General features: G+C 46.2%; 58 protein-coding genes, 1 pseudogene and 1 other annotated feature (2 of these 60 cut by a window edge). Of the genes and pseudogenes, 42 read left to right on the top strand and 17 right to left on the bottom strand.

What is annotated here, in order from left to right; translation table 11 throughout:
* From cpsG to ugd, 25 genes are all read left to right on the top strand, one after another.
* Positions 1–161, top strand: the final stretch of a protein-coding gene (gene cpsG, locus AAHF05_RS14495; RefSeq protein WP_129325206.1) for a colanic acid biosynthesis phosphomannomutase CpsG. It extends 1210 nt beyond the left edge of the window; only the last 161 of its 1371 coding nucleotides appear in the window; its start codon lies beyond the left edge, outside the window; its stop codon occupies positions 159–161.
* A gap of 46 nt (positions 162–207) precedes the next feature.
* Positions 208–1602 (top strand): undecaprenyl-phosphate glucose phosphotransferase, encoded by a 1395-nt coding sequence (gene wcaJ, locus AAHF05_RS14490; protein ID WP_028018512.1) that lies wholly within the window; start codon positions 208–210, stop codon positions 1600–1602.
* Position 1603: 1 nt separating this feature from the next.
* Positions 1604–3082, top strand: coding sequence for a colanic acid undecaprenyl disphosphate flippase WzxC (gene wzxC / locus AAHF05_RS14485; RefSeq protein ID WP_129325205.1), 1479 nt, complete (start codon positions 1604–1606; stop codon positions 3080–3082).
* A 17-nt stretch (positions 3083–3099) separates the two neighbouring features.
* Positions 3100–4380, top strand: a complete 1281-nt coding sequence (gene wcaK / locus AAHF05_RS14480) for a colanic acid biosynthesis pyruvyl transferase WcaK (RefSeq protein WP_129325204.1) — start codon at positions 3100–3102, stop codon at positions 4378–4380.
* Positions 4377–5597 carry a colanic acid biosynthesis glycosyltransferase WcaL gene (gene wcaL, locus AAHF05_RS14475; protein ID WP_129325203.1) on the top strand — a complete coding sequence of 407 codons (1221 nt, stop codon included), beginning with the start codon at positions 4377–4379 and terminating at the stop codon, positions 5595–5597. Before wcaK ends, wcaL begins: the two co-directional genes overlap by 4 nt.
* 12 nt (positions 5598–5609) lie before the next feature.
* Positions 5610–7001, top strand: a complete 1392-nt coding sequence (wcaM, locus tag AAHF05_RS14470; RefSeq protein ID WP_129325202.1) for a colanic acid biosynthesis protein WcaM — start codon at positions 5610–5612, stop codon at positions 6999–7001.
* 176 nt (positions 7002–7177) lie between these two features.
* Complete coding sequence (gene galF / locus AAHF05_RS14465) at positions 7178–8074, top strand: GalU regulator GalF (protein ID WP_017383282.1); 897 nt, start codon at positions 7178–7180, stop codon at positions 8072–8074.
* Between the two features lie 384 nt (positions 8075–8458).
* Positions 8459–9403, top strand: a complete 945-nt coding sequence (locus tag AAHF05_RS14460) for an NAD-dependent epimerase/dehydratase family protein (protein ID WP_129325201.1) — start codon at positions 8459–8461, stop codon at positions 9401–9403.
* Positions 9403–10446, top strand: coding sequence for a glycosyltransferase family 4 protein (locus AAHF05_RS14455; protein ID WP_129325200.1), 1044 nt, complete (start codon positions 9403–9405; stop codon positions 10444–10446). Before AAHF05_RS14460 ends, AAHF05_RS14455 begins: the two co-directional genes overlap by 1 nt.
* Positions 10439–10999 (top strand): sugar O-acyltransferase, encoded by a 561-nt coding sequence (locus AAHF05_RS14450; protein ID WP_129325199.1) that lies wholly within the window; start codon positions 10439–10441, stop codon positions 10997–10999. The genes AAHF05_RS14455 and AAHF05_RS14450 overlap by 8 nt, the downstream gene beginning before the upstream one ends.
* A gap of 155 nt (positions 11000–11154) precedes the next feature.
* Positions 11155–12924 carry a polysaccharide biosynthesis protein gene (locus tag AAHF05_RS14445; RefSeq protein ID WP_374936347.1) on the top strand — a complete coding sequence of 590 codons (1770 nt, stop codon included), beginning with the start codon at positions 11155–11157 and terminating at the stop codon, positions 12922–12924.
* A 101-nt stretch (positions 12925–13025) separates the two neighbouring features.
* The gene (gene rfbB / locus AAHF05_RS14440; RefSeq protein ID WP_129325197.1) at positions 13026–14111 is read left to right on the top strand and encodes a dTDP-glucose 4,6-dehydratase; all 1086 of its coding nucleotides are present in this window, start codon (positions 13026–13028) and stop codon (positions 14109–14111) included.
* Positions 14111–15010 (top strand): dTDP-4-dehydrorhamnose reductase, encoded by a 900-nt coding sequence (gene rfbD, locus AAHF05_RS14435; RefSeq protein WP_129325196.1) that lies wholly within the window; start codon positions 14111–14113, stop codon positions 15008–15010. Before rfbB ends, rfbD begins: the two co-directional genes overlap by 1 nt.
* A gap of 52 nt (positions 15011–15062) precedes the next feature.
* Positions 15063–15944, top strand: a complete 882-nt coding sequence (rfbA, locus tag AAHF05_RS14430; protein ID WP_129325195.1) for a glucose-1-phosphate thymidylyltransferase RfbA — start codon at positions 15063–15065, stop codon at positions 15942–15944.
* Between the two features lie 128 nt (positions 15945–16072).
* Positions 16073–16879, top strand: a complete 807-nt coding sequence (locus AAHF05_RS14425; protein ID WP_129325194.1) for a glycosyltransferase — start codon at positions 16073–16075, stop codon at positions 16877–16879.
* Positions 16880–16918: 39 nt separating this feature from the next.
* On the top strand, positions 16919–17467 hold the full coding sequence (rfbC, locus tag AAHF05_RS14420) for a dTDP-4-dehydrorhamnose 3,5-epimerase (RefSeq protein ID WP_164989125.1): 549 nt from the start codon (positions 16919–16921) through the stop codon (positions 17465–17467).
* The gene (locus AAHF05_RS14415) at positions 17467–17877 is read left to right on the top strand and encodes an FdtA/QdtA family cupin domain-containing protein (protein WP_129325192.1); all 411 of its coding nucleotides are present in this window, start codon (positions 17467–17469) and stop codon (positions 17875–17877) included. The genes rfbC and AAHF05_RS14415 overlap by 1 nt, the downstream gene beginning before the upstream one ends.
* A 9-nt stretch (positions 17878–17886) precedes the next feature.
* Positions 17887–18996, top strand: coding sequence for a DegT/DnrJ/EryC1/StrS aminotransferase family protein (locus AAHF05_RS14410; RefSeq protein WP_129325191.1), 1110 nt, complete (start codon positions 17887–17889; stop codon positions 18994–18996).
* Positions 18993–20246 carry an O-antigen translocase gene (locus AAHF05_RS14405; protein ID WP_332615879.1) on the top strand — a complete coding sequence of 418 codons (1254 nt, stop codon included), beginning with the start codon at positions 18993–18995 and terminating at the stop codon, positions 20244–20246. The genes AAHF05_RS14410 and AAHF05_RS14405 overlap by 4 nt, the downstream gene beginning before the upstream one ends.
* Before the next feature lie 31 nt (positions 20247–20277).
* Positions 20278–21192 carry a glycosyltransferase family A protein gene (locus tag AAHF05_RS14400; protein ID WP_332615882.1) on the top strand — a complete coding sequence of 305 codons (915 nt, stop codon included), beginning with the start codon at positions 20278–20280 and terminating at the stop codon, positions 21190–21192.
* Complete coding sequence (locus AAHF05_RS14395) at positions 21189–22526, top strand: hypothetical protein (protein WP_332615885.1); 1338 nt, start codon at positions 21189–21191, stop codon at positions 22524–22526. The genes AAHF05_RS14400 and AAHF05_RS14395 overlap by 4 nt, the downstream gene beginning before the upstream one ends.
* Positions 22495–23367, top strand: a complete 873-nt coding sequence (locus AAHF05_RS14390) for a glycosyltransferase (protein ID WP_129325229.1) — start codon at positions 22495–22497, stop codon at positions 23365–23367. Before AAHF05_RS14395 ends, AAHF05_RS14390 begins: the two co-directional genes overlap by 32 nt.
* A 66-nt stretch (positions 23368–23433) precedes the next feature.
* Complete coding sequence (locus tag AAHF05_RS14385; RefSeq protein ID WP_129325230.1) at positions 23434–23892, top strand: acyltransferase; 459 nt, start codon at positions 23434–23436, stop codon at positions 23890–23892.
* Positions 23893–24055: 163 nt separating this feature from the next.
* A complete protein-coding gene (gene gndA / locus AAHF05_RS14380; RefSeq protein ID WP_024908082.1) occupies positions 24056–25462 on the top strand; it encodes an NADP-dependent phosphogluconate dehydrogenase in 1407 nt (468 codons plus the stop codon).
* A gap of 230 nt (positions 25463–25692) precedes the next feature.
* On the top strand, positions 25693–26859 hold the full coding sequence (gene ugd / locus AAHF05_RS14375; RefSeq protein ID WP_128348755.1) for a UDP-glucose 6-dehydrogenase: 1167 nt from the start codon (positions 25693–25695) through the stop codon (positions 26857–26859).
* Between the two features lie 53 nt (positions 26860–26912).
* On the opposite strand, the gene AAHF05_RS14370 is transcribed toward ugd, so the two are convergent.
* On the bottom strand, positions 26913–27917 hold the full coding sequence (locus AAHF05_RS14370) for an NAD-dependent epimerase (RefSeq protein WP_049008302.1): 1005 nt from the start codon (positions 27915–27917) through the stop codon (positions 26913–26915).
* A gap of 193 nt (positions 27918–28110) precedes the next feature.
* Here AAHF05_RS14370 and wzzB point away from each other — a divergent pair, with 193 nt between their 5' ends.
* Complete coding sequence (gene wzzB, locus AAHF05_RS14365; RefSeq protein ID WP_129325231.1) at positions 28111–29091, top strand: LPS O-antigen chain length determinant protein WzzB; 981 nt, start codon at positions 28111–28113, stop codon at positions 29089–29091.
* Between the two features lie 39 nt (positions 29092–29130).
* On the opposite strand, the gene hisIE is transcribed toward wzzB, so the two are convergent.
* The 9 genes from hisIE to hisL all read right to left on the bottom strand — a co-directional run bounded on the left by hisIE (position 29131) and on the right by hisL (position 36347).
* Positions 29131–29742 (bottom strand): bifunctional phosphoribosyl-AMP cyclohydrolase/phosphoribosyl-ATP diphosphatase HisIE, encoded by a 612-nt coding sequence (gene hisIE / locus AAHF05_RS14360; RefSeq protein ID WP_129325232.1) that lies wholly within the window; start codon positions 29740–29742, stop codon positions 29131–29133.
* Positions 29736–30512 carry an imidazole glycerol phosphate synthase subunit HisF gene (gene hisF / locus AAHF05_RS14355; RefSeq protein ID WP_129325233.1) on the bottom strand — a complete coding sequence of 259 codons (777 nt, stop codon included), beginning with the start codon at positions 30510–30512 and terminating at the stop codon, positions 29736–29738. Before hisF ends, hisIE begins: the two co-directional genes overlap by 7 nt.
* Complete coding sequence (gene hisA, locus AAHF05_RS14350; RefSeq protein WP_129325234.1) at positions 30494–31231, bottom strand: 1-(5-phosphoribosyl)-5-[(5-phosphoribosylamino)methylideneamino]imidazole-4-carboxamide isomerase; 738 nt, start codon at positions 31229–31231, stop codon at positions 30494–30496. Before hisA ends, hisF begins: the two co-directional genes overlap by 19 nt.
* A complete protein-coding gene (gene hisH / locus AAHF05_RS14345; protein ID WP_028018504.1) occupies positions 31231–31821 on the bottom strand; it encodes an imidazole glycerol phosphate synthase subunit HisH in 591 nt (196 codons plus the stop codon). The genes hisA and hisH overlap by 1 nt, the downstream gene beginning before the upstream one ends.
* The gene (gene hisB, locus AAHF05_RS14340) at positions 31821–32888 is read right to left on the bottom strand and encodes a bifunctional histidinol-phosphatase/imidazoleglycerol-phosphate dehydratase HisB (RefSeq protein ID WP_128348762.1); all 1068 of its coding nucleotides are present in this window, start codon (positions 32886–32888) and stop codon (positions 31821–31823) included. Before hisB ends, hisH begins: the two co-directional genes overlap by 1 nt.
* A complete protein-coding gene (gene hisC, locus AAHF05_RS14335) occupies positions 32885–33946 on the bottom strand; it encodes a histidinol-phosphate transaminase (RefSeq protein WP_129325235.1) in 1062 nt (353 codons plus the stop codon). The genes hisB and hisC overlap by 4 nt, the downstream gene beginning before the upstream one ends.
* Complete coding sequence (hisD, locus tag AAHF05_RS14330; RefSeq protein WP_129325236.1) at positions 33943–35247, bottom strand: histidinol dehydrogenase; 1305 nt, start codon at positions 35245–35247, stop codon at positions 33943–33945. The genes hisC and hisD overlap by 4 nt, the downstream gene beginning before the upstream one ends.
* A gap of 5 nt (positions 35248–35252) precedes the next feature.
* A complete protein-coding gene (gene hisG, locus AAHF05_RS14325; protein ID WP_028018500.1) occupies positions 35253–36152 on the bottom strand; it encodes an ATP phosphoribosyltransferase in 900 nt (299 codons plus the stop codon).
* Between the two features lie 45 nt (positions 36153–36197).
* Positions 36198–36321: a sequence feature (His leader region), on the bottom strand.
* The gene (hisL, locus tag AAHF05_RS14320; protein ID WP_001364200.1) at positions 36297–36347 is read right to left on the bottom strand and encodes a his operon leader peptide; all 51 of its coding nucleotides are present in this window, start codon (positions 36345–36347) and stop codon (positions 36297–36299) included. It overlaps the preceding feature by 25 nt.
* 175 nt (positions 36348–36522) lie before the next feature.
* On the opposite strand from hisL, the gene AAHF05_RS14315 reads away from it, so the two are divergent.
* From AAHF05_RS14315 to AAHF05_RS14300, 4 genes and pseudogenes are all read left to right on the top strand, one after another.
* Positions 36523–37347, top strand: a complete 825-nt coding sequence (locus AAHF05_RS14315) for an SDR family oxidoreductase (RefSeq protein WP_028018499.1) — start codon at positions 36523–36525, stop codon at positions 37345–37347.
* A 41-nt stretch (positions 37348–37388) separates the two neighbouring features.
* Positions 37389–38406, top strand: a pseudogene (locus AAHF05_RS14310) (LysR substrate-binding domain-containing protein).
* 131 nt (positions 38407–38537) lie between these two features.
* The gene (yoeI, locus tag AAHF05_RS14305) at positions 38538–38600 is read left to right on the top strand and encodes a membrane protein YoeI (RefSeq protein WP_099458931.1); all 63 of its coding nucleotides are present in this window, start codon (positions 38538–38540) and stop codon (positions 38598–38600) included.
* Positions 38590–39948 (top strand): APC family permease, encoded by a 1359-nt coding sequence (locus tag AAHF05_RS14300; protein WP_032666924.1) that lies wholly within the window; start codon positions 38590–38592, stop codon positions 39946–39948. The genes yoeI and AAHF05_RS14300 overlap by 11 nt, the downstream gene beginning before the upstream one ends.
* Positions 39949–40007: 59 nt before the next feature.
* Here the strand turns inward: AAHF05_RS14300 and sbcB are convergent, their stop codons facing one another.
* Positions 40008–41444: an exodeoxyribonuclease I gene (sbcB, locus tag AAHF05_RS14295; RefSeq protein ID WP_206737124.1), complete on the bottom strand. Its 1437-nt coding sequence runs from the start codon at positions 41442–41444 to the stop codon at positions 40008–40010.
* A gap of 198 nt (positions 41445–41642) precedes the next feature.
* Here sbcB and dacD point away from each other — a divergent pair, with 198 nt between their 5' ends.
* The 4 genes from dacD (at position 41643) to AAHF05_RS14275 (ending at position 45171) form a co-directional block, all read left to right on the top strand.
* Positions 41643–42809: a serine-type D-Ala-D-Ala carboxypeptidase DacD gene (gene dacD / locus AAHF05_RS14290; protein ID WP_028019640.1), complete on the top strand. Its 1167-nt coding sequence runs from the start codon at positions 41643–41645 to the stop codon at positions 42807–42809.
* Positions 42810–42928: 119 nt separating this feature from the next.
* Positions 42929–43402: a DNA gyrase inhibitor SbmC gene (gene sbmC / locus AAHF05_RS14285; RefSeq protein WP_049008318.1), complete on the top strand. Its 474-nt coding sequence runs from the start codon at positions 42929–42931 to the stop codon at positions 43400–43402.
* 92 nt (positions 43403–43494) lie between these two features.
* Positions 43495–44553: an FUSC family protein gene (locus AAHF05_RS14280; protein ID WP_129325238.1), complete on the top strand. Its 1059-nt coding sequence runs from the start codon at positions 43495–43497 to the stop codon at positions 44551–44553.
* Between the two features lie 282 nt (positions 44554–44835).
* Positions 44836–45171: a DUF496 family protein gene (locus tag AAHF05_RS14275; protein ID WP_008499467.1), complete on the top strand. Its 336-nt coding sequence runs from the start codon at positions 44836–44838 to the stop codon at positions 45169–45171.
* 47 nt (positions 45172–45218) lie between these two features.
* Here the strand turns inward: AAHF05_RS14275 and AAHF05_RS14270 are convergent, their stop codons facing one another.
* Entirely contained in the window at positions 45219–45554 is a 336-nt protein-coding gene (locus AAHF05_RS14270) for a gamma-glutamylcyclotransferase family protein (protein WP_028019637.1), read from the bottom strand.
* Between the two features lie 457 nt (positions 45555–46011).
* On the opposite strand from AAHF05_RS14270, the gene AAHF05_RS14265 reads away from it, so the two are divergent.
* The 6 genes from AAHF05_RS14265 (at position 46012) to AAHF05_RS14240 (ending at position 48748) form a co-directional block, all read left to right on the top strand.
* Positions 46012–46875, top strand: a complete 864-nt coding sequence (locus AAHF05_RS14265) for a DUF6387 family protein (protein ID WP_047369707.1) — start codon at positions 46012–46014, stop codon at positions 46873–46875.
* A gap of 185 nt (positions 46876–47060) precedes the next feature.
* Positions 47061–47279 (top strand): AlpA family transcriptional regulator, encoded by a 219-nt coding sequence (locus AAHF05_RS14260; RefSeq protein WP_002911792.1) that lies wholly within the window; start codon positions 47061–47063, stop codon positions 47277–47279.
* 15 nt (positions 47280–47294) lie between these two features.
* Positions 47295–47624 (top strand): hypothetical protein, encoded by a 330-nt coding sequence (locus AAHF05_RS14255; protein WP_032260079.1) that lies wholly within the window; start codon positions 47295–47297, stop codon positions 47622–47624.
* A 13-nt stretch (positions 47625–47637) separates the two neighbouring features.
* The gene (locus AAHF05_RS14250; protein WP_032260077.1) at positions 47638–47949 is read left to right on the top strand and encodes a hypothetical protein; all 312 of its coding nucleotides are present in this window, start codon (positions 47638–47640) and stop codon (positions 47947–47949) included.
* Positions 47950–48027: 78 nt separating this feature from the next.
* Positions 48028–48318, top strand: a complete 291-nt coding sequence (locus tag AAHF05_RS14245) for a hypothetical protein (RefSeq protein ID WP_042203313.1) — start codon at positions 48028–48030, stop codon at positions 48316–48318.
* Positions 48319–48367: 49 nt separating this feature from the next.
* The gene (locus AAHF05_RS14240) at positions 48368–48748 is read left to right on the top strand and encodes a hypothetical protein (RefSeq protein WP_000711007.1); all 381 of its coding nucleotides are present in this window, start codon (positions 48368–48370) and stop codon (positions 48746–48748) included.
* Positions 48749–49666: 918 nt separating this feature from the next.
* Here AAHF05_RS14240 and AAHF05_RS14235 read toward each other — a convergent pair.
* From AAHF05_RS14235 to AAHF05_RS14215, 5 genes are all read right to left on the bottom strand, one after another.
* Positions 49667–50071, bottom strand: coding sequence for an H-NS family nucleoid-associated regulatory protein (locus AAHF05_RS14235; RefSeq protein ID WP_032260072.1), 405 nt, complete (start codon positions 50069–50071; stop codon positions 49667–49669).
* 153 nt (positions 50072–50224) lie between these two features.
* Positions 50225–50692, bottom strand: a complete 468-nt coding sequence (locus AAHF05_RS14230; protein WP_045354301.1) for a DUF4756 family protein — start codon at positions 50690–50692, stop codon at positions 50225–50227.
* A gap of 221 nt (positions 50693–50913) precedes the next feature.
* The gene (locus AAHF05_RS14225) at positions 50914–51207 is read right to left on the bottom strand and encodes a hypothetical protein (RefSeq protein ID WP_000129503.1); all 294 of its coding nucleotides are present in this window, start codon (positions 51205–51207) and stop codon (positions 50914–50916) included.
* A gap of 310 nt (positions 51208–51517) precedes the next feature.
* Positions 51518–52309, bottom strand: coding sequence for a hypothetical protein (locus AAHF05_RS14220; RefSeq protein WP_016240044.1), 792 nt, complete (start codon positions 52307–52309; stop codon positions 51518–51520).
* Between the two features lie 19 nt (positions 52310–52328).
* Positions 52329–53063 carry a replication/maintenance protein RepL gene (locus AAHF05_RS14215; RefSeq protein ID WP_048234405.1) on the bottom strand — a complete coding sequence of 245 codons (735 nt, stop codon included), beginning with the start codon at positions 53061–53063 and terminating at the stop codon, positions 52329–52331.
* Between the two features lie 2041 nt (positions 53064–55104).
* Between AAHF05_RS14215 and AAHF05_RS14210 the strand changes: the two genes are divergently transcribed.
* On the top strand, positions 55105–55629 hold the full coding sequence (locus tag AAHF05_RS14210) for a hypothetical protein (RefSeq protein ID WP_048703562.1): 525 nt from the start codon (positions 55105–55107) through the stop codon (positions 55627–55629).
* Between the two features lie 16 nt (positions 55630–55645).
* Positions 55646–57671, top strand: the 5' portion of a protein-coding gene (locus AAHF05_RS14205; protein WP_182290632.1) for a DotA/TraY family protein. Its footprint extends 635 nt past the window's final position; 2026 of the gene's 2661 nt are visible here — the first part of the coding sequence; it begins with the start codon at positions 55646–55648; its stop codon lies beyond the right edge, outside the window.

The raw sequence follows: 57671 nt of genomic DNA, 5'->3' as shown, positions 1-57671 counted from the left end.
TTGACCGCACGGACGGCATCAGCATGGCGTTCCCGCAGTGGCGCTTCAACCTGCGCTCGTCTAACACCGAGCCGGTGGTGCGCCTGAACGTGGAATCCCGTGCGGATACTGCGCTAATGGAAGCACGAACGAAGGACATTCTGGCGCTGTTGAATCAGTAAAAATTCCCCCTCCCGGCGGGAGGGGGAACCGAAAACAGGAACAACGATGACGAATCTAAAAAAACGCGAGCGAGCGAGAACGAATGCATCGTTAATCTCTATGGTGCAGCGTTTTTCTGATATCACCATCATGGTCGGTGGATTATGGGCGGTGTGTCGGATCGGCGGGCTACCGTTCTTATACATGCATCTGCTGATGGCATTGATTGCGCTGGTTGTGTTTCAGATGATCGGCGGGATGACGGATTTCTACCGCTCGTGGCGCGGTGTGAAAATGACCACCGAACTGATGCTGCTGCTGCAGAACTGGACCTTAAGCCTGATCTTCAGCGCGGGCCTGGTGGCGTTTAGCCATGATTTCGATAATCGCCTCGTGACCTATCTGTGCTGGTATCTGCTCACCAGCGTTGGCATGGTGGTCTGCCGCTCCCTGATCCGCTTTGGCGCGGGCTGGCTGCGTAACCGGGGTTATAACCGTCGCTTTGTCGCCGTGGCCGGTGATTTGCCGGTGGGGCAGGTGCTGCTCGACAGCTTCCGCAAAGAGCCGTGGTTAGGTTTTGAAGTGGTCGGGATTTATCACGAACCTAAGCCTGGCGGCGTGCCTGCGGGCTGGGCCGGCAATTATGACCAGCTTATCGACGATGCGAAAGCCGGCAAAATTCACAACGTCTACATTGCCATGCAGATGAAAGACGAATCCCGCATTAAGAAACTGATGCGCGAGCTGGCGGATACCACCTGTTCGGTGATCCTGATCCCGGACGTCTTTACCTTCAACATTCTTCACTCCCGTATTGAAGAGGTGAATGGTGTACCGGTCGTACCGCTGTACGACACGCCGCTGTCGGGTATCAACCGCGTGCTAAAGCGCCTGGAAGATATCGTGCTCTCTTCGCTGATTTTGCTGCTGATCTCTCCGGTGCTGTGCTGCATCGCGCTGGCAGTCAAGCTGAGCTCTCCGGGGCCGGTCATCTTCCGCCAGACCCGCTACGGTATGGACGGTAAGCCGATCATGGTGTGGAAATTCCGCTCCATGAAGGTGATGGAGAATGACAAGGTGGTGACGCAGGCAACGCAGAACGATCCGCGCGTCACCCGCGTGGGTAACTTCCTGCGCCGTACCTCTCTTGATGAGCTGCCGCAGTTTATCAATGTGTTCACCGGTGGAATGTCGATTGTTGGCCCGCGTCCGCATGCGGTGGCGCATAACGAACAGTACCGCTCGCTGATTGAAGGTTACATGCTGCGCCATAAAGTGAAGCCAGGCATTACCGGCTGGGCGCAGATCAACGGCTGGCGCGGAGAAACCGACACGCTGGAAAAAATGGAAAAACGCGTTGAGTTTGACCTGGAGTACATCCGCGAATGGAGCCTCTGGTTCGATATCAAGATCGTCTTTCTGACCATCTTCAAAGGTTTTGTGAACAAAGCGGCGTACTAAGATGAGCTTACGTGAAAAAACCATCAGCGGCGCCAAGTGGTCAGCGATGGCGACCATCGTCATCATTGGCCTCGGCCTGGTGCAGATGACCGTTCTGGCGCGCATTATTGATAATCACCAGTTCGGTCTGCTGACCGTTTCGCTGGTGATTATCGCCCTGGCCGATACGCTGTCTGACTTTGGTATCGCCAACTCGATTATCCAGCGCAAAGAGATTAGCCATCTGGAGCTGACCACGCTCTACTGGCTGAACGTGGGGCTGGGGATTTTCGTGTTTGTGCTGGTGTTCCTGCTGAGCGACACCATCGCCAGCGTGCTGCATAACCCGGATCTCGCCCCGCTGATGCGTACGCTGTCGTTTGCCTTTGTGGTGATCCCGCACGGGCAGCAGTTCCGCGCGCTGATGCAAAAAGAGCTGGAGTTCAACAAGATCGGCATGATCGAAACCAGTGCCGTACTGGCGGGCTTCACTTTCACGGTGGTGAGCGCCCATTTCTGGCCGCTGGCGATGACCGCCATTCTGGGATATCTGGTTAACTCTGCCGTACGTACGCTGATGTTCGGCTACTTTGGCCGCAAGATTTACCGTCCGGGGCTGCATTTCTCACTGGCCTCCGTCTCCTCCAACCTGCGCTTTGGCGCGTGGCTGACGGCAGACAGCATTATCAACTACGTCAACACCAACCTTTCCACGCTGGTGCTGGCGCGTATTCTGGGCGCAAGCGTGGCGGGGGGCTACAACCTGGCCTACAACGTCGCGGTGGTGCCGCCGATGAAGCTGAACCCGATTATCACCCGCGTCCTCTTCCCGGCGTTTGCCAAGATTCAGGACGACACCGAGAAGCTGCGCGTCAACTTCTACAAGCTGCTTTCCGTGGTGGGGATCATCAACTTCCCGGTGCTGCTGGGGCTGATGGTGGTCTCCAGCAACTTCGTGCCGCTGGTGTTTGGCGAGAAGTGGAACGGCATCATCCCGATCCTGCAGCTGCTTTGCGTGGTGGGGCTGCTGCGCTCCGTCGGGAACCCGATTGGGTCCCTGTTGATGGCAAAAGCCCGCGTGGATATCAGCTTTAAGTTCAACGTGTTCAAAACCTTCCTGTTTATCCCGGCGATTATTGTTGGCGGACATATGGCGGGGGCCATCGGCGTCACGCTGGGCTTCCTGCTGGTGCAGATCGTCAATACCGTTCTGAGCTACTTCATCATGATTAAGCCGGTGCTGGGCTCCAGCTACCGTCAGTACATCCTGAGCCTGTGGCTGCCGTTCTATCTCTCATTGCCAACCCTGGCGGTGAGCTACGGTCTGGGTGTGCTCCTCAATGGTCATCTGCCGCTGGCCGCGCTGCTGGCGGTGCAGGTAGCGGCGGGTGCGCTGGCGTTCGGCGTGATGATTGTGCTTTCACGCAATGCGCTGGTGGTAGAGATGAAGCGCCAGTTTTGCCGTAACGAAAAAATGAAAACGCTGCTTCGCGCAGGCTAGTTATTTAAGAGGCCATTATGAAATTATTAATTCTTGGCAACCATACCTGCGGCAACCGTGGCGACAGCGCCATCCTGCGCGGTTTACTGGATGCGATTAACACCCTTAAGCCTGAGACCGAAGTAGATGTGATGAGCCGTTATCCGGTGAGTTCATCCTGGCTACTGAACCGCCCGGTAATGGGTGACCCGCTTTACAGCCAGATGAAACAGCATAACAACGCCGCGGGCGTGATGGGGCGCGTGAAGAAAGTCCTGCGCCGTCGCTACCAGCATCAGGTTCTGCTTTCCCGCGTGACCGATACCGGCAAGCTGCGCAACATCGCTATTGCGCAGGGCTTTACCGATTTCGTCCGTCTGCTGTCGGGTTACGACGCCATTATCCAGGTCGGCGGCTCGTTCTTCGTCGATCTCTACGGCGTGCCGCAGTTTGAGCATGCGCTGTGTACGTTCATGGCGAAAAAGCCGCTGTTTATGATTGGTCACAGCGTCGGGCCATTCCAGGATCCGCAGTTTAACCAGCTGGCAAACTATGTCTTCGGCCACTGCGATGCCCTGATCCTGCGTGAGTCGGTCAGCCTTGAGATGATGAAACGCAGCGAAATTGATACCTCAAAAGTTGAGCACGGCGTGGACACAGCCTGGCTGGTGGATCACCAGGACGACAGCTTCCAGGCAAGCTACGCGGTGCAGCACTGGCTCGACGTGGCGGCGAAACAGAAGACGGTCGCCATTACCCTGCGTGAGCTCGCTCCTTTCGATAAACGTTTAGGCACGACGCAGGCAGCGTATGAAAAAGCCTTCGCCGACGTGGTGAACCGCGTGCTGGACAGCGGTTACCAGGTTCTGGCGCTCTCCACCTGTACCGGTATCGACAGCTACAACAAAGATGACCGCATGGTCGCGCTGAACCTGCGCGGCCTGGTTAACGATCCGTCCCGCTATCACGTGGTGATGGATGAACTGAACGATCTTGAGATGGGCAAGCTGCTCTCTGCCTGCGACCTGACGGTGGGCACGCGCCTGCACTCGGCCATTATCTCCATGAACTTCGGTACGCCAGCCATTGCCATCAACTATGAGCATAAGTCAGCGGGCATCATGCAGCAGCTCGGTATGCCGGAAATGGCCGTGGATATTCGTCATCTGCTGGATGGTTCGCTCGGTGCGATGGTGGGGGATACCCTGGGTCAACTGCCTGCCATCAATGAACGCCTGGCCGTGGCGGTGAAAGCCGAGCGCGAGAAGGGCATTGGGATGGTGAAATCGGTGCTTGACCGCGTTCGGGAGGGGAAATGAAGGTTGGTTTCTTCTTACTGAAATTTCCGCTGTCGTCAGAAACGTTTGTCCTGAACCAAATCACCGCGTTTATCGATATGGGGTATGACGTGGAGATTATCGCCCTGCAAAAGGGCGATACCAAAAACACCCATGCGGCCTATACCCAGTATGGGCTGGAGGCGAAAACCCGCTGGCTGCAGGACGAGCCGTCCGGAAAGCTGAATAAGCTACGCCACCGCGCCAGCCAGACTTTACGTGGATTCCATCGCGCATCGACATGGAGGGCGCTGAATGTTTCCCGCTATGGGTCCGAATCTCGCAATCTGATCCTGTCGGCCATCTGCGGACAAACGGCGCAGCCGTATCGTGCGGATGTGTTTATCGCCCACTTTGGCCCGGCGGGCGTCACCGCCGCGAAGCTGCGCGAGCTGGGCGTGATTGATGGCAAGATCGCGACCATCTTCCACGGTATCGACATCTCCAGCCGCGAAGTTTTGAACCACTACACGCCGGAGTATCAGCAGCTTTTCCGACGTGGTGACATGATGCTGCCCATCAGCGACCTGTGGGCCGGGCGCCTGAAAAACATGGGCTGTCCGGGGGAGAAAATTACCGTTTCTCGTATGGGCGTGGATTTAACGCGCTTTACCCGCCGTCCGGTAAAGGTGCCGGGTAAACCGCTGCAGATCATTTCTGTTGCGCGTTTGACGGAGAAGAAAGGTCTGCATGTGGCTATCGAAGCCTGCCGGCAGCTGAAAGCGCGTGGGGTAGATTTCCACTATCGCATTCTCGGCATTGGACCGTGGGAGCGTCGACTGCGCACGCTGATTGAACAGTATCAACTGGAAGACGTCATCGAGATGCCGGGCTTCAAGCCAAGCCACGAGGTCAAGGCCATGCTTGATGAGGCGGATGTGTTTCTGCTGCCTTCCGTAACGGGAACCGATGGCGATATGGAAGGTATTCCGGTGGCGCTGATGGAGGCGATGGCCGTCGGTATTCCGGTGGTTTCTACGCTGCACAGCGGGATCCCGGAGCTGATTAAGTCTGACCATTCCGGCTGGCTGGTGCCGGAGAATAATGCTATGGCCCTGGCCGATCGATTAGCGGCATTTAGCGACATCGGCCAGCAGGCGCTGGAGCCTGTGCTCCACAATGCTCGACAAAAAGTTGAAACCGATTTTAACCAGCAGGTGATTAATCGCCAGTTAGCGAGCCTGCTGCAAACGCTGTAACGCCGAGGTTGTATGCTGAAAAAGATTACCCGACGCACCTTCGTCTCTTCGCTGTCCGTTCTGGCGGCCACGCCGCTGCTGTCGTCCCGCATTGCGCGGGCGGCAAGCGGAAAGACGGTCTCTGTTAATCAGTACAATAACAACGACTGGATTGCCGCTTTTAAGCAGGCGTTTAACGACGGTGATACGGTCGTTGTACCTGCGGGACTCACCTGCGAAAACATCAATACGGGCATTTTCATTCCCGATGGTAAAACGCTGCTGATCCGCGGGGCATTAACCGGCAACGGCCGCGGCCGCTTTGTGTTGCAGGAAGGCAGCAAAGTGATCGGTGAAGGCGGAGGGCGTACAGAGAATATCACCCTGGACGTTCGCGGCTCTGACTGCGTGATTAAAGGGCTGGCGATGAGCGGTTTTGGTCCTGTGGCGCAGATTTATATCGGCGGTAAGGACCGCAGTGTGATGCGCAATCTGGTGATTGACAACATCACTGTCAGTCAGGCCAACTACGCCATCTTGCGGCAGGGCTTCCATAATCAGGTGGACGGTGCCCGCATCACCAACAGCAAGTTTAGCCACCTGCAGGGCGATGCGATCGAGTGGAACGTGGCCATCAACGATCGCAATATCCTGATTTCCGACCATGTCATCGACAACATTAACTGCACTAATGGCAAGATCAACTGGGGCATTGGCATTGGCCTTGCCGGCAGCACCTATGATAATGACTATCCGGAAAAGCAGACCGTCAAGAACTTCGTGGTGGCCAACATTACCGGCAGCAACTGTCGTCAGCTGGTGCACGTTGAAAACGGAAAACATTTTGTTATCCGCAATATCAAGGCCAAAAATATTACGCCTGACTTCAGTAAAAAGGCGGGAATAGACAACGCCACCGTCGCTATTTATGGCTGTGATAATTTCATTATTGATAATGTCGATATGGTCAATAGTGCCGGAATGTTAATCGGTTACGGGGTGATAAAAGGGGATTATTTGTCCATTCCGCAGAACTTCAAACTCAACAATATTCGTCTGGATAATCGGCAGCTGGCGTATAAGCTGCGCGGAGTACAAATTTCATCCGGTAACGCGACGTCTTTTGTGGCGATTACCAACGTTGAGATGCAGCGCGCTACCCTGGAACTGCACAATAAGCCACAGCATCTTTTCTTACGAAATATCAATGTTATGCAGGAAGCTGCCGTGGGTCCTGCCCTGAAGATTAATTTCGATCTGCGTAAGGACGTTCGGGGCAAATTTATGGCCAAAGACGAGACGCTGCTGTCGCTGGCGAACATCAAAGCCGTTAATGAGAAGGGGCAAAGCTCGGTGGATATTGACCGGGTGGATCAGCAGGTTGTGAATGTGGAAAGGCTGAATTTTGCGCTTCCGCACAGATAATCGACAATCGTCGGTTTTGGGACTATTCCTGGCATAAAAGCGCGATCGAATCAGATTACAACTACAGAAATTTGTGGGGCTAAGGCGTAACATTGCCTGAGGATTACGGCAAAACATGCTGGCGAAAACAGGTTTAAGAGCTATAATTCGTCAACCATTTTAAGGTGGAAGAAATAATGATTAATTTGAAAGCAGTCATTCCGGTAGCAGGCCTGGGCATGCATATGCTGCCAGCCACAAAAGCCATTCCAAAAGAGATGCTGCCGATCGTCGACAAGCCAATGATTCAGTACATTGTTGACGAGATTGTTGCTGCAGGGATCAAAGAAATCGTCCTGGTTACTCACTCGTCCAAGAATGCGGTAGAAAACCACTTCGACACCTCTTACGAACTCGAAGCGTTGCTTGAGCAGCGCGTCAAACGCCAACTGCTGGCGGAAGTACAGTCTATTTGTCCGCCGGGCGTGACCATCATGAACGTGCGCCAGGCGCAGCCGCTGGGTCTGGGTCACTCTATTCTGTGTGCTCGTCCGGTTGTGGGTGACAATCCGTTTATCGTTGTGCTTCCGGACATTATTATCGATACCGCTTCTGCCGATCCGCTGCGTTACAACCTGGCGGCAATGGTGGCACGTTTCAATGAAACGGGCCGTAGCCAGGTGCTGGCAAAACGCATGAAGGGCGACCTCTCCGAGTACTCCGTTATTCAGACTAAAGAGCCGCTGGAGACGGAAGGGCAGGTGAGCCGCATCGTTGAATTCATCGAAAAACCGGATCAGCCACAGACCCTGGATTCCGACCTGATGGCGGTTGGCCGTTACGTACTGAACGCTGATATCTGGGCGGAACTGGAAAAAACCGAGCCAGGCGCCTGGGATCGTATTCAGCTGACCGACGCGATTGCTGAGCTGGCGAAGAAGCAGTCCGTGGACGCTATGCTTATGACCGGCGACAGCTATGACTGTGGTAAGAAAATGGGGTATATGCAGGCGTTTGTGAACTATGGGCTGCGCAACCTGAAGGAAGGGGCGAAGTTCAGAAGCCGGATTGAGAAGTTGCTGGCGAACGACTGATATTTTTTAGACGATTTGTATAAGCGGCAGTCATCATTCAGGTATGTGAGAACATGTCTAAATGGTGACCGCCGTTTTTTGTTATTATTCATACTGATAACACAGAGTTATCTGATTCAAATCTCGACAGATTTGTAACGATTTGTGCTTGTTTCCAGGGGCATTTAGGACGACAATTAACGCCAGTTTTTTGTCTGTATTCAGACCAGAAAATTCATTTCTGCAATTTCAATCAGTGCACTGGTAGCTGTTAAGCCTGGGGCGGTAGCGTGCCTTACCTTCGCAATTGAATATAGAACGAACAGTCATGGCCTATACAGTTTCTCGCGATTCTGCACTCCTCGCGGGCAAAAAAATATCAGATTGAGCAGACAGGGGATATCAATGAAAGTATTGGTGACGGGCGGAACCGGGTTTCTGGGTACTGCTTTAGTCCGGACGTTGAAATCATCAGGACATGAGGTGATATTAACAACGCGCAAGCAGGAGAACCCTGAACAGGGAATTTACAACCTGGGTGATATCTCAGCCGATACCAACTGGGTAAATCTTCTTCAGGGATGCGATACTGTCATTCATACTGCGGGAAGGGCACATATCCTTAATGATGATGCACAGGATGCTTTGGCGGAATTTCGTCGGGTTAATCACGACGCGACTATGAAATTATCTACAGATGCCGCGACCAGTGGTGTTAAGCATTTTATTTTCGTCAGCTCGATCGGTGTCAACGGTAATGCCACTTCAGGAATCCCTTTTTCTGAAGCGTCGGAGCCCCGACCAACCTCTGATTACGCCATTTCCAAGCTAGAAGCTGAGCAAAGTTTGCTTAAAAACTTTGCAGAGAGTCATATGGCGATCACCATTGTCCGTCCGGCATTAATTTGTGGTGAAAATGCTCCGGGTAATATACAGCGTCTTTTAAAACTGGTCTCTAAGAACCTGCCGTTGCCATTTAAAAATGTCAGGAACAAGCGGGCACTTGTGTCACTGAATAATGTCGTCAGCTTTATCAATGAATGCGTCGTTAATGAAAAATCAAAAAATCAACTGTACCTACTCGCAGATGCGGAACGACCTTCAACCGAAGATATGATTAATGCCTTTGCTTCAGGGATGGGGATTAAAGCGAAAGTTATCTATTTCCCTAAAGTTATCCTTAAAATATTACTATCCGCTGTTGGTAAAAGTGGAATTTACGATCAGTTATTTGGTGATCTTGAAGTCGATGCAACCAAATCGCGGGAACACTTACACTGGAGACCCCCGATAACGCTTCATGAAACTATGAAAAAAACGGCGAAATATTATATTGAAGGTAATAAATAATGGTGAATTTGGGGATTGTAATATTCTCTTTTTTAGTATCATGCGTGCTGACCTGTGGGTTACGCGGTTATGCCATTAAGCATAATGTTATCGACCGTCCAAATCAGCGAAGCTCGCATTCTGTGCCGACGCCGCGAGGTGGCGGGGTGGCTATTGTTCTGACGCTCCTGGTGGCGTTAGTATGGTTTTATTTTAGCCGCGAGCTGACATTAGAGAGCTTCTTAGGTTTGTTCATTCCAGGTTTAATTGTTGCCATCATCGGTTTCCTTGACGATCATGGTCATATCGCGGCTCGCTGGCGTCTATTGATGCATTTTACGGCCGCGGCAATTGGCATCTATTTCTTAGGCTCTTTCCCGGTAATTACGCTGTTTGGTTACGATCTTTCCTTGTCCTGGATTGGTATGATTCTCGGCTGTGTTTATCTGGTCTGGATGCTAAATTTATATAATTTCATGGATGGGATTAATGGCTTAGCCAGCGCAGAGGCAATCACATTTGCCGCATGTAGTGCGGTGTTGATTGTTGTAAACCAGTACACTGACGCGCCTGAAAGTATTTATCCGCTGACGCTTGCTCTTATCGGTGCCGCTGCTGGCTTTATTGTCTGGAACTTCCCGATAGCGAAAATCTTCATGGGCGATGCCGGTAGTGGTTTCCTTGGGATAACTATTGGGTTGATGATCCTCCATATTGCGAAAGTAGATACGCATTTCTTTATTGCAGAATTATGCTTGCTGGGCGTATTTATCGTCGATGCCACTACAACATTGCTGAGGAGAGTTGTAGCGGGCAAGAAAGTCTATGAAGCGCATGCCAGCCATGGCTATCAAATCCTTGCCAGAAAATATGGCAGCCACGTTCCGGTGACAATGATGGCAATTGCCGTCAATCTGCTGTGGCTCTTCCCTATCGCCTTTTTTATCGCCTCAGCCAAGATTGATGGTGTTGTTGGACTGATTGTCGCCTGGCTCCCGCTTTTCGCTGTTGCGCTCAAATGTGGTGCGGGCGTTAAAGACAAAGAGAGCAACGTCAATGCATAACTTAATGATTTTGGGGGCGGGTGGCCATGGGCGTACACTCTGCGAGATGGCGAGACTCCTGGGATATACGGATATCGTTTTTCTTGACGATAATGCATCCCCCATCCATGACACAAACAAACTCATTATTGGTAAAATTTCAGAACTACAGTTACATATCGAAAAGGCCAGTCATGTAGCGATTGGTATTGGAAATAATAAACTCAGAGAACAGCTCTATCAGCAGATTATTAGCTTAGGTATTCATCCCGTTACGCTTATACATCCCTTTGCATTTATCAGCCCATCGGCGACCATTGCTGAGGGCTCTGTCGTATTAGCGGGAGCAGTGGTTGGTGCCAATGCGAGATTAGGTGCAGGTACGATTGTAAATAGCCATTCGACAGTAGATCATGATTCTACTCTAGGCGATTTTGTTCACTTAGGTGTTGGTGTTCATCTCGCTGGCGGCGCTGTAATTGGGAAATCAGCGTTTCTGCAGGCGGGTACAGTGGGTGGTTATAATGCAATAGTGCATGATTACTCAGTGTGTCCTGCTGGTACTATTTTATAAACTGAATGCAAGCTTTAACGAGGCGACCAGTTTTTAGTATGCTAAATTATTTAATATCTTTATCCAGACCGATAAAACGTATTATTACACTTTCGATAGATGTTGTGCTTCTCTTATGTGCATTTTGGTTTGCATTTTGGGTACGCATTGATTCTATGACTCCAATATTTAGTACGGAGCATTGGTTATTTATATTTTCAATAATTATCGTCACCCTGGCGATATTTGTTAAGCTAGGGCTTTATCGCGCCGTCATTCGCTATATTACTGCAAAAATATTACTAGTAGTTACAGTAGGGATGGTTATATCATCCATTTTGCTTATTATCGCAGCGTTTTATACTAATCTCTATTTACCAAGAACGATTCCATTCATTTATTTCTCGTTCGGTTTACTGCTTATTGCCGGATCGCGGCTGGGTATGAGGATGTTGGTAAATCGTGGATTGAATCTGGGCACTAGGGTGGTGATTTATGGTGCCGGTGCATCGGGCCGTCAGTTACTGCCGGCGCTGAGCCAGATGGATGAATATTATCCCGTTGCTTTTGTCGATGACAACCGCGCTCTGCAAGGTCAGGTGATTCACGGCGTCAGCGTTTTCGCGCCGGAAAAACTGCCATGGTTGGTAGAGAAATACGAAGCGAAGAAAATTCTGCTTGCCATGCCAAGCGCCAGTCGAGCCAGGAAGAACGAAGTCATTAAAACACTGGAAGGTTTGCCGTGCGAGGTACTCTCCATTCCAGGAATGGTCGATCTTGTGGAGGGCAAGGCTCGTATTGATTCCTTGCGCAAAGTCGTTATTACAGACCTACTGGGGCGCGATCCTGTCTCTCCCATTCCGGAATTGATATCCCGTAATATTAATGGGAAAACAGTTATGGTTACTGGGGCAGGAGGGTCCATTGGGTCTGAACTATGCCGACAGATAATTAAAAATAAGCCGAAACAGCTTATTTTGTTCGAACTGTCTGAGTTCTCACTGTATTCCATCGATTCAGAGCTGCGTAATCTGAATCTTAGTCAAGAATTCAAGGTTAAAATTTATCCAATCCTCGGCAACGTACAGGATAAAGAGCATCTTGAAAGGTTAATCAAAGCATTCAACGTCGACACGATTTATCATGCGGCGGCCTACAAGCATGTTCCACTTGTCGAGTTCAACGTTCTTGATGGAGTCCGCAATAATATCTTCGGTACGCTGAGTTGCGCTCAGGCTGCAGCGCGTTGTGGTGTAGAGAACTTTGTTTTAATTTCAACCGATAAAGCCGTACGGCCTACCAATACTATGGGGGCGACCAAACGAATGGCGGAGCTAGTGCTGCAAGCCCTGGCGAAGGAATCCAGCAAAACCTGCTTCAGTATGGTTCGCTTCGGCAACGTATTGGGTTCGTCAGGTTCGGTTGTGCCGTTGTTTGAAAAACAAATTGCAGCGGGTGGTCCTGTAACTCTGACCCATGAAGATATCACTCGTTATTTTATGACTATTCCTGAAGCGGCACAGTTGGTAATTCAGGCTGGAGCTATGGGCACGGGCGGTGACGTTTTTGTGTTGGATATGGGAGAACCCGTTAAGATCCTCGAGCTTGCGCACCGCATGATTATGTTGCAAGGGCTAACCGTTCGTGATGATAAAAACCCCTATGGTGACATTGCGATAAAAACGACGGGTCTGCGACCCGGTGAGAAACTGTATGAAGAGTTGCTTATCGGCGACAATGTATCTGTAACCAAGCACCCGCGTATCAGGACTGCTAACGAAGTGATGTTGCCGTGGACTGAGATGAGCATTATTCTCCACGAACTCGACAATGCCTGCCGTGAGTTCGATTACGAGCGTGTGCGTGAGATACTCTTGCAGGCACCTGCAGCGTTCAATCCAACTGATGGTATCTGCGATTTACTCTGGAATGAAAAGTTAAGTTAAAATTGCAGAATATCATTTTCTCCGCCCTGGATGAGTGTCGAAAGATACCAGGGCTGCGTCATGTAATAGATTGTTTTTTAAATGTTAAGAGCGAAATAAACGTGAAAATTCTGGTCACCGGTGGAGCAGGCTTTATTGGGTCTGCAGTGGTACGACACATTATAAATGATACGCAAGACTCTGTTATTAACGTCGATAAACTGACTTACGCAGGAAATCTTGAATCGCTGGCTGATGTCTCGCACAGCGATCGCTATCATTTTGAACATGCCGATATCTGCGACAATGACGCTATGGCGCGTATTTTTGCAGAGCACAAGCCGGATGCTGTGATGCATCTGGCCGCCGAGAGCCACGTTGATCGCTCGATTACCGGCCCGGCAGCATTTATCGAGACTAACATTCTTGGCACCTATGTGCTGCTGGAAGCCAGCCGCAAGTACTGGTCTGAGTTAAGTGCTGAGAAAAAAACGGTATTCCGGTTCCACCACATCTCAACAGATGAAGTGTATGGCGATCTTCCGCATCCTGATGAAGTCGCAAAGGGAGCCAAGCTGCCTTTATTTACTGAAACCACTGCCTATGCTCCAAGCAGCCCGTACTCTGCTTCTAAAGCGTCCAGCGACCATTTAGTCCGTGCCTGGCTGCGCACCTATGGTTTCCCTACAATTGTCACTAACTGTTCCAATAACTACGGTCCCTACCACTTTCCGGAAAAACTTATACCTCTGGTAATCCTCAATGCGCTGGATGGAAACCCCCTACCGGTTTACGGTAAAGGTGACCAGATCCGCGACTGGCTGTACGTTGAAGATCACGCTCGCGCGTTATATACCGTGGTGACGCAGGGCAAGATTGGCGAAACCTACAACATCGGCGGCCACAATGAAAAACAAAACCTTGATGTGGTAAATACTATCTGCTCCTTGCTGGATGAGATTGTGCCGAAGGAAGGCTCTTATCGCGACCAGATAACCTATGTGGCTGACCGTCCGGGTCATGACCGCCGCTACGCGATTGACGCAGAGAAAATTGGTCAGGAGCTGGGCTGGAAGCCTCAGGAGACCTTCGAAAGTGGCATTCGCAAAACCGTAGAATGGTACCTGGCGAACACACAATGGGTAGAGAACGTGAAAAGCGGTAACTACAAATCGTGGATTGAAGAAAACTATGGGGATCGTGCTTAATGAACATCCTGTTGTTTGGCAAAACAGGGCAGGTGGGATGGGAGCTACAGCGTGCTCTTGCGCCACTGGGTAATTTGATTGCTGTTGACGTCCATTCGCAGGAGTACTGCGGTGATTTCAGTAACCCTGAAGGCATTGCAGAAACTGTGCGCCGTATTAAGCCTGATGTGATCGTTAACGCGGCTGCGCACACCGCAGTCGATAAGGCCGAGTCAGAACCAGAATTAGCTCAGTTGCTGAATGCAACGAGTGTCGAGGCGATTGCCAAAGAGGCTGAGAAATTGGGGGCTTGGGTTGTTCATTATTCCACTGATTACGTATTCCCGGGTGATGGGAATACGCCGTGGCTGGAAACGGACGCCACAGCACCGCTCAATGTTTATGGTGAAACCAAACTTGCTGGTGAAAAAGCGTTAAGTGAAAATTGCTCACGGCATTTGATCTTTCGAACTAGCTGGGTTTATGCCGGTAAAGGGAATAATTTTGCGCGTACTATGCTGCGACTGGCAAAAGAGCGCTCTGAGCTGTCTGTTATTAATGACCAATTTGGAGCACCTACAGGGGCTGAATTATTAGCAGACTGCACGGCTCATGCAATTAGGGTTGCTCTGATTAAACCCGAAGTAGCAGGTACATATCATCTGGTTGCCAGTGGTACGACAACCTGGTATGACTATGCCGCGCTGGTATTTGAAGAAGCGCGTAAAGCAGGAATGGAGCTGGCATTAACCCAACTTCATGGGGTACCAACCAGTGCTTATCCAACCCCTGCACGACGTCCGGGAAACTCCCGTCTCAATACCATAAAGTTCCAGCAGAATTTCAACCTGGTACTGCCGCAATGGGAAGTGGGGGTTAAGCGTATGTTGACGGAGTGGTTCACAGCAACAGCGATTTAATAATGCTCATGATGCCTGGGAAAGGGCATCTCATGAATATAGAGATGATGAAATGAAAACGCGTAAAGGTATTATTCTGGCGGGTGGCTCTGGTACTCGTCTGTATCCGGTAACTATGGCTGTCAGCAAACAATTATTACCTATTTATGATAAGCCGATGATTTACTATCCACTATCAACACTGATGCTAGCTGGAATTCGGGATATTTTAATTATTAGTACTCCTCAGGATACTCCGCGTTTTGAACAACTCCTGGGGGACGGCAGTCAGTGGGGGCTTAACCTACATTATAAAATTCAGCCAAGCCCTGATGGTCTTGCTCAGGCCTTCATTATTGGTGAAGAATTTATCGGCAATGATGATTGCGCTCTGGTTTTGGGAGATAATATATTCTATGGACATGATCTGCCAAAATTGATGGATAGCGCTGTAAATAAAGAGGGAGGCGCGACGGTTTTTGCATACCATGTGAATGATCCTGAACGCTACGGCGTTGTCGAATTCGATAAGAGTGGTACGGCTATCAGCCTCGAAGAGAAACCTCTGGAACCGAAAAGTAATTATGCGGTAACGGGGCTCTATTTTTATGATAACAGTGTCGTTGAGATGGCGAAGAACTTGAAACCGTCAGCACGTGGTGAGTTGGAAATCACAGATATTAACCGTATCTACATGGAACAAGGTAAACTTTCGGTTGCCATGATGGGACGTGGCTACGCATGGCTGGATACAGGGACTCACCAGAGTTTGATTGAAGCGAGTAACTTCATCGCTACAATCGAAGAGCGTCAAGGACTGAAGGTTGCCTGTCCTGAAGAAATTGCCTATCGTAAAGGCTTCATTAATGCTGAGCAAATAGCTCAATTGGCGAAGCCCTTAGCAAAAAATAATTATGGGAAATATCTTCTAAAAATGATTGATAAAAAATTCTAATAACTCATTTTCTCAAACAATAAAGAAAGTAGTGGTGCTGTCACATTTTTACATGAGCATGTGAATGAATTTTTAAATTAGACAGAATTACTATAATTAGAGCAGCAATGAGGAAGTGTGGGGATTATATGCATTTTAGTGTGTTAATGTCGCTCTATGACAAGGAGAAGCCTTCCTATTTGGAAGAGTGTCTTGAAAGTTTGGCAAATCAAACGGTAAAAGCGGATGAAATCGTTCTTGTTTATGATGGCCCTATCAACACAGCTTTAAGCACAGTAGTTGATAGATGGTCAATGTCATTACCTATCAAGATTGTAGCATTAAAAAAGAATGTTGGGTTAGGGCAGGCGTTAAATGAAGGAATGAAACATTGCACCTATGATTATGTCATGCGGATGGATACGGATGATATATGTCAACCAACTCGTTTCGAGTTACAATCTGCATTTATGGAGTTGAACCCTGATATTGATATTTCAGGAAGTTGTATCCGTGAGTTTATAGGTGATAAAAAGAATATCGTATCAGAAAGAAAAGTTCCGCTTTCTAACGAAGAAATCAAAAAATTCGCCAGGCATAAAAATCCGTTTAACCATATGACTGTCATTTTCAAAAAATCCAGTGTCCAGTCTGTTGGAGGATACCAGCACCATTATCTTATGGAAGATTATAATTTATGGTTGAGGTTACTAGGGAGTGGATTCAAAGCTGGCAACCTGGAGGAATCTCTGGTGTTGGTCAGAGTCGGAGCAGATATGCTGGTTAGGCGACGCGGACTGAAGTATGTTTCAAGTGAGTATAGACTTGCTCAAATTAAAAGAATTACTGGTTTTCAAAATATGTTAACTTCTCACTACTATTTTATTTTGAGAAGCATTCCACGGCTATTGCCATTATGGGCTCTTAAGCGAATATATAATATTACACGAAAATAGTACTACCTCCGCGAGTTACTGATTTAGATAGAGGCTTTGATGAAAATTTCTAATACTTCGCTCAGTGATGTTCTGATTATCGAACCTCGAGTATTTCATGATGAAAGGGGCTATTTCTTTGAGAGTTTTAACGAAAAAAACTTCAAAGATAATATAGATCCTAATGTCAGTTTCAAACAAGATAATCAGTCAAGATCTGTTAAAGGAGTTTTGCGTGGATTGCACTATCAAGAAACCCCTTTTGCGCAAGGGAAACTTGTTAGATGCGTTACAGGTCAGGTTTTTGATGTGGCTGTTGATATCCGCAAAGAATCGCCTACTTATGGGCAATGGGTAGGTGTTATTTTATCAGAAGAGAATAAAAAACAGCTTTGGATCCCTGCTGGATTTGCACACGGTTTTTTAACTTTAAGTGAGCATGCAGAATTTCTTTATAAAACTACCGATTATTATTCTCCGGCACATGAACGTTGTATAAAATGGGATGATAAGGACTTGAATATAGAATGGCCAAAAATGGAATACATCATTTCTGAGAAAGATCAGAATGGTTCAACCTTTGCTTCATTAAACGTTCAAGGTAAATAATGAAAATCAATTTTATCCCACTTCAAAAGCATGGTGATGATCGTGGTTCATTAGTCGCCTTAGAAGAAGAGAATAATATCCCTTTTAGTATTAAAAGAGTTTACTACATCTTTGATACTAAAGAAGGTGTTCGTAGAGGTTTTCATGCGCATAAAAAATTAAAACAGGTTGCGATCGCCATAAAAGGTTCTTGTCGTTTTCTGTTGGATGATGGGACAGAGAGGATTGAGGTTGTTTTGGACAATCCAGCGCAGGGGCTTCTCATTGAGTCATGTATTTGGCGTGAGATGTATGATTTCTCAAGCGATTGCGTATTAATGGTATTAGCTGACAGTCATTATGACGAAAATGATTATATTCGTGACTATGATGCATTCACCATTTACGCTAACAAAAAGACCGAAGTTTAAGAGGCTATAATGATCAATTTTTTGAATTTAAAAGAACTTAACAGTAAATATGAATCTGAATTGCAAGAGGCTTGCTCACGTGTAATTCAATCCGGTTGGTATATAATGGGAGAGGAACTGAGTAATTTTGAGTCAGAATTCACAACTTATGTTGGCTCAAAATATTGTTTAGGCGTTGCCAACGGCCTGGACGCACTCACCCTTTCTCTAAAAGCCTGGATATTGATGGGAAAGCTTAGTGAAGGAGATGAAGTAATCGTTCAGGCGAATACATATATCGCATCTATACTTGCTATTACCGCAAATAATCTTGTTCCCGTTCTTGTTGAACCGTCAGACACAAGTTTCAACCTTTCAGTAGATAATATTAAAAAGGCTATTTCACCAAAGACTAAAGCTATCCTTCCAGTGCATCTATATGGGCAATTAAGTCCTATGGATGAGATCATGAATATCGCTCAAGAGCATGGGCTATTGGTACTTGAGGACTGCGCTCAGTCACATGGAGCTTCGGTTTCTGGCCGAAATGCTGGTAATTGGGGGCATGCTGCAGGTTTTAGTTTTTACCCAGGCAAGAATTTAGGCGCTTTGGGTGATGCTGGCGCAATAACTACAAACGATAGCGAGTTTTTTGATGTTGTTAAAGCATTGCGTAATTATGGTTCTCATAAGAAATATCAGAATATTTATGAGGGCGTGAACAGTCGTCTGGATGAGATTCAGGCAGCAATGCTAAGAGTTAAATTGCGACATTTGAATGATGAAACATTTGCTCGGCAAAAAATCTCTAAAATATACCGTACGTCTATTGTGAATCCTTATATTACTCTCCCTGAAATTTCGGCAGGTAACGAAAGTAGTCACGTTTGGCATTTGTTTGTTATACGTGCTAATAATAGGACCAAGCTCCAGGAGTACTTGAGTCACCATAATATTCAGACGCTTATACATTATCCAATTCCACCTCATAAACAACAAGCATATTCTTCATGGAATAATCTAAGTTTACCAATAACAGAAGCTATGCATAGAGAAGTTTTATCGATACCTTTAGATTCAACACTTAGTGATGATAATGTAAAGTATATCGTTGAAACATTAAATGGTTATACTGAATGAAGAAGTTGTTGGGCATAACGGTTATGTCCGGTGTAATGACATTAGTTAAAATTGGGATCGGATTTATTATAGCGAAATTAATTGCTGTATATACTGGTCCTTCAGGAATGGCATTACTGGGGCAATTGCAGAGTTTGGTGACAGGGGTGAATGGAATAGCAAACGCTCCTACAGCTACGGGTATAGTAAAATATACTGCTGAAAATCGAGAAAGTTATGAGAAGTGCTCGCCATGGTGGCGAGCTTCAACTTATTATATCTTTTTAATAACATTGTGTTTTACTCCATTTCTTATATTGTTTTCTAGTGATATTGCAAGTTGGATCTTCCATGATGCGCAATATCAATGGCTTGTCATTATTACTATCTTAACATTACCAATAACTTCTTTTGGTACCGCGATTACTTCAGTTCTTAATGGGTTGCAAAACTTTAGATTTTATATCCTAACCGGGGTTCTTTCAGCACTAATATCTGGGGTGCTTATCTCGATTATGATTGTGCTCTGGGGAATTAAGGGGGCTCTTGTTGCTGCTTCAATGCAGTATGTATTTATAGGGTTGATTGCATTTGCTATTAACTCAAGACAGGCATGGATGAAAGTTTCATATTGGGTAGGGCGTACAGATTCTCGAGCCAATAGAAATATTCTTGAATTTGTTTTGATGACTGCCGTCAGTTCTGTAGTTATTCCTATAGCATTGATCTTTATAAGAAACTCTCTTGTACAGCACGCAGGGTGGGATTCAGCAGGGCAATGGCAAGCCGTATGGAAAATCTCTGAAGTATATTTGGGGGTTCTCACTATGGCTTTGTCCGTTTATTACCTACCAAAGCTAGCGTCATTGAGCAGTGCGGCGGAAATAAAAAAAGAAATAAACTCGGTTGTCTTATTTGTTCTTCCTGTAATAATATTGGCTGCACTAAGCATATATCTACTTCGGGATTATGTAATTAATCTTCTTTTTACTTCGGAGTTTAGGTCTGCAAGAGATTTATTTGCTATACAGTTGGTAGGTGATGTTATCAAGGTTATCAGTTGGTTATACGCATATCCAATGTTAGCTAAGAAGGCTACTAAATATTTCATAGGCACTGAGATCTTCTTCGGTTTTACATGGGTGCTATTAAGTATTTTCTTTATAAATAAGCACGGAGTTTCCGGAGCGAATATAGCCTATGCTGTAAATTATTTCTTTTACTTTCTTTTTGTTTTCTTCAACTTAAAGCGAGTGGTTTCGCTTAAGTAAATATTATTAGATAAGTTATTCTGGAGTTATCGTGATATCAATCGTTATTTTGTCATACAATCATGAAAAATATATTGCTGAGACTTTGGAGTCAGTTTATCAGTTAAATATTCCAAAGGAAGTAATTGTAATTGATGATTGTTCCAAAGATTCTTCTTTAGATGTCATTAGAAATATTGTGACTAAACATGATGCAAGTATGTATACAAAAATAATTGCAAAAGAGACAAATCGTGGTTTAGTTGACTCACTCAACTCAGGATTAGAAATGGCTAATTCTGAGTTTGTTTATTTCATAGCATCAGATGACCTCGTTGACTCGGAAGGCTTTAATCTACTATATGATGAACTCTGCGATCATGATAGCGCGCAATTTGCCATGGGGAATGCCTGGGTATATTACACGGGGCATAAACCAACAGATGTTGTTTATAAAAAACAACATGATATTTTTTTCTCTAGCGACGATGATTCATTGCGGAAAACAATATTTACTAATTTTCCTAAACCTTTATTATTGCAAGGGACGATTTTTAGAACTCAAGCGTTAAAGGACGTTGGTGGATGGGATAAGACCTTAGTATGGGACGATTATCCTATGTTTGTAAAATTATTTCAGTCGTTCTCATTTTCAAAAAAAGAATTCCTTTTCCGGAATGATTTAATAGTCTCTAAATATCGACAGCATGACTCAAATGCTTACAAAAATTTTTCAAAACAGCTAAATATGGTTGAGGAGGCTATCAAAAAATTAGCTCCTTCAGATTTGTATAATACAGCAATATCAAGGCAATATGCATTTTATTTACTTTTAGCAGTAAAATCTGGTGATTATAAAACTGCAAAATATATAGTGCGAAAAATTTTTCGCCAAAAAATATTACTTTCTACTATGTTTTATGTTAATGCTGAAATTATACAATGGATTCATAGGAAACGAAAATGAGAGATTATGTTTTCTTTGAATTCTTGTTTGGTAATTATATTGAGTATATAACATATGCTTTGTTGATATGTATGTTGCTTTTCTTATTATCTAATAGAAAAGTAAAAAATATCATGGATCCATTCCATTTCTTTTATGCATTTACTTATGGGACTGGGTATGCCATTATTTTAATATTGTATATTCATGGTTACGTGGATATTTATTATTTTAGTTATCTGCTTTTAAGTGGCTCTGTTTTTTTTATTATGTTTTACTGTTCTTCAAGCACGACAGTGAAATATAAAAACTCTCTTTTTAACAGACTCAGTATTTCCGTCATGGAACAGGAAGCGTTTCTAATTAAATTTCTTTCAATTGTTTACCTGGTGTTATTTGTTTTTTATTTGTCACAAATTTCGGTTGCTATGTTTTTCACCTCTCGCTTTGAAGCGAATAGAGGTCTTGGTATTATCGTTCGCTTAATGGATGCACTCCGTGTTATTTTGGCTGGTTGGTATTTCTATTATTATCTCCGCTCTCATAAAAAAAGATATTTTATTTATGCTCTATTTATTTCAATTGTCGGAGCGCTTATTTCAGGTGCTAAGTTTGCCTTCTTAGAACAAATATATGTGCTTTGTGTTGTTGGGTTTATTACGACAAGAAAAACTTTTAGATTCAACTTAAAATCTCTCTTCCTGATGCTTATAATTGCCATACTTTTTCTAATCTTTTCCTTATATTTCATATCAAAATTATCAGTTATGATAGGGTATACATCTTCACAGTATATACCAGGTGCGCCAGTTGCCATTGAACTTCTTTTATTGCGCATACTCGCTAATGGAGATGCTTACTACCTTTCCTTGACTGAGCATGTTATAGATAAAATTATTATTGAACATCCTTGGCTTCAGTTGTTATCTAATACATTTGGTAACTCTGTAATGGCTAAGATTTTTAATGTCGACTTTTCAAATTTAGACGTAGGACGGCAGATTTGGTTATATTGGTACCCTAACGATCCAGTGATGCGTGGCCCAACTAATCATTTCGATTTAGCTGGGTACGCTTATTTTGGTTATATTGGTGGGGTGATTTTCTCAGCAGTAATTGGTTATGTTATTGGTATTATTAATAGCTGGAAGTTGAAGTGTGATAACTCATCTGCCTTAATTGTTGCCTTTGTATCAGCTTTATATTGTCGTTCCCTTCCTATAATTTACAATCCTTCAGTTGGGATTGCATATATGATAGATATTTACGCTATTTTATTTGTGTCACTTGTTTTAATCACTCTTTTCAAAGGTGCCAAAAAAAATGCTTACCGGCATAGTAATCGTAACCTATAATTCGAATGTAGATCGTTTAAAATTAATTTTAAATTCATTGGTTGAGGACGGTATAAAATATTTCGTGTCAGATAACTCAACCAGTATAGATAAAAAAGAAGCAATTCATCAGCTTTGTTCTGACTGTGATGCTCAGTTTATCGATATGAAAGGAAATGTTGGGATAGCAAAAGCACAAAATGCAGGTATTCAGTCTGCTATCGATTTTGGATGCGACGATTTACTTCTTCTGGATGACGATAGTCTCCCAGCAAGTAATATGTTAGTCGAATTAATAAAAACGAGATCTTTATATTTTGACATATATGGCAAGCTACCCGTTATTTGCGCTGATGCGATCGCAGAAGATGGTAGGTGCTTATCTCAAGTTGGAAAAAAACTGCTTGAACTTGAAGATGTTTACGTATATCGAGATATCATTAGTTCTGGAACACTGGTAAGCAAAGAAATTTTTGAAGTTGTTGGGCTGCATGAAGAACGACTTTTTATTGACTGCGTTGACTATGAATGGGGTTGGCGTGCTGCAAATCTGGGTGTTGACATCATTCTTTGTAAACAAGCTGTTTTGAATCATAGGCTTGGCAGCGGCAGGGTTAAAGCAATTAATGCTGGATATGGTTCTCCGGTACGACATTATTATCAGTACCGTAATATTTTATATATGATGGGGCGAAACTATGTGCCATCAACATGGAAGCTATCGCAATTAATCAAATTAATTGTCAAGCCAGTAGTTATAGTTATATTTTTTGATAAAAAAAACCTCAGGCTAAAATATGCGCTAAAAGGTTTTTTAGATTTTATTAAAAAAAGATATGGCTCTATCGATTACCACAAGTAGTGATTTTAGAATCTTTGTTTTTTTATACATGCTTTGATTATTATTGTTGAATTATGAGAGGATGAGATGTTTATCCACGAACTTAGCGATGTTAAAAGCAAAAACATAGGAAAGAATACCCGTGTTTGGCAATATTCCGTTATCTTACAAGGTGCCAGAATTGGCGATGATTGTAATATCTGCGCGCACACTTTAATTGAAAGTGATGTCGTTCTTGGAGATAGAGTTACTATAAAGTCGGGGGTTTATTTATGGGATGGGCTCAGGATTGAGGATGATGTGTTTATCGGTCCTTGCGTTTCATTCGCAAACGATCTTTATCCCAAATCTAAAGTGTACCCTGATTCTTTTTTAACTACAATAATAAAGAAGGGTGCTTCTATTGGTGCAAATGCTACTATCCTTCCCGGGATAACTTTAGGTGAAAATTGCCTGGTAGGTGCAGGGAGTGTAGTCACTAAAGACGTACCTCAAAACGCAATAGTTGTAGGAAATCCTGCCAAAATACTTCGGTATAATGATTAAATTTTAATGAGTTGGATACTCTGCAACCGATAATTGTTATAATTTGTTCAAAAATCTTATAAAGCAATATCTGCTATTCATCTCATGTATTCCTGAGTTAACATCAATAATACATTCCAAGCCGCGCATAAGCCGCGGTGACCACACCTGACAGGAGTATGTAATGTCCAAGCAACAGATCGGCGTTGTCGGTATGGCTGTGATGGGGCGCAACCTGGCGCTCAACATCGAAAGCCGTGGTTATACCGTCTCCGTTTTCAACCGCTCCCGTGATAAGACCGAAGAAGTGATTGCCGAGAACCCAGGCAAGAAACTGGTTCCTTTCTATACGGTGAAAGAGTTCGTTGAGTCTCTGGAAACGCCTCGTCGTATCCTGTTAATGGTGAAAGCGGGCGCAGGTACCGATGCAGCTATCGACTCCCTGAAACCTTACCTCGAAAAAGGTGACATCATCATTGATGGCGGTAATACCTTCTTCCAGGACACCATCCGTCGTAACCGTGAGCTGTCTGCTGAAGGATTCAACTTCATCGGTACCGGTGTTTCCGGTGGTGAAGAGGGCGCTCTGAAAGGCCCATCTATCATGCCTGGCGGCCAGAAAGATGCATACGAACTGGTTGCACCTATCCTGACCAAAATCGCAGCCGTGGCAGAAGATGGTGAGCCTTGCGTAACCTATATCGGTGCGGACGGTGCAGGTCACTATGTGAAGATGGTTCACAACGGTATCGAATACGGCGATATGCAGCTGATTGCTGAAGCGTATTCCCTGCTGAAAGGTGGCCTGAATCTCTCCAATGAAGAGCTGGCTGAAACCTTCACCGAGTGGAACAAAGGCGAGCTGAACAGCTATCTGATCGACATCACCAAAGATATCTTCACTAAAAAAGATGAAGAGGGTAAATACCTGGTAGATGTGATTCTGGATGAAGCTGCGAACAAAGGCACCGGCAAATGGACCAGCCAGAGCTCTCTGGACTTGGGCGAGCCACTGTCTCTGATCACCGAATCTGTCTTCGCGCGTTACATCTCTTCTCTGAAAGAGCAGCGCGTTGCGGCATCCAAAGTGCTGTCTGGCCCTCAGGCCAAACCTGCTGGGGATAAAGCTGAATTTGTTGAGAAAGTGCGTCGCGCACTGTACTTGGGTAAAATCGTTTCTTACGCGCAGGGCTTCTCTCAGCTGCGTGCTGCGTCAGACGAGAACAACTGGGATCTGAACTACGGTGAAATCGCGAAGATCTTCCGCGCGGGTTGCATCATTCGTGCGCAGTTCCTGCAGAAAATCACCGATGCCTATGCAGAAAACGCCGGTATCGCCAACCTGCTGCTGGCACCGTACTTCAAGAAAATTGCGGACGAATACCAGCAGGCGCTGCGTGACGTGGTTGCCTACGCTGTCCAGAACGGTATCCCGGTTCCGACCTTCTCTGCTGCAGTAGCCTACTACGACAGCTACCGTGCTGCGGTTCTGCCTGCTAACCTGATTCAGGCACAGCGCGACTACTTCGGTGCGCATACTTATAAACGCACCGATAAAGAAGGTGTGTTCCATACCGAATGGATGGAGTGAGTTAGTTAGCTAACTCACTGTAATTTCAACCCGGAGCCTGTCTCCGGGTTTTTTTATGCAAAAAATGCCGCGTGTTACTCGAAGTAGTCTGAATCTCATCCCACTCGTCGCGATTACTCCTGGTTTGCCTTGACAGTATTGTTTGCCAGGAGGTACAAAGCCCAACAGTTATGTTTATCGCGATGGTCTGGCGGCCATCAGTACAGTTAACTCACAGAAGTCATTAGCGAATGAAAATAACAATCTCCGGAACAGGCTATGTCGGTCTTTCTAACGGCATTTTGATTGCTCAGAATCATGAAGTGGTTGCGCTGGATATCGTGCAGGCCAAAGTGGATATGCTCAATCAGAAGCAATCGCCGATTGTCGACAAAGAGATCCAGGACTATCTCAGCAATAAACCGCTGAATTTCCGCGCCACGACAGATAAAGAAGATGCATACCGCGATGCGGATTACGTCATCATTGCGACGCCTACTGACTACGATCCAAAAACTAACTACTTCAACACCTCAACCGTAGAGGCAGTGATCAAAGATGTTATCGCGATCAACCCCCGTGCGGTGATGGTTATCAAGTCAACTATCCCTGTCGGCTTCACCAAATCCATCAAAGAGAAGTTTGGTATTGATAATATCTTCTTCTCGCCGGAATTCCTGCGCGAGGGCAGAGCGCTTTACGATAACCTCCATCCTTCGCGTATCGTCATTGGCGAACGTTCTGAGCGCGCTGAACGTTTTGCTGCACTGCTGCAGGAAGGGGCACTGAAGAAAGATATTCAGGTGCTGTTTACTGATTCCACCGAAGCTGAGGCGATTAAACTCTTCGCGAACACTTATCTGGCAATGCGAGTGGCTTATTTCAATGAACTCGACAGCTATGCAGAGAGTCTTGGACTGAATACCCGTCAGATTATTGAAGGGGTATGTCTTGACCCGCGCATCGGCAACCACTACAACAACCCGTCATTTGGCTACGGCGGTTACTGTCTGCCTAAAGACACCAAACAGCTGCTGGCAAACTATCAGGCGGTACCAAACAACCTGATTTCGGCGATTGTTGATGCTAACCGTACCCGTAAAGATTTCATCTCTGATTCCATTCTGGCGCGCCAGCCGAAAGTCGTCGGTGTATACCGTTTGATCATGAAGAGTGGCTCCGATAACTTCCGCGCCTCTTCAATCCAGGGGATCATGAAGCGCATCAAGGCGAAAGGGGTTGAGGTTGTTATTTATGAACCGGCCATGCAGGAAGATCAGTTCTTCAATTCCCGCGTGATTCGCGATCTGGATGCCTTCAAGAAAGAAGCGGATGTCATCATCTCTAACCGCATGGCGGAAGAACTGGCTGACGTGGCGGATAAAGTGTATACCCGCGATCTGTTCGGTAGCGACTGATTCTCTGTTTTATTCCGTAAAAAACCCGGCTGATTTGCCGGGTTTTTTTATTTTCAGACTTTGTAGAAATCGCGGTACCAGTCGACGAAGTTCTTCACCCCATCTTTAACGGAGGTTTGCGGTTTAAATCCTATCGCGTCATAAAGTGGCTGGGTATCGGCACTGGTTTCCAGTACATCTCCCGGCTGCAGCGGCATCATGTTTTTCTCTGCTTTCTTTCCGAGTGCTTCTTCCAGAGCGGTGATGTAGTCCATCAGTTCAACAGGCGCGCTGTTACCGATGTTATAAACACGGTATGGTGCTGAACTGGATGCCGGAGAGCCTGTTTCAACGGTCCAGTTTGTGTCCGGCTGAGGAATAACGTCCTGCAGGCGAAGAATGGCTTCAGAGATATCATCGATGTAAGTGAAGTCACGCTTCATCTTACCGTAGTTATAGACATCAATACTTTTGCCTTCAATCATCGCCTTCGTGAACTTAAACAACGCCATGTCCGGACGCCCCCACGGACCATACACGGTGAAGAAACGCAGTCCAGTGGTTGGCAGGTTGTAGAGATGCGAATAGGTATGCGACATCAGCTCATTGGCTTTTTTGGTCGCGGCATATAGTGAAACTGGGTGATCCACTGAATCCTCAGTGGAGAATGGCATCTTACGGTTCAGTCCATATACAGAACTGGAGGAGGCATAAAGCAGATGCTGAACCTTATTATGGCGGCAGCCTTCAAGCACGTTGAGATGACCAATAAGGTTAGCATCCGCATACACATGTGGGTTTTCCAGGGAGTAGCGTACGCCTGCCTGTGCGGCCAGATGAATCACGCGATCAAACTTCTCGCTGGCGAAAAGCGCTGCCATGCCTTCCCGGTCGGCCAACTCCAGCTTGTGAAAGCTGAAGCTCTCAGATTTTAACAGTTCCAGGCGCGCCAGCTTCAGGTTGACATCATAGTAATCATTCAGATTATCAATACCGACAACCTGATGACCGGCCTCGAGGAGGCGTTTACTGACATTAGCACCGATAAAACCCGCTGCACCCGTTACCAAAAATTTCATAGCTTCCCTCATAACCCCATATTCTTACAGATGCCATAGCGCATCACATGACGTCTATGATAGCGCGAAGGGGGTAAGTTACATAACCCATCTTTCCGATATCACTCATCGGATTCTTATAGAAAAATCCCCAGCAATAGATACACTATGCAAACATAATTATGTTTGCCCTTTTTAATCTGTTAGGGATTGTATGACACAAAACGACAATCGCCAGGTCAGCCAAAGCAATGACCCTGAGCAAATTGATTTACTTGATTTAGTGCTGCAACTGTGGCGTGGCAAGTCGATGATAGCAATATTTGTTGTTGTTTTTATCGCCCTGGCTATTGGATATCTCTCTGTCGCGAAGGAAAAGTGGACCTCAAGTGCGATTATTGCGCAACCTGATGTAGCTCAAATTGCGACCTATTCCAACGCATTGAATATCCTTTATGGTAGCGCTGCGCCATCGATGCTTGATGTTCAAACTCGTGCTATTGGTCGTTTCAATTCTTCCTTCTCTGCATTAGCACAGGCACTTGAAAATCAGGAAGAACCTGAAAAACTGACAATTGAGCCTGCTGTAAAAGGTGAAGCATTACCATTAAGTGTTTCCTATGTCAGTACATCTGCTGAAGCTGCTCAAAAACAACTGGCTCAGTACATCCAGCAGGTTGATGAGCAAACGGCTAAAGAACTTGCCGTTGACCTTAAGGACAATATCAAAGAGCAGATCAAGACCCTGAACGATTCCCTGCAAAACCAGGAGAAGGTTGCTCAGGAGCAGAAAGATCTGCGCATCAAACAGATTACTGAGGCGCTGAAGAACGCTGAAGCAGCAAAAATCACCTCACCGCAGATTCAGCAAACCCAGGATGTGACGCAGGAAACGATGTTCCTGTTGGGAAGCGAGGGACTCAAGTCGATGATTGAAAACGAAGCTTCTCGCCCACTGGTATTTTCTGCTGCATATTATCAGACCAGGCAAAACTTGCTGGATATTCAAAACCTGAACGTAAACCCGGACACCATCCACGTCTATCGTTATGTCATGAAGCCGGACCTTCCTGTCCGTCGTGACAGCCCGAAAAAAGCCGTGATTCTGGTTCTTGCCGTGCTGCTGGGCGGAATGGTTGGTTCCGGAGTCGTGCTGGGGCGCAACGCATTGCGCAATTACAAACCAAAAGCCTGATGAATTGATAAAAAAAACCGGGGAAATTCCCCGGTTTTTTTATTTATGCCGTTTACGAAGATTCTCTATCACCGCCGTCAAGTCCAGCTCCTGATCCTGCAGCAGCACCAGCAGGTGATACATCAAATCAGACGCTTCATTGGTCAGTTCCTCGCGGTCATGCACGGTCGCGGCCAGAGCCGTTTCAACGCCTTCTTCACCGACTTTTTGTGCGATACGCTTAGTTCCGCTTGCATACAGCTTCGCGGTATAGGAACTCTCCGGGTCCGCTGTTTTTCGTTCAGCCAGCAGTTGTTCCAGTTGATACAGGAACAGCCACTGGTGGCTCGCCTCACCGAAGCAGCTGCTGGTGCCCTTATGGCAGGTTGGTCCGATTGGGTTTGCCAGTACCAGCAGGGTATCGTTATCGCAGTCAGGCGCTATGCTGACCACGTTCAGGAAATGACCTGAGGTTTCCCCTTTGGTCCACAGACGCTGTTTGGTGCGCGAGAAAAACGTGACTTTGCCGCTGTCGAGCGTTTTAGCCAGCGCGTCCTGGTTCATATACCCCAGCATCAGTACTTCGCCCGAAACGGCATGCTGAACCACCACCGGCAGTAGTCCGCCCGTTTTTTCCCAGTCCAGCTGTGCCTGTTGTTGCTCTGTTAACATACCCTGATCTCCACGCCCTGGCCGGCCAGGAACGTTTTTAACTCACCAATATTAATAATCTGTTTGTGGAACACGGACGCGGCCAGCGCGCCGTCCACGTTTGCATCGCGGAAGGCTTCCAGGAAGTGTTCCATGGTGCCCGCGCCGCCGGAGGCGATCAGCGGGACGTGGCAAACCGCACGCACTTTTTTCAGCTGTTCGAGGTCATAGCCGTTACGCACGCCGTCCTGGTTCATCATGTTGAGGACAATCTCGCCCGCGCCACGCTTCTGCACTTCTTGCACCCAGTCGAGGGTTTCCCATTGGGTCACACGGGTTCGACTTTCATCGCCGGTATACTGATTAACGTGATATTTGCCCGTTGCGTCGTCATACCAGGTGTCGATCCCAACGACAATGCACTGCACGCCAAAGCGATCGGCCAGGCGAGTAATCAGCTCCGGGTCTGCCAGGGCAGGGGAGTTGATGGAAATCTTGTCGGCACCAAACGAGAGAATTTTGGCCGCGTCTTCAGCTGATTTAATCCCACCCGCTACGCAGAATGGAATATCAATCACTTCTGCTACGCGCGCTACCCAGCTTTTATCGACCACTCGGCCATCGCTGGAGGCGGTGATATCGTAAAACACCAGCTCGTCAGCCCCTTCATCAGCATAGCGTTTTGCCAGCGGGACGATATCGCCAATGATCTCGTGGTTGCGGAACTGCACGCCTTTCACCACCTGGCCGTCGCGTACGTCCAGGCAAGGGATTATCCGTTTTGCCAGCATTGAATCGCCTCCGTCACAGTAAATTTTCCTTCCAGCAGGGCGCGTCCAACGATCACGCCCTGCACGCCCGTTCCGCGCAGTGCGGCGATATCTTTCAGATCGCCAATTCCACCCGAAGACTGGAAAGCCACCTGCGGAAAACGTGCACAGACCTCGTCATACAGCGAGACGTTAGAGCCGGCCAGCGTGCCATCGCGAGAGATATCGGTGCACAGCACGTGCTTCAGGCCAACGGGTTGATAAATAACAACCAGCTCTTCCAGCGTCACGCCGGAGTTTTCCTGCCAGCCGCTGACCGCAACCTGTTTATTACCCTGTTCATCAATACGCACGTCCAGCGCCAGTACCAGCGCATCCGCGCCGAAACGGCGGAACCAGCCTTTGACCATTTCGGGGTCTTTTACGGCGGTAGAGCCAACGACAACGCGCGCCACACCTGCTTCAAGCAGAGCCGCAACGTCCTCTTCAGTGCGCACGCCACCACCTACCTGGACGGGGACATTCACGCCAGCGACCAGCTTTTTGAGTAGCGGGATCTGGCGTTTCGCCGGGTCTTTCGCGCCCGTGAGATCCACCAGGTGCAGCACTTCTGCACCCTGCGCCGCGTAATCCTGCAGACGTGGCAGCGGGTCGTCCCCGTAGTCACGCTGCTGCCCGTAATCGCCCTGATGAAGACGAACAACCGTGCCGTCAATTAAATCTAAAGCGGGAATAATCATCACATCTCCAGGAAGTTTTTCAGCAGCTGCGCGCCTGCGGCGCCAGAGCGTTCCGGGTGAAACTGCACGCCGAAGAAGTTATCTTTCTGCACCGCTGCGGTAAACGCTTCACCATAATTGCACTGAGCGATGGTGTACGGATTTACCGGCATGGCGTAGCTGTGCACGAAGTAAAAATATGCGCCGTCTTCAATGCCGCGAAACAGCCTGTCGCCCGCTTTGGCGTACACGCGGTTCCAGCCCATATGCGGCAGAGGCAGGCCGTGGTCGGTCATTTTCGGCACGTCTTCTTCAATAATGCCCAGCAGGTCGACGCCGTTGCTCTCTTCACTGCGGCGGCCCAGGATCTGCATACCCAGGCAAATGCCCAGCACCGGCTGGGTACAGGCTTTGATCAGGTCGACCAACTCGCGTTCGCGAATCTGATCCATCGCGGCCTGCGCGGTTCCCACGCCCGGTAAAAAGAGTTTGTCGGCGCGCAGCACCACGTCCGGGTCACGGCTCACCACCGGCTCATAGCCGTGGCGCGCAATCGCCGATTTTACGGAGTTCAGGTTGGCGCATCCGGTATCCAGAATCACCACATTCATTACAGCACTCCTTTCGATGAAGGCAGGGCGTCACCTTCCACGCGGATCGCCTGGCGAAGGGTACGGCCAAAAGCTTTGAACAGACTCTCCACGCGGTGGTGGTCGTTTTTGCCCTTGGTCTTAAGGTGCAACGTCAGGCCCATGGTGTAGGACAATGAACGGAAGAAGTGCTCAACCATTTCAGTGCTGAGATCGCCCACGCGCTGGTAGTTGAAATCGGCTTTATATTCCAGGTGCGGACGTCCGGAGATATCCATAGCGCAGCGCGCCAGGCACTCGTCCATCGGCAGGACAAAGCCAAAACGGTTGATGCCGCGTTTATCGCCGAGCGCCAGCTTCAGGGCTTCACCCAGCGCCAGGCCGGTATCTTCCACGGTGTGGTGATCGTCAATGTAAAGGTCGCCTTTTACGGTAATTTCCATGCGGAAACCGCCGTGGGTGGCAATCTGATCCAGCATATGGTCGAAGAAACCGACACCGGTGTGGATCTTGCTGCCACCTTCGCGATCCAGCCAGACCTTCACGTCAATCTGCGTCTCTTTGGTGTTACGTTCAACGTGGGAATAGCGGTCACGTTTGGTTAGCTGCTCACCAATTTTCGCCCAGTTCAGACCGTTACGATCGTAGCGCAGCCCCGCAATACCCATGTTTTCCGCCAGCGTAATATCGGTGATGCGATCGCCGATGACATAGCTGTTGGTTTTATCCAGCACATCTTCCGTCAGATAGCGCTCCACCAGTTTTACTTTCGGCTTACGGCAGTCGCACTCATCGGCCGGCATGTGTGGGCAAATCAGCACTTCATCAAAGACCACGCCCTGAGAGGTCAGCACCTGCATCATCAGATTATGCGGGCCGTCAAAGTCCGCCTGCGGGAAGCTGTCGGTACCCAGACCGTCCTGATTAGTGATCATCACCAGCTTATACCCGGCGTTTTGCAGCTTAAGCAGTACGGGGATCACGTCCGGTTCAAAAGCCAGCTTGTCGAAACGATCGACCTGAAAATCGGCTGGTGGCTCCGAAATAAGGGTGCCGTCACGATCGATAAAAAGGATCTTCTGGGTCATACTTTCTCCGCTTTCAGGGCGTCAATCACGCGCTGGCTCTCTGCGCGGGTGCCTACGGTAATGCGCAGGCACCCGCTCAGGGAAGGTTGTTTATTCTGGTCTCGTAAGATAATGCCCTGATCCCATAAAGATTTAAATACGGCACTGGATGCAGTGAAACGCACCAGGATGTAGTTGGTTTCCGAATCGAACACCTGCTCCACGCATGGGATATCCTTCAGGGCGGTCACCAGATACTGACGTTCCTCCAGGATTTGCGCCACACGATCGCGCATCGCGTTGATCCCCTGTGGGGTCAGCGCCTGTGCTGCAATATCGGCAACCGGCGTGGAGAGCGGGTACGGGGCGATCACTTTCAACAGCAGGTCGATGACCTCTTTATTGGCCAGCGTGAATCCACAACGTAGACCGGCGAGGGCGAAGGCTTTCGACAACGTACGCAGCACGACCAGGTGCGGATATTCTTCCAGCCAGCCTGTCAGCGTCGCCTGCGGGCAGAACTCGATGTAGGCTTCGTCAGCGACCACCAGGGCTTTGCCGCGCGTCATCTCCAGCAGGGTACGGATATCCTGCGGGTTGATAATCTGCCCGGTCGGGTTGTTTGGGCTGCAGACAAACACCACCTTTACACCATCGAGATTATCGGCAATGCCCTGCAGGTCCAGCTGCCAGTTCTCCAGCGAGAGGACGTTGCGACACGCCACTCCGAAGGTTTCCGCGCTGACGCTATACATGCCGTAGGTAGGCTGGCAGTACATCACCGCATCTTTGCCCGGTTCGCAGAAGGCGCGGATCAGCAGTTCAATACCTTCGTCTGCTCCACGGCTGACCAGCACCTGCTCCGGCTTCACTCCCGCATACTGCGCGTAGTTTTCGATAACGGCCTTTGGCTGACACTCCGGATAGCGGTTCAGGGTTTGCTGAGACAGCTCAAACTGGACCGCTGTCGGGAATTCGTTAGCGTTCAGCCAGACATCACCTTTACCACCTAAACGACGTGCAGACTGATACGGAGTCAGTTGACGGACATTTTCACGGGCTAATTCTTCAATGTTCATGCTTGCTCCTTCAGGGCTGCAACGCGCAGCGTAACGGCATTTTTGTGGGCGGTCAGGCGTTCCGCGGCTGCCAGCGTTTCAATGGTGGATGCCAGCGAGGCAAATCCTTCACGGGACAGTTCCTGCACGGTCATGCGTTTCTGGAAATCCGCCAGGCCGAGGCTTGAACAGGTTGAGGTATAACCATACGTCGGCAGAACGTGGTTGGTGCCGGACGCGTAATCGCCAGCGGATTCAGGTGACCAGTCACCCAGGAAAACCGAACCTGCGCTGGTGATGCTGTCGACCAGGTCGCGTGCATTTCGGGTCTGAATAATCAGGTGCTCCGGGCCGTACTGGTTAGAGATGGCAATGCACTGCGCCAGATCGCGCGCCACAATCAGACGGCTGGCGGCTAACGCCTGACGTGCCGTTTCGGCGCGGGGCAGGTCAGCAAGCTGGCGCTCGACGGCTTCGCCGACGCGCGTTGCCATATCGGCATCCGGCGTCAACAGAATGACCTGCGAGTCAGGGCCGTGTTCCGCCTGAGAAAGCAGGTCGGACGCGACGAAGTCCGGCGTGGCACCGCTGTCGGCAATGACCAACACTTCAGACGGACCGGCAGGCATGTCAATTGCCGCACCGTCCAGACGCTGGCTGACCTGGCGCTTGGCTTCGGTGACGAAGGCGTTGCCCGGGCCAAAAATTTTGTCGACCTTTGGAATGGATTCGGTGCCAAACGCGAGGGCAGAAATCGCCTGTGCGCCACCCACTTTATAGACCGCCTGTACGCCGCACAGCTTTGCTGCGTAGAGGATCTCATCGGCAATCGGTGGCGGAGAGCAGAGCACCACTTTCTGACAACCCGCGATACGCGCCGGGGTAGCCAGCATCAATACGGTGGAGAACAGTGGAGCCGAACCGCCAGGGATATACAGCCCAACGGACGCTACCGGGCGGGTCACCTGCTGGCAACGCACGCCAGGCAGGGTTTCAACATCCACAATTTGCAGCTTTTGCGCGGTGTGGAAGGTCTCGATGTTTTTCACCGCGACGGCCATCGCCTGCTTGATGTCATCACCCAGACGATTACTGGCATCAATGATTTCCTGTTCGGTAACCTTCAGCGCATCCACTTCAGTCTTGTCGAATTTGGCACTGTATTCACGCAGCGCGTCATCGCCACGAGCTTTGACGTTATTGAGGATCTCTGCCACGGTACGAGAGATACTTTCTGAGGCGGAAATCGCCGGGCGCATCAGCAGCTCGCGCTGTTGCGCGTCGCTACAATTATTCCAGTCGATGATTGTGTTAAAACCCATGGCCGTTACTCCATCATCTTCTCAATTGGCAGCACCAGGATAGAGCTTGCCCCCAGCGCCTTCAGTTTTTCCATGGTTTCCCAGAACAGGGTTTCGCTACTGACCATATGCATCGCCACGCGCTGCTGATCGCCCGCCAGTGGCAGAATAGTTGGGCGCTCGGCGCCTGGTAACAGAGCAATCACTTCATCCAGACGCTCGGTTGGCGCGTGCATCATGATGTATTTCGATTCACGCGCCTGGATCACGCCCTGAATACGGGTCAGGAGCTTGTCGATCAACTGCTGCTTGGCATCGGCCATGTCGCCGTCACGCTGAATCAGACAGGCTTTTGAGCGATAGATAACTTCCACTTCGCGCAGGCCGTTCGCTTCCAGCGTCGCGCCAGTTGAGACGAGGTCACAGATGGCGTCCGCCAGACCTGCACGCGGGGCGACTTCAACAGAGCCATTCAGCAGACAGGATTTAAACTGCACGCCTTTCTGGTCCAGGTAACGCTTTAACAGGTGAGGGTAGGAGGTGGCGATACGTTTGCCGTTCAGTGCTGCCGGGCCATCCCAGGCTTCATCGACCGGCGTTGCCAGCGACAGGCGGCAGCCGCCGAAATCCAGGCGACGCAGGGTGAAGTAGCGCGGGTCTTCGCCCTGTGCACGGCGGGTCAGGAGTTCTTCTTCCAGCACGTTTTCACCGATGATGCCGAGATCAACGACGCCATCCATCACCAGGCCTGGGATATCGTCATCACGCACGCGCAGAATGTCGATGGGCATGTTTTCAGCCAGAGCAATCAGGCGCTGGGTGTGCAGGTTAATTTTGATCCCGCAGCGGGCCAGCAGTTCGCGTGAATCGTCACTTAAACGACCTGATTTTTGAATAGCTATGCGTAAACGTGAGTTATCTAACATTCTTTATTCCTCGTTAACCTGTTTTAACCTGTCTGAATTTGGTCCAAAAAAAAGCCCCCGGAAGAAGATCTTCCGGGGGCTTTTTCATGAGTTCATGCACCACTGGAAGATCCAAACGTCTTCCAGCACACATCGCCTGAAAGACTAGTCAGGATGATGGTGATGATGGTGGTGTTTAAATTGAACGCGTGTCATATAAATTCTCGATGAATGCTTATTCATTTGATGTCTTTTAACCTAAACCAGTTGTGCAACATATTGCAAGGGCTTTTTTTGATCATTAATTCATTTCATATTGATGCTATGAATTGTGTGTTCTGCCGGGCTGGCGTAGCCTTATGAAAGACGAGTACGAGTCAGGAGAATTTGCATGAAAAAGGTCGCGATTGTCGGTTTAGGATGGCTGGGAATGCCGCTGGCGATGTCATTAGCCGCGAAAGGCTGGCAAGTGACCGGGAGCAAAACCACGGCGGATGGGGTAGAAGCAGCGCGCATGTGCGGTATTGATGGTGTCGAACTGCGTCTGGAACCCGAGCTGGTGTGTGATGCTGACGATCTGGACACGCTGATGAACGTCGATGCGCTGGTAATTACGCTACCCGCGCGGCGCAGTGGTCCGGGCGAGTCGTTTTATCTGCAGGCGATGCAGGAGATTGTCGACAGCGCGCTGGCACACCATGTTCCGCGCATTATTTTTACCAGCTCGACGTCAGTCTATGGCGATGTCGAAGGTGTGGTGAAAGAGAGCTCCGGGCGCAATCCTGTTACCGTGAGCGGCCAGGTACTGAAAGAGCTGGAAGACTGGCTGCATAATCTACCCGGCACGCAGGTTGATATCGTCCGTCTGGCGGGGCTGGTGGGGCCAGGGCGCCATCCGGGACGTTTTTTTGCCGGAAAGTCAGCGCCAGACGGGCAACATGTTGTCAATCTTGTGCATCTTGACGATGTTATTGGCGCAATTGAGCTACTCTTACAGGCTCCAAAAGGTGGACACATCTATAATATATGTGCGCCTTCTCATCCGACGCGTAGTACGTTTTACCCGCTAATGGCACGTCAGTTGGGTCTGGCTCCGCCGGTTTTTGGTGAGACAAAGGATGAAAGCAAAGGCAAAATTGTTGATGGCAATCGCATTTGCCATGAGCTGGGATTTGAGTATCAGTATCCCGATCCGCTGGTGATGCCCATGGAATAAGTCTCGCAGCGGAGACGATCGCACACCAGAAGGGGGCGAGCATGAAACCGCTGCTTGATGTTCTTATTATTCTGGATGCACTGGAAAAAGAAGGGAGCTTTGCAGCCGCCTCAGCAAAGCTCTACAAAACCCCTTCGGCGCTGAGCTACACCGTTCAAAAACTGGAAAGCGATCTCAATATTCAGATCCTCGATCGCTCCGGGCACCGCGCACGTTTTACCCGTACCGGACAGATGCTGCTGGAAAAAGGACGTGAAGTCCTCCATACCGTTCGCGAACTGGAAAAACAGGCCGTCAAACTTCATCAGGGATGGGAAAATGAGCTGGTTATTGGAGTCGATGATACCTTTCCGTTTTCGCTTCTGACGCCGCTGATTGAGGCATTTTATCAACACCACAGTGTAACCCGGCTTATCTTTATAAACGGTGTGCTGGGCGGTTCCTGGGATGCGTTAATCCAGGGAAGGGCGGATATTTTCGTCGGTGCACTCCATGAACCTCCCCAGTTAAGTGATTTTGGCTTTGCCCGTCTGGGCGTGCTGGAGCAGGTTTTTGCCGTTGCGCCGCATCATCCGCTTGCTCAGGAGCCAGAGCCTATTAATCGCCGGGTTATTAAAGGCTACCGTGCGATTGTGGTGGGGGACAGTTCACGGCCAGAGTGTGCGGTTTCCTCGCAATTACTTGATGAGCAGGAAGCCATTACCGTTTTTGATTTTAAAACCAAGCTGGAATTGCAAATCAGTGGTCTGGGTTGCGGCTATTTGCCCCGTTATCTTGCGCAGCGGTTTATTGATAGCGGAGCGCTGGTTGAAAAACAGGTGCTTGCTCAAAGCAGTAATGAATCAGCGTGGGTGGGCTGGAATGAACAAACCTCTGGACTGGCAAGCAGCTGGTGGCGAGACGAAATTTTAGCAAATAGTGCTATCGCTGCCGTTTACTCTCAGGCCAGCGTCGAGAAATCAGCCAGTTAGAAAAAAGAAAATCACCCAGGGCATTGCAAAGTATTGCCTTTTGTATCCGATGTGGGGCAAAATGCGGCCGCTGCAACCAAATGAATAATCGACGATATAAAAGGCGTCGGTTATTTTTTTTTGCATGTACGAAACGAAACTAAAAACCAAGAGGCCGGGCTTCGTACCGGATAGATATTTACTAAAATCCGACAGTTGTTGTCGCTGAGGAATAAAGAAATGGGGCAATTTTTCGCTTACGTGGCGGTTATCACCGTAAAGGAGAATAACTATGTCGCATAACGCAACTCCAAACACCTCTCGCGTGGAATTACGTAAAACACTTACGTTGATTCCGGTTGTTATGATGGGCCTGGCCTATATGCAACCAATGACGCTGTTCGATACATTCGGTATCGTATCAGGCCTTACTGACGGTCACGTTGCAACGGCGTATGCCTTTGCGCTGGTCGCTATTCTCTTTACTGCGCTGAGCTACGGTAAACTGGTTCGCCGTTTCCCGTCCGCAGGCTCCGCGTACACCTATGCTCAGAAATCCATTAGCCCGGCGGTAGGCTTTATGGTGGGCTGGTCATCACTGCTGGACTACCTGTTCATGCCGATGATCAACATTCTGCTGGCAAAAATTTACTTTGAAGCGCTGGTACCTTCCGTACCGTCGTGGATCTTCGTTGTGGCGCTGGTGGCCTTTATGACCATCTCTAACCTGCGTAGCATCAAGACCGTGGCTAACTTCAACACCCTGATTGTTATTCTGCAGATGGGTATTGTTGCGGTAATCGTTGGCCTGATCATTTACGGTGTTTCTCACGGTGAAGGTGCAGGTACATTGACCAGCACGCGTCCATTCTGGTCTGAAGGTGCGCATGTTGTGCCGATGATCACCGGTGCGACAATTCTGTGCTTCTCGTTCCTCGGCTTTGACGGTATCTCTTCTCTGTCAGAAGAGACCAAAGACGCTGAGCGCGTGATCCCGAAAGCGATTTTCCTGACAGCGCTGATTGGCGGCATGATCTTCATCGGTGCCTCTTACTTCCTGCAGCTGTACTTCCCGGATATCTCTCGCTTTAAAGATCCGGATGCGTCACAGCCTGAAATCATGCTGTACGTGGCAGGTAAAACCTTCCAGTGGGGCGTGCTGATCTTCTCAAGCGTAACCGTACTGGCATCCGGTATGGCGGCACACGCAGGCGTTTCTCGTCTGATGTACGTGATGGGCCGTGACGGTGTGTTCCCGACTCGCTTCTTTGGTTATGTTCATCCGAAATGGCGTACTCCTGCATGGAACGTGCTGCTGGTTGGTGCTATTGCTCTGCTGGCGATTAAATTTGATCTGGTGACAGCAACTGCGCTGATTAACTTCGGTGCTCTGGTGGCGTTCACCTTCGTTAACCTCTCTGTGATCTCGCAGTTCTGGATACGTGAGAAGCGCAACAAAACGCTGAAAGACCACTTCAACTATCTGGTGCTGCCAGTGTGTGGCGCGCTGACTGTTGGCGCACTGTGGATTAACCTGGAAGAGAGCTCTATGGTTCTGGGTCTGATCTGGGGTGCTATCGGTCTGATTTACCTGGCTTGCGTAACAAAAAGCTTCCGCAACCCGGTTCCTCAGTACGAAGACGTTGCCTGAGTTTTAACGCACTAAAAAAAACCGGAGACCATCGCCTCCGGTTTTTTTATATCTCTAATTCAGACTATCTCTTGTGCGTACTGGAACAGGGATTTCAACAGTGCCTGTTTTTCAGCATTCCCTTCATACTGAGCATAAAGCATCTCTAGCTCCTGAGCATAGCTATGCAGGAACTCCGGCGTAAAGACATTACGACGATGCTGCAACCAGCGTTCCTGTTCAGCTTCATCAAGGGTTCCCGGGTAGTTACGCGCACGGTAATTAAACATCAACTTTTCAATGCGCTTATCAGCGAACGTGATATCCAGTGCCGGCAGGTTACGCGGCTCGGTTTGCAGGACGATATTCATCGCCGCGCGGTCAGCATCGCTGAAGAAACCGTTGTATAGCTGGGCATCCACGTTTTCAGACGGAACGAACGGTTCTGCTTCTGCAAAAATGGCGATCACTTTCTCACGCACCTGCGGGTTTTCGCGCAGCACTTTCAGGTTATCCAGGCAGTGTTGTCGGTTAATGCCCAGTCTGTCAGCATCTTCCGGGCGCAGGGTATTGGCCTGCGCCAGTACCGGACATTTATTGATATGCACCAGTTTAACCGGCACCGCAGGCAGATCGCCGAGTTCATTTTTCGGGGTGTAAAGCCGTTCACGCAGAGTATCACTGTCGAGCTCCAGCAGCGGCGAGATATCGCCAGCTAAGTCCACCATAATGACCGCATTACGGTTGTCCGGATGCCAGGCTAGCGGCGCAACCCAACTGGTGTTGCCGCGCCAGGCGCCGAACATTCCTGAGATATGCACCAGCGGTTTCATCTGCGGCACATCAATCAGCGTGGTCAATTTCTGTTTGCTGCGGTGGCTCAGCAGATATTCGAACAGTCGCGGCTGGGCGGTTTTCACCAGCTTCGCCATGGCAATAGTGGCATAGACGTCTGCCATCGCGTCGTGGGCGTTGCTGTGCTCAATGCCGTTGGCGCGCGTCAGGTGTTCAAGGCGGAAGCTGGTCAGCCCATCCTCATTTTCCGGCCAGTTAATTCCCTCAGGACGCAGGGCGTAGCAGGCGCGCATGATGTCGAGCAAATCCCAGCGCGAATTGCGGTTTTGCCAGCTCCAGGCATAGGGATCGTAGAAGTTGCGATAGAAGATGTTACGCGTCACTTCGTCATCGAAGCGGATATTGTTGTAACCGACCACGCAGGTATTGGGGACGGTAAACAGATCGTGGATGCGTCGGGCGAATTCCGCCTCGTTAACGCCTTTTTCCCGCGCTTCCTGCGGGGTAATCCCGGTAACCATAACCGCTCCAGGCTGCGGCAGGTAGTCATCAGCCGGTTTGCAGTAAAAGACCTCAGGCTCGCCGATAATATTGAAGTCGTCATCGGTACGGATGGCGGCAAACTGCGCCGGTTGGTCCAGCGCCGGGTGCGTACCAAAGGTTTCGTAGTCGTGAAATAAAAAAGTCGGGCGAGCGGCAGAGTCAGACACCTGTAATACCATCCTGTTAAAAAATGACGTCACTATGGTAAACGATCGTGCGGGTCAGACCGAATAAAAAGCGCCGTAGCCGCGCAAATTTGCGCGTCAGCTTCAGAGAAAAATCTGCGTCCTGTCACATTTTTTTGCAATTAAGCCAGGTAACGACATCAGAACTCCCGTAAAAAGGTCAGCGATTTTTAATGACCTGAGGATATACCGTTGAAACGCCGTCTGTTTATTGCTGTTTCTTTACTCGCTTCGAGTGTCTCATCTGCTTTTGCGGCCGAACCACTGGATTTTTCGCCGCAGCCTCCTGCTATTCAGGCTGGCTCCTGGGTGCTGATGGATTACACGACTGGTCAAATCTTAACGGCGGGCAACGAACATCAACAACGTAATCCGGCAAGCCTGACCAAGCTGATGACGGGGTATGTGGTTGATCGGGCCATTGATAGCCATCGTATTTCCCCCGATGACGTTGTCACCGTCGGGCGCGATGCCTGGGCAAAAGGCAACCCGGTTTTTGACGGTTCGTCGCTGATGTTTCTGAAAGAGGGCGATCGCGTCACCGTGCGCGACCTGAGCCGTGGTCTGATTGTGGATTCCGGTAACGATGCCTGCGTGGCGCTGGCCGATCACGTGGCGGGCGGGCAGCCGCAGTTTGTGAAGATGATGAACGACTATGTGCAAAAGCTGAACCTGCGCGATACCCATTTCGAAACCGTTCATGGGCTGGATGCGCCAGGGCAGCACAGTTCCGCTTATGACCTGGCCGTCCTCTCCCGGGCCATCATTCATGGCGAACCTGATTTTTACCATATGTACAGTGAAAAGAGCCTCACCTGGAACGGGATCACCCAGCAAAACCGTAACGGCCTGCTGTGGGATAAAACCATGAACGTAGATGGGCTTAAAACGGGGCACACCTCGGGCGCAGGTTTTAATCTGATTGCTTCCGCAGTTGATGGTCAGCGCCGTTTAATCGCGGTGGTGATGGGGGCCGACAGTCCGAAAGGGCGTGAGGACCAGGCCCGTAAACTGCTGCACTGGGGGCAGCAGAATTTCGATACGGTGCAGATCCTGCAAAACGGTAAAAAAGTAGGTACAGAGCGTATCTGGTACGGCGATAAGGAGCAGGTGAAACTGGGTACCGACCAGGACTTCTGGCTGGCGCTGCCAAAAGCGGAAGTCCCGAACATCAAAGCCAAATATGTGCTGGATAAAAAAGAGCTGGAAGCACCGATTGCTGCGCATCAGCGGGTTGGGGAGATTCAGCTCTATGACCGTGACAAAGTGGTTGCACACTGGCCGCTGGTGACGCTGGAAGCCGTTGATAAAGGCGGCCTGTTCTCACGCCTGAGCGATTATCTGCACCACACGCTCTAACTGCAGATGAGCAGACTGGCAGGGTTGCGAGTCTGCTCACATAATAAACACTCTTCGTTTGCTGAACAGTTAAAATATGCTTTATAGTGTATAAATATACAGTAATGGGTGGAGGCAGCATGGACTACAGCATTAAGCAGCAACAGAAACGTAAGATTGCCGGTTTTCATTTGGTTGGACCGTGGGAACAAACGGTAAAACAGGGCTTTGAACAGCTGGTGATGTGGGTGGACGGTCGCCACATTCAGCCGCTTGAGTGGGTTGCAGTTTATTACGATAACCCGGATGAAGTTCCGGCAGAAAAACTGCGCTGTGATACGGCTGTGACGGTACCGGACGATTTCGTTATTCCGGAAAACAGCGAAGGCGTCATGATGACGGAAATCGTTGCCGGTGATTATGCCGTGGCGATGGCGCGCGTGGAAAACTACGACTTTGCGACCCCGTGGTATCAATTCTTCAACTCCCTTCTACAGGACAATAAATACCAGATTGCCCCTAAACCCTGTTTCGAGCGCTATCTTAATGATGGCAACGCAGACGGCTACTGGGATATCGAAATGTTTATCGCCGTTGAGCATAAAACGGTTTAAGCCTTCTAAATGAAGGGTTTTTCAGGCGGGTGTGATCCGCCCGGCTGAAAACACAGTACAATTGTGGTTTGCCGTGTAGCTGGAGAGCGGGTGTGCGTCCCGACAAATCATTAACCCCTTTTGAAATTCGGTTGTACAAACATTACCGAGTGGTGCATGGGTGTCGCATCGCGCTGGCGTTCGTGTTGACGTTTGTCCTTGTCCGCTTGCTGGATGTTCCGGAAGGAACGTGGCCGCTGATCACGCTGGTAGTGGTGATGGGGCCCATCTCGTTTTGGGGAAACGTTGTTCCTCGCGCCTTCGAGCGAATTGGTGGGACCGTTTTAGGCTCGGCACTCGGGCTTATCGCCCTGAAGCTGGAGCTTATTTCGTTTCCGGTCATGCTGGCATGGTGCGGTGCCGCCATGTTCCTGTGCGGCTGGCTGGCGTTGGGCAAAAGACCGTATCAGGCGCTGCTGATCGGGATTACTCTCGCGGTGGTTGTCGGTGCCCCTGCCGGGGATATGACCACGGCGCTGTGGCGAAGCGGGGATGTTATCCTGGGGTCACTGCTGGCCATGCTCTTTACCGGTATCTGGCCGCAGCGTGCTTTTCTGCACTGGCGTATTCAGATGGCCAACTACGTCACCGCGTTTAACCGCGTCTATCAGGCCGGTTTTTCCCCTAATCTGGTTGAGCGCCCCCGGCTGGAAAAGCATCTGCAAGCCATCCTTAACGATGTAGTCAAAATGCGCGGTCTGATTACCCCGGCCAGCAAAGAAACCCATATTCAGAAAGCGATTTTCGAAGCTATCCAGACGGTAAGCCGCAATCTGGTCTGCATGCTCGAACTGCAAATTAACGCGCACTGGGCTTCTCGCCCGAGCCATCTGTTGATGCTTAACGCACAGACCCTCAAGGAGACCCAGCAGATGACGCAGCAAACTCTGCTGACCATCGCCCATGCGCTCTACGAAGGTAACCCACAGCCTATACTGGCGAACAGCGAGCGTCTGAATGAGATCGTCGCTGAGCTGAAGCAGTTAATCAACGAACGCCAGAGCGAAAACGTGGCCGAAACACCTATTCATGGCTATGTCTGGCTGAGCATGGAACTGGCGCGACAGCTTGAGCTGTTATCACACCTGATTTGCCGCGCACTGCGCAAATAAAACGCGGATGTGACGCCTGCTGCTTCGATTCAGCAGCAATTGGGGTTATGATAGCTTTAAACGATATATACCCTAAATAATTCGAGTTGCGTGAAGGCGGCGACGCAGCGAATCCTCAGGAGCGTACATCAGTACGTGACTGAGGTGAGCGAGGAAGCCAACGCACAGGCAACTTGAAGTATGACGGGTATACTCATTGCCATTCGCGGCCGCTGTCAGTAAGGTTAATGTTACAACGGTTGCTTTAACGAATCCGAATCTCACATTATCAGGGGTGTAAAAATGGAAACTACCAAGCCTTCGTTCCAGGATGTTCTGGAATTCGTCCGCCTGTTCCGCCGCAAAAACAAACTGCAGCGTGAAATCCAGGACGTTGAGAAGAAGATCCGTGACAACCAGAAACGTGTTCTGCTGCTCGACAACCTGAGCGACTACATTAAGCCAGGTATGAGCGTTGAAGCTATTCAGGGCATCATTGCCAGCATGAAAAGCGACTACGAAGACCGCGTTGATGACTACATCATCAAAAATGCTGAGCTGTCTAAAGAGCGTCGTGACATCTCTAAGAAGCTGAAAGTGATGGGTGAAATCAAAAACGGCGAAGCAAAAAGCGAGTAATCGCAGTGAATTGTGAAAAAGGCTCTCTGGTGACAGAGAGCCTTTTTTTATGACTCAGAGCGCGGTTGTAGCTGGTAGATCCAGGCCTTAACCTGTTGCTCGTCAGGTGTGGTCACCATGACCTCAACCCGATCATAACCGTCTTCAAATTCATCCAGCATTTGCCAGTGTGCGGCAAGGTTATCGGAAATAAACAGATAACCTTCGACGCGGGGGCCATCAGGGTGGAGGACGATCCCCGGAAAATCTGCCGCCGCTCCCCAGCCACGTTCATAGAACGTGCCGGTTACGAAACCGGCCTGCCATTCGCCGCCAATGTTTTCAAGGATATGTGCGTTAGAGTGGCCCGGGCGCAGCGTGCCGTAGACAAACAAAGCGTTCATATTTTCCCTCACCAACAAAGCAAAAAGCCTGCTTTAAAAGCAGGCTTTTTAAATTTGGCTCCTCTGACTGGACTCGAACTTCATCTACATCTCCTGTTATTACTGCCTTTGTTAAATATAGCCATATTTTTACCAACATATTTACCATCATTATTGTTTTCTTGTGGTAAAAATGTCAATTAAAAACAATTGGTTGTTGTCATAACCATCTGACTATACGTATCTAAATTTGCTTTCATTATCAATATGATGTTGTCGTTATTTTTGTTAAAATAAATGATGAAAAACAATTAGTTATTTTTTATTAAATAAATCATTTTTAGTCAAGGTGAAAGCACTGACCTCCAAGGTCACTTACTGTGCTCACACCATTTTGAAAACCCACTCCTCTTTTCCACTTTCTCTATCATGTTGAATGGGCTAACGTTTAGGAAACACAAAAGCAATCGGTAGAACAATGACTACACAAAAGGAAATGGAAGAAATCAGGGCAGCGTTATCTTGGTTTGATGTACGCCGATATGATGGCCTTAAAGACCTCACCTTAGAACAAATCTATGCAGAGCTTGAAAGACGGATGTTGGCTTACAAAACAAGACAACAATGGGAAACAGCAGGCAAAGATAATCAAATACAAGCGATATACCATGATGCCACAATCCGATGTGGTGATGTGATACTTAAATCAGACTGGATTTCAGACAATCACAGACTGTCGCATAGCTATGCTGTAAGACCAATGACCAGAGTTCAATTGTTCAACTATGGGCGGGCTATGTATCGGCTGGAGACTTCAGAGCAAACAGACCCTGTTGCAGTGAGTTCCGACTACATCTCTGAGTATCTGACACAAGGAGGCATGAACCCTGCTAACAAGATGCTGATTGAAATTGACTTGGAAGAAGCCAGCAGTGACGATCTCGCAGAACATCTGAAAGTACTGATTGCTCTATGGCAAAAGCACCTGAAAACGCCTAAACCCCCGAAACGAAAATTTAGGTTTGGTCATAAGACCTTTGAAAGAATACTTGATTACAAAGTCATCCCTTTGATGGATTTGATCTCATGGGAACAGCTCTACAACGAAGGTAAGAACATACCTTTCACCATTTTAGCTGACATCCTGCATGGTAATAATGGGGTCAGAAGTAGTGAGAACATCAAAGATACTGATTATGATTACGCGAAAAATTATCTTGATAACGATGAGTACTTCAAGGTTTTAAATGATTTTTACATTAAAAATAATATGTTGAAGGATTGGGGTATCGTTGATGTGATAACACTTAACGATAAATCCTCGGATAAAAACAAAAAGTAAACACAAGGGATGTTCACAATCTGCGAACGTCCCTATAAAGAGTATCCCTCAAAAATTTCCGCGAAACTCACGGTTGGTGAACATCCCTAGTTTAGAACCAGCCAAAATCCTAGAATTATCTCCATCGAACAACATACTAAAAAACGAAATATCCAAGATATTACGTAAAAAAACAGGAGATAAACATGGTTCAAAACAAAACAGATAAAACTTTAAAACTTATTCGCTTATCAGAAGTAATAAGGAAAACCGGGTTCGGCAAGACGTGGATTTATAAACTTATCAGCGCGGGGAAATTCCCCAAACAAATAAAAATCGGTGAAAGAGCTGTTGCTTTCATTGAAAGCGAAGTTGATGAGTGGATTTATAAAGCTATAACCGCTTCTCGTAATACATCTAACTAATAAAAGGAAAATAACATGAAAAATATAAATGTGCCTGAAATATCATTTATCTTTGATAATGATAAAACTGAAGTTTTCTCAAGAATGGCAATGGATAACTTAGCTCTTTATGTGGAAAACATGTTTAAGATAATGGGTGATCAATTTGAACGTCACCTTTATGATAAAAAATATATGAATATGGTTATGGATCATATTATTTATATCACAAAACCAGACTTCCTCAAGTGGGTGAGAGACAATAATGTTGGGGAATGTATTTTTTTGATTGATGAAGTTATGGAAGATTTAAAATACTCTTATAGAGAGTTCAAAAAAATCTATCCTAAACTTGGCATTAAATAAAGAGGAAGAAATCATGAATAAAGATCTGAAAAAAGAAGCAAACAAGATATTACTGCATTTATCTAAACAATGCTTTGAATTGCGTGTGAGTTCTATTATTCAGAACCATCCTGAACAAGTAGAACAACTCAAGCATGAAGAAACTTTCATGATGAATACTTATAAGGACAGTATTAAAGTAGCAAAACAGATGTTCCCTAAAGTCGTAAGGAATACATTCTTTGATATAAAGTTATCACCAAGACTCATTGATAACGATTTTATATTGAAAGCATTAAAGGCATTTCATAAAGAAATGGATTTTATGAAAGATTCTCAAAAGTAGTTTTTTGTTTTAGCCCCGTATTGAGGGGCTGAAAATAAGAGTAAGTTAAAATATATCATGTAAAAATGAGGAGTAATCATGACTAAAAATATTGAAAGTAAAAATACATCTACTGAGTTGTTCTATGATCTTGCAAAGCGTTCTTTTGAAGCGAGCTGGAAAACAATGCAGGATATGTGTAGTGACGGCATTTCGCATCTTGTCGATGATGCTGATTTTATGAGTGCATTTATAAGGATAACGATTAATCATGTTTGTCATAACTTTGACAAGTTAACCGCGCAGGAAGGCCATCATGGGAATATTGAAGAGGTTAACTACGAAGAAGTAGCAGAACGGCTTGTGCGTAATGCTTGGGTGTTTTGTTAATACTAACTGTTTTTTTATTAAATACTAAAAATCAAAAAAGAGGATATAGATGAAGAAAGATAATCTGAGTAAAAAAGATGAAACGATGATATTCGCCATTTCAGCAACGCTAATGTTGTATGTGGACAGGATATACAGCATGGCAAGTGTAAACAAAGATGATGCAATGATTTATGTAAATGATGAAGATGTTGTTGAGTTTGCACTACGAATCCACATGAAGGAAGTATTAACTGAGTTTGAGTATTACAAGGCTGCTTATGGTACAGGAAAGGAAAAGTATGAATATATAAATATAACAGAGCTATTAAAAAGGGTGATGTTTTTTCATGATTTATATGTCAAGGATATGTTGATAAGAAATATAGAGTCGGGACGATCTTTTGATGATTATAGTGTTTTGGACTGGGATATGGACATAAATAGATAATATCAGTAATGTTATTCAGAGGGATACATGAGTATATCTAAAATGTGTTACCGGAATGGATTCCGGTAATACGTACTCTGACTATATGAGGTGAAACTAGTTTCTGATGAAGTGACCTATTAGCGAATAAGCAAGTGAATTTTTGGAACACACTTAAAAGTTAATAGCCAGTTGATAAGATATTTTTTAGTATTAAAAACCACTTGCATCGAAATTTATGAAACCTATTTTCGATTTTTAACTTAATTGACATATTAATGAACAATGTTATATGTAAATAATAAAGTCTGATAAAAAAATAAATAAGGTTCATATAAAAAGACTTACTCTTTTTAGTAGAAGACTGAAGGGCGCTTGTGAGAGGTTTCAATTAGTAACTATATAAGAAAGGAGGTTTCAATGAAAAAAAGAACAGTAAGATTCTTGTCATCACTCAAAGATAATAAATTATATCGATACTTTGATGAACACTTTAACGTTATTACATGCATTAGTGTCATATTTGTCATTGTATGGAACATCTACTTTTATGCTTAAAACCTCCCTTGAGGGAGGTAGACTATTATTTAATAGTGTTATACTGAACATCACTGACTGGGTTTTTACTCTTGGAATAATCTACTACAGAAATACCAACCAGAATAAAGTAAATGACTCCAGCAACAATAAGAAAGAAAAGTAGTGGTTTTTTGAGAGCATCATTTTCACCTTTTCTGTTCGGGTGCTTTTTGTTCCAACCCCATAGGATTAAATTTACTACTACGAAAAACAGAAAAAAATTGCAGATTTTGGGTGATCTGAATAGATTATATCGAATAGGTCAGTCATATCTTTCTCATATTCGTATCGTAAGAATTAAAGTGAAGAGCATAGCCGACAATATTACATTGGCGGCTTTTAATAAAAAATGTAATGAGATTAAATCTGGAAATCTTCCAGTGTTTTACCTGCTTCAATAGCAACAGCGATCACTTTAGGAGTACGGCCCTGACCCGTCCAAGTCTGTTCATTACCGTTTTCATCTGTATATTTGTATTTAGCAGGGCGTGGAGTGCGTGTCGATTTGGTTTTAGGCTTAGTGGAACCTACCGCTGAAAGTAGCTCCGCAGGATCGATACCATCTTCTAACAGTTTCTGGCGGAAGGCTTCAAGCTTAGCCTGACGTTGTTCTTGTTCTTTACGGATGGCACTTTCTTCCTCACGACGATCTTCAACGATTGCTGTTAACTTTTCCAGCATCTCTTCCAGCGTTTCCAGATCAGTTTCACGAGCCTGTGCGCGAAGTGTACGAATATTGTTCAGTACCTTTAATGCTTCACTCATACTATGCCATCCTGTGTTTGAAATGGGGGATCGAAGGGTGTGCAGTATTGTCTGATGATCGATTTAAAACACACCAACATATTAATAATATAGTAAATATTAGCATTAGAGCAATCTATTAGAACCATTTCAAACGAAAAGCGGAGGATCGATTTATAGGGCCATTTTTCGTTGTAGTTGACTTGATGGTTCGAACTCTGACGAAATGTTAGAAAGTTGCTCAAGACTTTGCTCAACAGAACGCTGGAACTCAAGAGCCGCTTCTGTGCGCTGTTTTATGACCAGAGCGACGAGTTCATCAGGGCTTTTCTCAAGTAATGACTTTCGGTAGATAATGGACTCTTGTACTTTTTCAAGCTTTCTTGATGCAAGGGCTGATGCGTGACTTACAGGGTTGAGTTCTTCAATAAATTTTTCGAGTAGTGACTTTTTCTTCCTGTCTAATCTCAGAAGTTCGGTATGTGCCGATTTAAATTTCTTGGCTTCACTCAACGGTGAACCATCGGTTCTTATCCTGCGATATTCATCTCTGTATTCAGTCATCGTTGGATATTTTTTTAATGCTTTAATGGTGTTCATGTACTGAATTAAATCATCATTGTCTAATTTTACTTTCCTCATATATACCTCGTAAATAAAATAGTGGATATATCTATATTACGAGATATAGTGTAAGTGTCAAATATAACCGGTAAATAAGAATGATAATATTCAGATGAAAACTATATTATTTCTTCTTGATCAACATCTTCAGGATAATCAACAAAAATGCCATCTTCTGAAACAGAGATGAGATTTATCTCATCGGAGAAAGTGTTTTTCATGGCTGGATATTTAAAAAATTATTTTATTTTGTTTTTCATTATTTTTTCGACTTCTTTTTTTTGTGATGTAGATAAATTCCTTTTAATCTCTTTCATTTTGTTTTTAAAATTAAGATTATCTCTTTCATCATGCAAGGACTTCATTTTATTATATGCTTCGTCACTGAAAGGATGTAAGTTATCATCTATTTTTTCATCTAAGTAAGAAGAAAGGAAGCATCTATCAAAATAATTTTTTCTAAGCGCATCGTAAATTTTAGCACTATCAATAATTGTTTCATCTTCTGGTTCTTTTTTTATATGGTCTGTCATGTTGACTCCTCTTATTTTTAGTGGATTGTGTATATATTTTATTTTAAGGGATTGGTTCAAAGTGTCAAATTTAATGGAGAGGCATGGTTTTAATTTAATTATCTATTTTTCTTGTCATGTCTCTATAATTTAGCCTTGCTGAATAACCTCGTTCAATAAACTGTGTTTTATCGTAGCTATAAAGATAATCTGCATCGATTCTTCCACAAGACTTACAAAAAGAGTATTCCCATCTCAAGTTGCATTTCTTAGAAAGAGAAAACCTCTCTGTCATTTCTCTACCACATGAACATTGCATATCATACCTCTCTTATTTGTTTTTATAGCTTTCAAAAATTAGTGCTCCAGAAAGATCATAGAGTTCAACCTTGCCGACTTTACCTTCATCATTTTTGATGGACATTCTTATTAATCGGGAATCATGATATTTTTCTAATAAATCAGGTTTATTGGCTAGGTATTTTGCTATTACAGCGCCGCTTTTTATATAGTCGAAGCTGGAACATATTGTTCTTTTGAACTCTACATCAGTTAGACCGCTTTCCATGATCTTTCTTGCAATGAGTGATTTTAACGGACGATCAAATTCTTCACGCTCCTTACTCTTTTGCTCCTCTTGTTGTTTACGTCTTAGTTGGTTGAGTAAGTTAATTTTATCTCTTTCTAGTTGTAATTTTCTCTCTTTATCTTGAATGATGTTTTTAACTACGGATGATGGAATAACTTTGATATTATTAGACCAATATCGATATGGATTATGCATCTGAATGCTTTCTACGGTTGAGCGAATTTTATCTACATTAATATTTTTATCAAAGGAAACAATTCGGGCATTACCATTTTTTGAGATGAGTTTAGACGTGTTCTCAAGCTTCGTATCATTTTTTAAATTAAATGACTCTACAATAGCGTTATGTTCTTCATGATAGAAGGATTGTTTCTTACTATCAATATAACATTCAAGAAAAGAATAGAGTTTGAACTCTTCAATGCCAAATGTTTCCTCAAGCATCGTCATATGTTCTGCTAAGACATTCAGAATGTCGTTTTTAGATAGTTTTTCATGCAGTTTAATTTCAAGTGAACCGGGTAGTTTTTTCATTTTCATTCCTTATTACTCTTTAGGAAACAGCTTTTAAGTGGTTAGTGATATTAACTAAATCTTGTCTATTTGCTTCATTTTCTTTTGTTCGTTTATATACCTTGCGGGGTTTATCTATCTTGATACTGTTTTTAGCATTAGGAACTGCATTGTTCTTTTTCTTCTTGCTAAAAATAAAAGCATCTGTATAAACATTTTGAATTACTGTTTCGAGGGCTAATCCTCGTCTTTCCTGTTGAGAAAGATTTTGATAACCATCAGGGTATTGTTCAATCTCAGCCTGAACATTTCTTGCATTGCTTAAATGCTCTTTACGCTTTTCATCAAGTTGATGACTCATACCTTTGGCAAAGATGTTTGAGTTAATATAAAGATGTCCATGATGATCAACGAGAATGCCTTTCTGTTTTAGTTTTTTGAATATGGTTGACATATTACTAGATGCGATGTTCAACGCTTTACAGAGTGATGCCTGAGAAAGGTTAATAAGGTTTCCAAACTCCATGTATTCCAAGATGTAAGTTAATACACGGAATTCATTCTTAGATATGTCCAGATCAGAAAAAACACGAAAGTTAGATGTGAAAGCAAAAACATAAGGCTGGGAAAATGAGATCGCTTTATCTTCTTCTTTGGCGATAACTGTAGTTGATTTAATATCTTTGTTTTGCAGTAAGTGTCTGGCGATATCAATCTTTTGTTCTGTCGTTAATGTATCAAATAAGCGAAGTAGTTCAGTGTCATTAGTATTCATATTTTCTCTCTTATTGTTTTTATTATATATTTTAAATACTATGCACAAAATGGAAAGTCAATAGTAAAACTATAAATAAAATAAGTATTTTATTATTATGATCTTATCATATGTTAAAAAACCTATGTTTAAACATAAGTCTTGCTATGTTTAAACATAGGACGGAACTATGTTTAAACATAGGTATATGCTATGTTTAAACATAGCAAAAAAAGGTGTGAAGCCTTGATTTTATTGGGCTGGGAGGGTGCTTATAATTAAATAATTAGTAAGAAGTTAAGAGAGTCCAGTTTTTCTTTTGTGTTATATATGAGGAGTTTTTCGCAGGGATATGTATTTTTCTTTACACTTATTTCAGCGAAGTGATTGTTTCGTACAATCACTTAGTGCTGCTATTGGGGATATAGTTTTACTATGTGTTAAAGAGCAAATGCTATATTGATTTAGTGCGTTACTATTTCTAGGTGAAAGTAAGGTTATTAGATTTGATAACTCTAGTTTGTAAAATCAATAACCTTTGATATTCAATAGTTCTTATTTTTAATAACCTTTCACTTTATAACCATATGATAATAAAGTTAAAAACAGCTCGTAACATCTAGTACTAATATAGTAAAAGGGAAACTTGTGCCAAATAAATGGCACCATGTTATTTTGCAGCGTTTTCTTTGTGTTTTATTTGCAGCAAAGTGATTGTTTCATACAATCACGAAGTGCTGCCGATGACACGGAAGTATTGTTTTCCTCCTATTTACTGGCGGCTACTGCCGCAATTCTTCATGGATAAATCCATCATTAACAGGGGCAAGCCCTGTTTCAGCAATGTGATTGTTTAGGACAATCACTCAGTGCTGCTATGGGGATATAGTTTTACTATGCGTTTAAGAGCAAATGCTATAACCTTGATTGATTCCTCGTTAATATATAGATAAGGGGCGGAGCCATGAGCGAAAGATCATAAGAAAAGATCTGTTTTCAATATGAGGTTTTAATTAATTTCAAGGTAAAGCTAGCGTATATAAAATCTTAAGAACTAAATCGAATATGAATTGATAAGATTAATTATACTATTATTAGGTCAGCGGCTACTGCCGCAGTTCTTTATGGATAAATCCATCATTAACAGGGGCCAGCCCTGTTCCAGCAATGTGATTGTTTTGGACAATCACTCAGTGCTGCTATTGGGGATATAGTTTTCCTATGCGTTTAAGAGTAAATGCTATAGCCTCGCTGAGTTTCTAGTTGATAGATATAGAGAAAGGGCGTTGCCATGAGCGTAAGCTCATAATAAATGATCTTTTTCGATATGAGGTTTTAATTAAGTTTAAGGTAAAGCTAGCGTATGAAATATCTTTAAAACTAAATCGCACATTAATTTGTAAGATTAATAAGACTATTATCATATTAGCGGCTACTGCCGCAATTTTTTTGGATAAATTCATCATTAACAGGGACCAGCCCTGTTCCAGCAATGTGATTGTTTTGGACAATCACTCAGCACTGCTATTGGGGATATAGTTTACCTATGCGTTTAACAGCAAATGCTATAGCCTTGATGCACTTCTAGTTAATATGATGAGTAAGGGCGAAGCCTATGAGCTTTAGCTCATAAGATGAGAAAGTTTTCAAAAATAATTTATTAAAACAAAAGTAAAGGCAAAATTAAAAAGAACAAAAAAAGCCAGAAGTCAAGGTTGGCTTTAGTAATGCAATCAATATAAAGAAAGAAATTATCAAGAGAAATGATCACAATAAATATATTACTATCTTAGAAGTTCAAACTTGTTAAACTAACAGATTATAAAATTAAAAGGAAAGAAGCCAGATAAACTGGCCTCTTCAGAGTATTGTAATAAATTTTTGGAGTAGTCATTTATTTACTTTTAAACAATAATCAAAAATAAAGTCATTGTCAAATTAAATTATCATTCTCTTGATTAATTCTATTTTATTTAATATATATTAATAAGGCATTGTATTTTTATTTAATCAGAAGAAGAAAATATGGTGAATAACTTGTAATAAATCAAAGGAGTATCAAATGAATAAACTTAATAAAAATAAATGGCGAACAAATGTCTGTGTCCACATTTTCAAAATAATCTTTCCGGCAACAATATTAATTTCAGCAACCACGGTTAACGCAGCAGTCTGTAGCCCGGATGTCAGTTCATCATTAAAACAAGCGCAATATAACGCCATGAAGCAGGATGCGGCTCAGTTAGAGCCGGTAGCGAAGAATTTCATGGATAACATCAATCAATCGCTTGAGACTATTGGCTGTACGGACGCTTGGCCTGTGGGAAACCTCGGCATCAGCCTGCCATCTGTGGATTCAATAATTAAAAAAACGAAGGAAGCAGCAATAAGTAAAGCCTGTTCGATTGCGAGAGAAAAAGTCAGTCAACTGACCGGAAGTATATCCGAAAGTATTTCTATTGATATGCCCGTCCTTGGGAATGTCGCAAGTGGAAGTGTTTCTACAGGAACAGGCTCTTCATCAGGATCGGGAGCAACAGTCAACGGAACCGATGTCTGGAGCAGCATCAGTAATTCAATGAAGTAAGAGGCAAAGGAATGTAATGATGATAAATATAAAGAAAAAAGAAGTATCGATATTATTAGCAATATTAGCTTGCCTGTTATTAACTCAGTCAGCTTATGCCGCCGATTTATTTACTGTCCCGGAGACAGACAAATCAAAGCTGTGGTTTCTGGATATCTTATTCCCCGACAATTTAGCGGATAGTCCCTTAGCCAGCACTATGACGATCCTCAACAGCGCTGTTTTACTGGTTGGAGGAATTTTAGCTGCCTACACACTGATTGCCGGAACCATGTCAACGGCACATGACGGAGAAATGTTGGGTAAGAAATGGTCTTCCATGTGGTTGCCCGTAAGAACTGCATTAGGCACGGCAATGATACTTCCGGCAGCAGGTGGTTTCTGTGCCGCTCAGGTTATGGTGCTGTGGATGATTAATCAGGGAGTCGGTCTGGCGGATACCGTCTGGAATACTTATGCCTCCAACCCCTCAGATGGAGCTGTTATCACAACATCAGCGTCTTATCAGGAACTTGACCGTATAGCGAAAACTGCCTTTATCAATAACGTCTGTATGTTGAAGGCGGGTGAATTATGGAAGAAATCATCAGCAGCCGATCCCTTCCCACACGTCACGCCTGCGTTTGAAATGACGCCGGAGAAAGGTGCCTATTTATACACATACAGTTATGGAGCCAGCAATGCCGGTAATGATATGAATAAAAATTTGCTGGTATCAAAGGCTGCCTGTGGAAGCATCACGCTTACAGACCCCAAAGCCAAAGCTTCTTATGACGAACAGGCTAAAGCTCAGGCCACCATTGCTGCTGGCGGCATGTATATGGCTTATATGCCACAGGATATAAAGACGAATATTTCAGATGTTGTTGAAGCTCAGAATATCGCATTTAAAGCACTTGATAATGAAATGAAAACATTAGCTGAACAGTATGTGGCTGATAATAACATTGATATTCAGGCCGGAATAAACAGTGCAACAGCCTCATATGTATCCATTATTGATACTGCAGTACGGACAGTTTTCTCCACTGGCGACCAGTGGGATGATTTCAAAGAGAATGTCCAGAAAGACGGATGGTTTATGGCTGGCGCATGGAGTATGAAACTGATCCGTGTGCAGGATGCAATTAATGGAGCAGCTCATAATCTTCCTGTAGCGGGACAAGCAACAATGGAATACGGCGATATATTCGATAACAGCCTGAACGCGATTATGGCAAAAGTAGCTCAGGATATGGCGAAATCAACGACAGCTTCAAGATATGCGAATGGTATTGATGCGCAAAACCGAACGGAAGCCAATACCAGTGGTAAAAGTGGCGCTGGCCCTAAAACAGATGATGCCGGGAAAATAGTTTCTTCTCTTCAAAGTGAAGCCAATAAGAGTATTTCTGGTGCAATGGCGGGTTTTCTCAGTTCCAGCGTTATTAATGGAAGAAAGCAAGGGAAAATTGTTTCATTTTCAACCGACACAACTGCTGCCAATTTACAGGCGATAAACCCGTTATTAGCCGTTAAAGGACTTGGGGATACGATCAGTGCCGCTGGCTGGACGTTATTAGGAAGTTCTGCGGTTGTTGGCGCAGGTCTTGGTGCATGGACTTCATGGACTGCAAGCTGGGTATCGGGTGCATTTGGCGCTATGGGCATTGTGATGCCACTGGTTATCCCTTTATGGATAGCTGGTGATACCTTAGCCGTCGTTATTCCTATGTTGCCTTACGTGATGTGGTTTGGTGTTTGCGTAGGCTGGATGATCCTGTGCCTTGAAGCAATGGTCGCAGCACCATTATGGGTAATAACACATTTGCATCCAGATGGTGATGGCGTAGTGGGTCGTGGAGGCGCTGGTTATGGTCTGGTTTTATCGTTAACCATGCGACCAGCACTGATGATAACAGGCTTGATAGCAGCCTATACGATGCTCCCTATCCTTGGTGGGATCGTCAATGAAACATTCTCCGGCGCGTTTGGCATGATGTCAGCCAATGCCGGGATAGGTATCATCGAGTCACTGGCTCTCATTGCTGTTTATATTGCGA

It is taken from the genome of Enterobacter adelaidei, assembly GCF_041937165.1.
Taxonomy (GTDB): Bacteria; Pseudomonadota; Gammaproteobacteria; order Enterobacterales; family Enterobacteriaceae; genus Enterobacter; species Enterobacter adelaidei.
This window is presented reverse-complemented; position numbering and strand designations above follow the sequence as displayed.

Bases quoted from the DNA above. Each gene is read 5' to 3' on its own strand.
- wcaJ (WP_028018512.1), top strand. From the start codon at position 208: ATGACGAATCTAAAAAAACGCGAGCGAGCGAGAACGAATGCATCGTTA.
- wzxC (WP_129325205.1), top strand. From the start codon at position 1,604: ATGAGCTTACGTGAAAAAACCATCAGCGGCGCCAAGTGGTCAGCGATG.
- wcaK (WP_129325204.1), top strand. From the start codon at position 3,100: ATGAAATTATTAATTCTTGGCAACCATACCTGCGGCAACCGTGGCGAC.
- wcaL (WP_129325203.1), top strand. From the start codon at position 4,377: ATGAAGGTTGGTTTCTTCTTACTGAAATTTCCGCTGTCGTCAGAAACG.
- wcaM (WP_129325202.1), top strand. From the start codon at position 5,610: ATGCTGAAAAAGATTACCCGACGCACCTTCGTCTCTTCGCTGTCCGTT.
- galF (WP_017383282.1), top strand. From the start codon at position 7,178: ATGATTAATTTGAAAGCAGTCATTCCGGTAGCAGGCCTGGGCATGCAT.
- AAHF05_RS14460 (WP_129325201.1), top strand. From the start codon at position 8,459: ATGAAAGTATTGGTGACGGGCGGAACCGGGTTTCTGGGTACTGCTTTA.
- AAHF05_RS14455 (WP_129325200.1), top strand. From the start codon at position 9,403: ATGGTGAATTTGGGGATTGTAATATTCTCTTTTTTAGTATCATGCGTG.
- AAHF05_RS14450 (WP_129325199.1), top strand. From the start codon at position 10,439: ATGCATAACTTAATGATTTTGGGGGCGGGTGGCCATGGGCGTACACTC.
- AAHF05_RS14445 (WP_374936347.1), top strand. From the start codon at position 11,155: ATGACTCCAATATTTAGTACGGAGCATTGGTTATTTATATTTTCAATA.
- rfbD (WP_129325196.1), top strand. From the start codon at position 14,111: ATGAACATCCTGTTGTTTGGCAAAACAGGGCAGGTGGGATGGGAGCTA.
- rfbA (WP_129325195.1), top strand. From the start codon at position 15,063: ATGAAAACGCGTAAAGGTATTATTCTGGCGGGTGGCTCTGGTACTCGT.
- AAHF05_RS14425 (WP_129325194.1), top strand. From the start codon at position 16,073: ATGCATTTTAGTGTGTTAATGTCGCTCTATGACAAGGAGAAGCCTTCC.
- rfbC (WP_164989125.1), top strand. From the start codon at position 16,919: ATGAAAATTTCTAATACTTCGCTCAGTGATGTTCTGATTATCGAACCT.
- AAHF05_RS14415 (WP_129325192.1), top strand. From the start codon at position 17,467: ATGAAAATCAATTTTATCCCACTTCAAAAGCATGGTGATGATCGTGGT.
- AAHF05_RS14410 (WP_129325191.1), top strand. From the start codon at position 17,887: ATGATCAATTTTTTGAATTTAAAAGAACTTAACAGTAAATATGAATCT.
- AAHF05_RS14405 (WP_332615879.1), top strand. From the start codon at position 18,993: ATGAAGAAGTTGTTGGGCATAACGGTTATGTCCGGTGTAATGACATTA.
- AAHF05_RS14395 (WP_332615885.1), top strand. From the start codon at position 21,189: ATGAGAGATTATGTTTTCTTTGAATTCTTGTTTGGTAATTATATTGAG.
- AAHF05_RS14390 (WP_129325229.1), top strand. From the start codon at position 22,495: ATGCTTACCGGCATAGTAATCGTAACCTATAATTCGAATGTAGATCGT.
- AAHF05_RS14385 (WP_129325230.1), top strand. From the start codon at position 23,434: ATGTTTATCCACGAACTTAGCGATGTTAAAAGCAAAAACATAGGAAAG.
- gndA (WP_024908082.1), top strand. From the start codon at position 24,056: ATGTCCAAGCAACAGATCGGCGTTGTCGGTATGGCTGTGATGGGGCGC.
- ugd (WP_128348755.1), top strand. From the start codon at position 25,693: ATGAAAATAACAATCTCCGGAACAGGCTATGTCGGTCTTTCTAACGGC.
- AAHF05_RS14370 (WP_049008302.1), bottom strand. From the start codon at position 27,917: ATGAAATTTTTGGTAACGGGTGCAGCGGGTTTTATCGGTGCTAATGTC.
- wzzB (WP_129325231.1), top strand. From the start codon at position 28,111: ATGACACAAAACGACAATCGCCAGGTCAGCCAAAGCAATGACCCTGAG.
- hisIE (WP_129325232.1), bottom strand. From the start codon at position 29,742: ATGTTAACAGAGCAACAACAGGCACAGCTGGACTGGGAAAAAACGGGC.
- hisF (WP_129325233.1), bottom strand. From the start codon at position 30,512: ATGCTGGCAAAACGGATAATCCCTTGCCTGGACGTACGCGACGGCCAG.
- hisA (WP_129325234.1), bottom strand. From the start codon at position 31,231: ATGATTATTCCCGCTTTAGATTTAATTGACGGCACGGTTGTTCGTCTT.
- hisH (WP_028018504.1), bottom strand. From the start codon at position 31,821: ATGAATGTGGTGATTCTGGATACCGGATGCGCCAACCTGAACTCCGTA.
- hisB (WP_128348762.1), bottom strand. From the start codon at position 32,888: ATGACCCAGAAGATCCTTTTTATCGATCGTGACGGCACCCTTATTTCG.
- hisC (WP_129325235.1), bottom strand. From the start codon at position 33,946: ATGAACATTGAAGAATTAGCCCGTGAAAATGTCCGTCAACTGACTCCG.
- hisD (WP_129325236.1), bottom strand. From the start codon at position 35,247: ATGGGTTTTAACACAATCATCGACTGGAATAATTGTAGCGACGCGCAA.
- hisG (WP_028018500.1), bottom strand. From the start codon at position 36,152: ATGTTAGATAACTCACGTTTACGCATAGCTATTCAAAAATCAGGTCGT.
- AAHF05_RS14315 (WP_028018499.1), top strand. From the start codon at position 36,523: ATGAAAAAGGTCGCGATTGTCGGTTTAGGATGGCTGGGAATGCCGCTG.
- AAHF05_RS14300 (WP_032666924.1), top strand. From the start codon at position 38,590: ATGTCGCATAACGCAACTCCAAACACCTCTCGCGTGGAATTACGTAAA.
- sbcB (WP_206737124.1), bottom strand. From the start codon at position 41,444: ATGGTATTACAGGTGTCTGACTCTGCCGCTCGCCCGACTTTTTTATTT.
- sbmC (WP_049008318.1), top strand. From the start codon at position 42,929: ATGGACTACAGCATTAAGCAGCAACAGAAACGTAAGATTGCCGGTTTT.
- AAHF05_RS14275 (WP_008499467.1), top strand. From the start codon at position 44,836: ATGGAAACTACCAAGCCTTCGTTCCAGGATGTTCTGGAATTCGTCCGC.
- AAHF05_RS14270 (WP_028019637.1), bottom strand. From the start codon at position 45,554: ATGAACGCTTTGTTTGTCTACGGCACGCTGCGCCCGGGCCACTCTAAC.
- AAHF05_RS14265 (WP_047369707.1), top strand. From the start codon at position 46,012: ATGACTACACAAAAGGAAATGGAAGAAATCAGGGCAGCGTTATCTTGG.
- AAHF05_RS14260 (WP_002911792.1), top strand. From the start codon at position 47,061: ATGGTTCAAAACAAAACAGATAAAACTTTAAAACTTATTCGCTTATCA.
- AAHF05_RS14255 (WP_032260079.1), top strand. From the start codon at position 47,295: ATGAAAAATATAAATGTGCCTGAAATATCATTTATCTTTGATAATGAT.
- AAHF05_RS14250 (WP_032260077.1), top strand. From the start codon at position 47,638: ATGAATAAAGATCTGAAAAAAGAAGCAAACAAGATATTACTGCATTTA.
- AAHF05_RS14245 (WP_042203313.1), top strand. From the start codon at position 48,028: ATGACTAAAAATATTGAAAGTAAAAATACATCTACTGAGTTGTTCTAT.
- AAHF05_RS14240 (WP_000711007.1), top strand. From the start codon at position 48,368: ATGAAGAAAGATAATCTGAGTAAAAAAGATGAAACGATGATATTCGCC.
- AAHF05_RS14235 (WP_032260072.1), bottom strand. From the start codon at position 50,071: ATGAGTGAAGCATTAAAGGTACTGAACAATATTCGTACACTTCGCGCA.
- AAHF05_RS14230 (WP_045354301.1), bottom strand. From the start codon at position 50,692: ATGAGGAAAGTAAAATTAGACAATGATGATTTAATTCAGTACATGAAC.
- AAHF05_RS14225 (WP_000129503.1), bottom strand. From the start codon at position 51,207: ATGACAGACCATATAAAAAAAGAACCAGAAGATGAAACAATTATTGAT.
- AAHF05_RS14220 (WP_016240044.1), bottom strand. From the start codon at position 52,309: ATGAAAAAACTACCCGGTTCACTTGAAATTAAACTGCATGAAAAACTA.
- AAHF05_RS14215 (WP_048234405.1), bottom strand. From the start codon at position 53,063: ATGAATACTAATGACACTGAACTACTTCGCTTATTTGATACATTAACG.
- AAHF05_RS14210 (WP_048703562.1), top strand. From the start codon at position 55,105: ATGAATAAACTTAATAAAAATAAATGGCGAACAAATGTCTGTGTCCAC.